44 protein-coding genes (2 of these 44 only partly in view) are annotated in these 57,671 nt (G+C 62.4%); 31 read left to right on the top strand and 13 right to left on the bottom strand.

Features of this window, described 5'->3' with window-relative positions; all coding sequences use genetic code 11:
- From GYH35_RS12715 to GYH35_RS12700, 4 genes are all read right to left on the bottom strand, one after another.
- Positions 1–914 carry the 5' portion of a class 1 fructose-bisphosphatase gene (locus GYH35_RS12715; RefSeq protein WP_161828585.1) on the bottom strand. Its footprint begins 160 nt before the window's first position, so 914 of the gene's 1,074 nt are visible here — the first part of the coding sequence; the start codon lies at positions 912–914; its stop codon lies off the left edge, out of view.
- The gene (cbbX, locus tag GYH35_RS12710) at positions 911–1,843 is read right to left on the bottom strand and encodes a CbbX protein (RefSeq protein WP_161828584.1); all 933 of its coding nucleotides are present in this window, start codon (positions 1,841–1,843) and stop codon (positions 911–913) included. The genes GYH35_RS12715 and cbbX overlap by 4 nt, the downstream gene beginning before the upstream one ends.
- Before the next feature lie 110 nt (positions 1,844–1,953).
- Entirely contained in the window at positions 1,954–2,370 is a 417-nt protein-coding gene (locus GYH35_RS12705; protein ID WP_161828583.1) for a ribulose bisphosphate carboxylase small subunit, read from the bottom strand.
- A 20-nt stretch (positions 2,371–2,390) separates the two neighbouring features.
- Entirely contained in the window at positions 2,391–3,860 is a 1,470-nt protein-coding gene (locus GYH35_RS12700) for a form I ribulose bisphosphate carboxylase large subunit (RefSeq protein ID WP_161812194.1), read from the bottom strand.
- 265 nt (positions 3,861–4,125) lie between these two features.
- Here GYH35_RS12700 and GYH35_RS12695 point away from each other — a divergent pair, with 265 nt between their 5' ends.
- The 9 genes from GYH35_RS12695 (at position 4,126) to GYH35_RS12655 (ending at position 17,499) form a co-directional block, all read left to right on the top strand.
- Positions 4,126–5,079 carry a LysR family transcriptional regulator gene (locus tag GYH35_RS12695; RefSeq protein WP_161812193.1) on the top strand — a complete coding sequence of 318 codons (954 nt, stop codon included), beginning with the start codon at positions 4,126–4,128 and terminating at the stop codon, positions 5,077–5,079.
- Between the two features lie 360 nt (positions 5,080–5,439).
- Complete coding sequence (locus GYH35_RS12690; RefSeq protein WP_161828582.1) at positions 5,440–8,022, top strand: TonB-dependent receptor plug domain-containing protein; 2,583 nt, start codon at positions 5,440–5,442, stop codon at positions 8,020–8,022.
- Positions 8,023–8,092: 70 nt separating this feature from the next.
- Entirely contained in the window at positions 8,093–9,658 is a 1,566-nt protein-coding gene (locus tag GYH35_RS12685) for a flavin monoamine oxidase family protein (protein WP_161812191.1), read from the top strand.
- A gap of 26 nt (positions 9,659–9,684) precedes the next feature.
- Positions 9,685–10,194 carry a RidA family protein gene (locus GYH35_RS12680; protein WP_161828581.1) on the top strand — a complete coding sequence of 170 codons (510 nt, stop codon included), beginning with the start codon at positions 9,685–9,687 and terminating at the stop codon, positions 10,192–10,194.
- Positions 10,195–10,304: 110 nt separating this feature from the next.
- A complete protein-coding gene (locus GYH35_RS12675) occupies positions 10,305–11,669 on the top strand; it encodes a glycoside hydrolase family 27 protein (RefSeq protein ID WP_161812189.1) in 1,365 nt (454 codons plus the stop codon).
- A gap of 96 nt (positions 11,670–11,765) precedes the next feature.
- On the top strand, positions 11,766–12,281 hold the full coding sequence (locus GYH35_RS12670) for an RNA polymerase sigma factor (protein ID WP_161812188.1): 516 nt from the start codon (positions 11,766–11,768) through the stop codon (positions 12,279–12,281).
- Between the two features lie 3 nt (positions 12,282–12,284).
- On the top strand, positions 12,285–13,370 hold the full coding sequence (locus GYH35_RS12665) for a FecR family protein (protein ID WP_161812187.1): 1,086 nt from the start codon (positions 12,285–12,287) through the stop codon (positions 13,368–13,370).
- Between the two features lie 81 nt (positions 13,371–13,451).
- Entirely contained in the window at positions 13,452–16,622 is a 3,171-nt protein-coding gene (locus tag GYH35_RS12660) for a TonB-dependent receptor (RefSeq protein ID WP_161828580.1), read from the top strand.
- A gap of 100 nt (positions 16,623–16,722) precedes the next feature.
- Positions 16,723–17,499, top strand: coding sequence for a DUF3750 domain-containing protein (locus tag GYH35_RS12655; protein WP_161812185.1), 777 nt, complete (start codon positions 16,723–16,725; stop codon positions 17,497–17,499).
- Here the strand turns inward: GYH35_RS12655 and GYH35_RS12650 are convergent.
- From GYH35_RS12650 to GYH35_RS12640, 3 genes are read right to left on the bottom strand one after another with little or no spacing between them, the layout of a single operon-like run.
- The gene (locus GYH35_RS12650; RefSeq protein WP_161828579.1) at positions 17,475–18,071 is read right to left on the bottom strand and encodes a hypothetical protein; all 597 of its coding nucleotides are present in this window, start codon (positions 18,069–18,071) and stop codon (positions 17,475–17,477) included. The two genes, GYH35_RS12655 and GYH35_RS12650, sit on opposite strands and share 25 nt — an antisense overlap.
- A complete protein-coding gene (locus tag GYH35_RS12645) occupies positions 18,068–18,400 on the bottom strand; it encodes a PadR family transcriptional regulator (protein WP_161812183.1) in 333 nt (110 codons plus the stop codon). Before GYH35_RS12645 ends, GYH35_RS12650 begins: the two co-directional genes overlap by 4 nt.
- Before the next feature lie 53 nt (positions 18,401–18,453).
- A complete protein-coding gene (locus GYH35_RS12640; protein WP_161812182.1) occupies positions 18,454–18,879 on the bottom strand; it encodes a VOC family protein in 426 nt (141 codons plus the stop codon).
- Positions 18,880–19,001: 122 nt separating this feature from the next.
- On the opposite strand from GYH35_RS12640, the gene GYH35_RS12635 reads away from it, so the two are divergent.
- The 12 genes from GYH35_RS12635 to GYH35_RS12580 all read left to right on the top strand — a co-directional run bounded on the left by GYH35_RS12635 (position 19,002) and on the right by GYH35_RS12580 (position 40,417).
- Complete coding sequence (locus GYH35_RS12635) at positions 19,002–20,342, top strand: 3-keto-disaccharide hydrolase (protein ID WP_161828578.1); 1,341 nt, start codon at positions 19,002–19,004, stop codon at positions 20,340–20,342.
- A gap of 9 nt (positions 20,343–20,351) precedes the next feature.
- Entirely contained in the window at positions 20,352–21,500 is a 1,149-nt protein-coding gene (locus tag GYH35_RS12630) for a Gfo/Idh/MocA family protein (RefSeq protein WP_161812180.1), read from the top strand.
- Between the two features lie 229 nt (positions 21,501–21,729).
- Positions 21,730–24,567 (top strand): TonB-dependent receptor, encoded by a 2,838-nt coding sequence (locus GYH35_RS12625; protein ID WP_161812179.1) that lies wholly within the window; start codon positions 21,730–21,732, stop codon positions 24,565–24,567.
- A gap of 27 nt (positions 24,568–24,594) precedes the next feature.
- Positions 24,595–25,956 (top strand): Gfo/Idh/MocA family protein, encoded by a 1,362-nt coding sequence (locus tag GYH35_RS12620; RefSeq protein ID WP_202624277.1) that lies wholly within the window; start codon positions 24,595–24,597, stop codon positions 25,954–25,956.
- 8 nt (positions 25,957–25,964) lie between these two features.
- Entirely contained in the window at positions 25,965–27,314 is a 1,350-nt protein-coding gene (locus GYH35_RS12615; RefSeq protein ID WP_161812177.1) for a putative oxidoreductase C-terminal domain-containing protein, read from the top strand.
- A gap of 17 nt (positions 27,315–27,331) precedes the next feature.
- Positions 27,332–29,857: a DUF7133 domain-containing protein gene (locus GYH35_RS12610; RefSeq protein ID WP_161828577.1), complete on the top strand. Its 2,526-nt coding sequence runs from the start codon at positions 27,332–27,334 to the stop codon at positions 29,855–29,857.
- Positions 29,858–30,050: 193 nt separating this feature from the next.
- Complete coding sequence (locus tag GYH35_RS12605; RefSeq protein WP_161828576.1) at positions 30,051–32,378, top strand: MHYT domain-containing protein; 2,328 nt, start codon at positions 30,051–30,053, stop codon at positions 32,376–32,378.
- Between the two features lie 385 nt (positions 32,379–32,763).
- Entirely contained in the window at positions 32,764–34,005 is a 1,242-nt protein-coding gene (locus GYH35_RS12600) for a porin (protein WP_161812174.1), read from the top strand.
- 155 nt (positions 34,006–34,160) lie between these two features.
- Positions 34,161–35,279 (top strand): AraC family transcriptional regulator ligand-binding domain-containing protein, encoded by a 1,119-nt coding sequence (locus GYH35_RS12595; protein ID WP_161812173.1) that lies wholly within the window; start codon positions 34,161–34,163, stop codon positions 35,277–35,279.
- Positions 35,280–35,436: 157 nt separating this feature from the next.
- Positions 35,437–38,460 (top strand): YncE family protein, encoded by a 3,024-nt coding sequence (locus GYH35_RS12590; protein WP_202624276.1) that lies wholly within the window; start codon positions 35,437–35,439, stop codon positions 38,458–38,460.
- 20 nt (positions 38,461–38,480) lie between these two features.
- Positions 38,481–39,701, top strand: coding sequence for a poly(ethylene terephthalate) hydrolase family protein (locus tag GYH35_RS12585; RefSeq protein WP_161828575.1), 1,221 nt, complete (start codon positions 38,481–38,483; stop codon positions 39,699–39,701).
- 185 nt (positions 39,702–39,886) lie between these two features.
- Complete coding sequence (locus GYH35_RS12580) at positions 39,887–40,417, top strand: hypothetical protein (protein WP_161812171.1); 531 nt, start codon at positions 39,887–39,889, stop codon at positions 40,415–40,417.
- 104 nt (positions 40,418–40,521) lie between these two features.
- On the opposite strand, the gene GYH35_RS12575 is transcribed toward GYH35_RS12580, so the two are convergent.
- Together GYH35_RS12575 and GYH35_RS12570 are read right to left on the bottom strand one after the other, a co-directional pair.
- Complete coding sequence (locus GYH35_RS12575; protein WP_161828574.1) at positions 40,522–41,625, bottom strand: porin family protein; 1,104 nt, start codon at positions 41,623–41,625, stop codon at positions 40,522–40,524.
- Positions 41,622–42,482, bottom strand: a complete 861-nt coding sequence (locus GYH35_RS12570; protein WP_161828573.1) for a hypothetical protein — start codon at positions 42,480–42,482, stop codon at positions 41,622–41,624. The genes GYH35_RS12575 and GYH35_RS12570 overlap by 4 nt, the downstream gene beginning before the upstream one ends.
- A 145-nt stretch (positions 42,483–42,627) precedes the next feature.
- On the opposite strand from GYH35_RS12570, the gene GYH35_RS12565 reads away from it, so the two are divergent.
- The 8 genes from GYH35_RS12565 to GYH35_RS12530 all read left to right on the top strand — a co-directional run bounded on the left by GYH35_RS12565 (position 42,628) and on the right by GYH35_RS12530 (position 51,418).
- Entirely contained in the window at positions 42,628–44,079 is a 1,452-nt protein-coding gene (locus GYH35_RS12565; RefSeq protein ID WP_161828572.1) for a CHRD domain-containing protein, read from the top strand.
- 119 nt (positions 44,080–44,198) lie between these two features.
- On the top strand, positions 44,199–44,981 hold the full coding sequence (locus GYH35_RS12560; protein WP_161812167.1) for a TorF family putative porin: 783 nt from the start codon (positions 44,199–44,201) through the stop codon (positions 44,979–44,981).
- 34 nt (positions 44,982–45,015) lie between these two features.
- A complete protein-coding gene (locus GYH35_RS12555; protein ID WP_161812166.1) occupies positions 45,016–45,648 on the top strand; it encodes an RNA polymerase sigma factor in 633 nt (210 codons plus the stop codon).
- 8 nt (positions 45,649–45,656) lie between these two features.
- Positions 45,657–46,292, top strand: coding sequence for a S8 family serine peptidase (locus GYH35_RS12550; RefSeq protein WP_161812165.1), 636 nt, complete (start codon positions 45,657–45,659; stop codon positions 46,290–46,292).
- Positions 46,289–47,551: a S8 family peptidase gene (locus GYH35_RS12545; protein WP_161812164.1), complete on the top strand. Its 1,263-nt coding sequence runs from the start codon at positions 46,289–46,291 to the stop codon at positions 47,549–47,551. Before GYH35_RS12550 ends, GYH35_RS12545 begins: the two co-directional genes overlap by 4 nt.
- Before the next feature lie 128 nt (positions 47,552–47,679).
- Positions 47,680–49,206, top strand: a complete 1,527-nt coding sequence (locus GYH35_RS12540) for a hypothetical protein (RefSeq protein ID WP_161812163.1) — start codon at positions 47,680–47,682, stop codon at positions 49,204–49,206.
- A gap of 157 nt (positions 49,207–49,363) precedes the next feature.
- Positions 49,364–50,284, top strand: a complete 921-nt coding sequence (locus GYH35_RS12535; protein WP_161828571.1) for a retroviral-like aspartic protease family protein — start codon at positions 49,364–49,366, stop codon at positions 50,282–50,284.
- Positions 50,285–50,335: 51 nt separating this feature from the next.
- The gene (locus tag GYH35_RS12530) at positions 50,336–51,418 is read left to right on the top strand and encodes a hypothetical protein (RefSeq protein WP_161828570.1); all 1,083 of its coding nucleotides are present in this window, start codon (positions 50,336–50,338) and stop codon (positions 51,416–51,418) included.
- A 25-nt stretch (positions 51,419–51,443) separates the two neighbouring features.
- On the opposite strand, the gene GYH35_RS12525 is transcribed toward GYH35_RS12530, so the two are convergent.
- Together GYH35_RS12525 and GYH35_RS12520 are read right to left on the bottom strand one after the other, a co-directional pair.
- On the bottom strand, positions 51,444–52,334 hold the full coding sequence (locus tag GYH35_RS12525; RefSeq protein WP_161812160.1) for a hypothetical protein: 891 nt from the start codon (positions 52,332–52,334) through the stop codon (positions 51,444–51,446).
- 9 nt (positions 52,335–52,343) lie between these two features.
- A complete protein-coding gene (locus tag GYH35_RS12520) occupies positions 52,344–52,730 on the bottom strand; it encodes a GntR family transcriptional regulator (protein WP_161812159.1) in 387 nt (128 codons plus the stop codon).
- Positions 52,731–52,957: 227 nt separating this feature from the next.
- Between GYH35_RS12520 and GYH35_RS12515 the strand changes: the two genes are divergently transcribed.
- Positions 52,958–54,337, top strand: a complete 1,380-nt coding sequence (locus GYH35_RS12515) for a pectin acetylesterase-family hydrolase (RefSeq protein WP_161828839.1) — start codon at positions 52,958–52,960, stop codon at positions 54,335–54,337.
- A 77-nt stretch (positions 54,338–54,414) separates the two neighbouring features.
- Entirely contained in the window at positions 54,415–55,005 is a 591-nt protein-coding gene (locus GYH35_RS12510; RefSeq protein WP_161812158.1) for a hypothetical protein, read from the top strand.
- Positions 55,006–55,037: 32 nt separating this feature from the next.
- On the opposite strand, the gene arsN2 is transcribed toward GYH35_RS12510, so the two are convergent.
- Positions 55,038–55,475: an arsenic resistance N-acetyltransferase ArsN2 gene (gene arsN2 / locus GYH35_RS12505; protein ID WP_161812157.1), complete on the bottom strand. Its 438-nt coding sequence runs from the start codon at positions 55,473–55,475 to the stop codon at positions 55,038–55,040.
- A 99-nt stretch (positions 55,476–55,574) separates the two neighbouring features.
- On the bottom strand, positions 55,575–57,671 hold the 3' portion of the coding sequence (locus GYH35_RS12500) for a TonB-dependent receptor (RefSeq protein ID WP_161812156.1). It continues 150 nt past the right edge of the window; 2,097 of the gene's 2,247 nt are visible here — the last part of the coding sequence; the start codon falls outside the window, past its right edge — the gene reads right to left on this strand; its stop codon occupies positions 55,575–55,577.

Here is a 57,671-nt window from a genome sequence, read left to right as displayed (position 1 = left end):
ACCGGCTCCCGGCCCGTGCTGGCGCGTCCACCCGCTTGCTCGATGAGGAAGCCGAGCGGATTCGCCTCGTACAGCAGACGTAAGCGGCCGGGCTTGGTCAGATCCCGCCGATCGCGCGGATACATATAAACGCCGCCGCGCATGAGAATGCGATGAGCTTCAGCGACCACGGCGGCAACCCAACGCATGTTGAAATCGCGACCGCGCGGGCCCGAGGCGCCTTCCTGACATTCGCGCACGTAGCGCGTGATGGGAGATTCCCAGTAACGTGAATTCGATGCATTGATGGCAAACTCCGAGGTGGTTTCCGGAATGCGCAGATCCGGGTGGGTCAACATGAACTCGCCGATCTCACGATCGAGCGTAAAACCGTGCACGCCGCGGCCTGTGCTCAACACCAGCATGGTCGACGGTCCATAGATCGCGTATCCGGCGCACACCTGTTCGGTGCCTGGCTGTAAAAAATGCTCCTCGGACGGGTCCGTGACACCGTCAGGACAGCGCAGCACGGAGAAGATGCTGCCGACGGCGACGTTCACGTCCACGTTCGAGGAGCCGTCAAGGGGGTCGAACAACAACAAATATTTGCCAGTGGGATACTCCGCCGGAATCGGGTACGGCTTTTCCATCTCTTCGGACACCATGCCCGCCAGCTGACCGCCCCACTCGTTGGTGCGGATGAAGATGTCGTTGGTGAGCACGTCGAGCTTCTTCTGCACTTCGCCCTGAACATTGATGGCGCCGGCATCGCCGTAAGCGCCGGACAGCGCGCCCTTGCCGATGAGCGTCGCGATGCGCTTGCACGCGAGCCGCACGTCGTTCACCAGTGCGGTGAAGTTGCCCGTCGCATTGGCGTGACGGCGCTGTTCCTCGATCAGGAATCGGGTCAACGTTCTGGGCGCGAGCGTCGTCATGGGTGCAATTCTCCCTGTCGTGCTGTAGGTGGGGTCTCGGCGAACACGCGGCTGGCCTTGATGTCGGCCGCCTCGATCGTCATGAGATCGTTCCTCGCAAGCGACGCGTCACGCTTGGCGAACAAGCGGCTGGCTTGTCGTAAACGTGCGCGGTCCAGCGCATTGCGAATGGATCTGGCATTCGCGAAATGCGGCAGCGCCTGTCGGCGCTCGATGTATTCTTCCAATGCAGCCCGGGCGTCGGCGCTCAGCTGGTACTGCATCTGCCCGAGCATCAGGTCCGCGATGGCCAGCAATTCCCCGGAGGTGTAGTCCGGGAACGCGATGTGATGCGCGATGCGAGATGACATGCCAGGGTTGCTACGGAAGAAGCGGTCCATGCGGTCTTCGTAGCCGGCCAGGATCACGACCAGGTCGTCGCGATGGTTTTCCATTTCCTGCAACAGGATCTCGATCGCCTCCTGACCGTAGTCGCGCTCGTTCTCGGGGCGATACAAGTAATACGCTTCATCGATGAACAACACCCCGCCCATCGCGCGCTTGAGCACTTCGCGGGTTTTCGGCGCGGTGTGGCCGATGTATTGGCCGACGAGATCGTCGCGAGTCACGGCGACCATGTGACCTTTTCGCACGTAGCCGAGTCGATGCAGGATCTCGGCCATGCGGAGCGCGACGGTGGTCTTGCCGGTGCCGGGGTTGCCGGTAAAGCTCATGTGCAGGGAGAGAGCTTCGGTGCTCAGGCCCGCTTGCCGACGAACGGTGTCGACGAGCAGCAGTGCGCAGATATCGCGAATGCGAGTCTTCACCGGCGCGAGGCCGACCAGTTCGCTGTCGAGCTGATCGAGCACGTCGGCGACGTGAGAGTCGCGGAACGCGGCTTCGAGGTTGAAGCTGTCAGCGGCGTCTGTGTTTTTGAGCACAGAGTTCATGAATCCCCCGAGAAGACCCTCACCCAACCCCTCTCCCTGAAGGGAGAGGAGCTTGAAGAAATGAGATCGTTGTCACCACGCCTGACCCGTCAGGCGTCTGTCCTGGCGACTCAGTACCGATGACCTTCCGGCCGTCGCGTCGCGTACGAGCGCATCGAGTAGCGCACCTCACGGCCCGGCCCTTCTTCACGCAACAACTCGAAGCCGGGCTCTTCCTGCGGTCGTGCGACGATGAACGACAGTCGCAACGACTCGATGCCACGAGTGGAATCGAACGCGTTGAGCTTGATGTATCGATTGGGAAACGTGCGCCGGCATTCATCCACTTCCCGCATGATTCCGGCCGCGTCCTTCAGATCGAACATGGGATTTCCATACATCTCCCAATAGGTATTGCGTGGATGCGGATCCTCCGTGTGCTCGACCGACACGGCCCAGCCACATTGCAGGCAGTATTCGATCTGCGAGCTGATCTGCAGGTCGGTGAGATCGGGCAGAAACGAGAAGGTGCCTTGAGTAAGTCGCATGGCTGTGCTCTCTGATAAGGTCAAGCGGCCGCGGTCGGCGTCGGAACGAAATCAGGTGTATCGGTGCTCGCATAATCGAACGTGACCTCGCCCCATGTATCGAGTGCTGCTCGCAGCGGCGTGCAGTGTTTGGCGGCGTCGGCCAGAATCGCCGGTCCTTCGCGCCAGATGTCTCGACCTTCGTTTCGCGCCAATACCATCGCTTCGAGCGCGACCCGATTCGCAGTGGCGCCGGCGGCGATGCCCATTGGATGGCCGATCGTTCCGCCGCCGAACTGAAGCACGGTGTCGTCACCGAGATAGGTCAGCAGCTGATGCATCTGCCCCGCGTGAATGCCGCCCGAGGCGACGGGCATCACGCCCGGCAAGCCGCCCCAGTCCTGCTCGAAGAAGATGCCGCGCTGAAGATCCAACGGGTTGAGCGGCTCGCGCAGCACGTTGTAGAAGCCTTGCACCGTATTCGGATCGCCTTCGAGCTTGCCGACGATGGTGCCGGCATGCAGATGATCCACCCCCGCAAGCCGCATCCATTTGGAGATGACACGGAACGAAATGCCGTGATTCTTCTGGCGCGTGTACGTGCTGTGACCGGCGCGATGCAAATGCAGGATCATGTCGTTCTTGCGCGCCCACCGCGCCATCGATTGAATCGCGGTGTAGCCGATCACCAGGTCGATCATCACGATCACCGATCCCAGTTGCTTCGCGAACTCGGCGCGCTCGTACATGTCCTCCATGGTCGCGGCGGTGACGTTGAGGTAATGACCCTTCACTTCACCGCTTGCGGCCTGGGCACGATTCACGGCTTCCATGCAATTGAGGAAACGATCGCGCCAGTGCATGAATGGCTGCGAATTGATGTTCTCGTCGTCCTTGGTGAAATCGAGACCGCCTTGCAGCGCCTCGTACACCACGCGTCCATAGTTCTTGCCCGACAAGCCGAGCTTGGGCTTCACGGTGGCGCCGAGCAGCGGCCGGCCGAACTTATCGAGCCGTTCGCGCTCGACGATGGTGCCGGTGGCGGGCCCGGCGAATGTCTTCACATAGGCGACCGGAAGGCGCATGTCTTCCAGGCGCAGCGCCTTGAGCGGCTTGAAGCCGAACACGTTGCCGATGATGGAGGCAGTGAGATTCGCGACCGAGCCCGGCTCGAACAAGTCCAGGTCGTAAGCGATGTACGCGAAGTACTGGCCCGGCGAACCCGGCACGGGCTCGACCTTGTAGGCCTTGGCGCGATAGCGATCGCAAGCAGTGAGTCGATCGGTCCAAACGACCGTCCAGGTCGCTGTTGACGACTCACCGGCAACGGCGGCGGCGGCTTCGCTCGGATCGACGCCATCCTGCGGCGTGATTCGGAACAGCGCGAGCACATCGGTTTCCTTGGGCCGATAACCGCTGTCCCAGTAGCCCATTTGCGCGTACTTCAGAACGCCCGCCCGGTAGCGCTCGGCCGCCGGATTCGATGCAGTGCGATCTCCGATTCTTTTCATGGCCATCGTGCCTCGATTAGTGCCGCCAACCTGTGGGGCACAATGTGGCCGGAGCCAGCCTATTAGGTCCAATTCGAAATAGTTGACCTCCAGATAAGATTCTCTTATCTAGTTGAAAACGCGACTCGGGCATCCTGCCACTCGCGCTGTGGCGCAAAGAGGAAAAGGCGCAACTTTTCCCCCTGCGCTCGCCGCCTGGGGCGGCGGGCACATCCCTGTGCCTGGGGTGGCACACGCCACGTTTGATGCATCTCAAGGAGTCACCATGCGGAACATCACCTTGAGGCAGATGCGGGTGTTCGCGGCAGTGGCGCGCTACCGCTCTTTCACCAAAGCCGCGCGCGAGCTGCATCTCACGCAGCCCGCGATCTCACAGCAGATCAAGCTGCTCGAGATCGAAGTCGGCCTGCCCTTGCTCGAACACGTCGGGCGACAGATCCATCTCACAGCGGCAGGCGATGAGTTGTTGCGTTATGCCTCGCAGGTTACCGAACTGCTGCGTGAAGCTGGAGAGTCGCTCGCAGCGATGCGCGGTTTGAAACGCGGCGTACTGAAACTCGGCGCCGTGAGCACAGCGAAATATTTCGCGCCGTCGCTGCTCTCGGCTTTCGCGCCTGCGTATCCGGAAGTCACAATCCATTTCACGGTGGGCAACCGCGAGGAGATCATCCAGCAGCTCGCGGCGAACGAGACGGATTTGGTCATCATGGGCCGGCCGCCCCGCGAGCTCATCACCATCGCCGAGCCGTTCGCGAAGCACCCACTGGTCGTCATCGCCTCGCCCAAGCATCCACTCGCGGGTAAGCGCCGCATCCCATTGGAAAGATTGGGCAGCGAGAGTTTCATCATCCGCGAGGAAGGCTCCGGAACGCGCGCGTCGATGGAGCACGTGTTCGCCAAGCGTGGCGTGCCGATCCGCGTGCTCATGGAAGTGAGCAGCAACGAAACCATCAAGCAAGCCGTCATGGCCGGCATGGGCATCGGCTTCATTTCCATCCACACCGTGGGTCTGGAGCTCGCCGCCGGCAAGCTGGTGATGCTGAACGTGACCGGGCTGCCGCTGATCCGCGACTGGTTCGTGATCCACATGCGAGACAAGCGCCTGTCGCCCATTGCGGTCGCCTTCCGCAGCTTTCTGCTCGAAAAAGGCGCGACGATCATTCACAAGACGGCCGAAGAGAGCCGATCCATCCTGCGAGCCGCATCTGCCCAGCAGTAGTGCGGCGCGCGTTCGCGGTGCCGGGCTCGTATACAAGCACCGTCCCAGGGCAATCACCCCCTGCGCTCGGACGCGGCATCGGCAACGAATATTTCATCCAACTAAAGATAAAACAAACAAATAGTCTGCCTGCCGCCGTCGCCTGCGGACTGGAATCGGAGCGTTGGCCAGCTTGTTGCAACAACCGGCCATTCAGTTTGTGAGCCGATCGAGACAACCAAGGGAGATTACGGCGTTTGAGATCCTGACAGATCAAATGCTGCGGTAGGCCGCCTCAGCGCGGAGTGGCCTGTCGTGTCGGCATGAGGCCGGCGTTTTCGTGGTTTGAATGCGAAACATACAAACACACGGGAGACGACCATGGACAAGCGTTCTGTTTCGTTACGACTGGCCATTCTGGGCGCGCTCGCTGGCGCTTCGACATCGCAACCCGCATTCGCCGAGCCGGCCGGCGAGAGCGTCGAAGAGGTCACGGTGATCGGCTCCCGCCGCGCCAACGCGCTGGACACAGTCGCTCCAGTCGATGTGATATCCGCGGACCAGTTCGAGAGTGTCGGCGCGCCGGACATGGACAACATGCTGCGCAGCCTGGTGCCCTCCTACAACGTCGCGCAACAGCCCATCAACGATGAATCGACACTGGTCAGGCCGGCAAATTTGCGCGGCTTGCCTCCCGACAACACACTCGTGCTCGTCAACGGCAAACGCCGTCATCGCGGCGGAGTGATTACATTTCTCGGCGACGGCATTTCCGATGGCGCTCAGGGGCCCGACGTCGGCCCCATCCCGACGATCGCGTTGAAACAAGTGCAGGTGCTACGCGATGGCGCGGCCGCCCAGTACGGTTCGGATGCCATCGCCGGGGTCATCAACTTCCAACTCAAGGACTCCGCCGAGGGCGCCGCGTTCGAGGCCCGCTATGGGCAGTACTTCGCAGGCGATGGAGCCACCTCGCAACTGGCGGCCAACATGGGGTTGCCGCTGGGCGCGAACGGCTTCGCCAATCTAAGTTTTGAATTCGGCGAGGCGGACCCCACCTCGCGCAGCGCGCAGCGCGCCGACGCCCAAGCCTTGATCGATGCCGGCAACACCGCGGTTCTCAGCCCCGCGCAGGTCTGGGGTCAGCCGCAAATCAAGGAGTCCATGAAGTTCTTCGCGAACACGGCTTATGAGTTCGACGAGAGCCTCGAAGCATATTTCTTTGGCAACTACGCAACGCGCGAAGTCGACGGCGGCTTCTTCTATCGCAACCCGAACACCCGTGACTCGGTGTATTCCAAGGATGGCGGCGCAACCCTGCTGGTCGCGGACTTGAATCCGAACAACGCTGTTTCGTGCCCCACCGTCGCAATCGACAACAACGCACCCGACGCGGCCGCACTCGCGCTGATCTCGTCCGGTGGCGCGCTTGATTCGGAATGTTTCGTTTTCAACGAGCTGTTCCCCGGCGGCTTCACGCCGCGCTTCGGCGGCAAGATCGTCGATCAGTCGGCGGTCGCCGGCCTGCGCGGCAGCTTCACTAGTGGCCTGCGCTACGACGTAAGCGCCGCTTACGGCAGCAGCGAGGTCGAGTTCCTCATCTACAACACGGTCAACGCCTCACTCGGCCCGGACACGCCGACCCGTTTCAAGCCCGGCGTGAATCATCAGACCGACACCAACGTCAACGTCGATCTGGCATACCCGCTCGCAATCTCGGGTCTGGCGTCGCCTCTCAACGTGGCCTTCGGCTTCGAATGGCGCGAGGAGCAATTCGAGGTCGAGCGTGGGCAGCTCGAGTCGTATCAGATCGGCCCGTTCGCGGCCCAAGGCTTCAGCTCGGGCTCGAACGGATTCAGCGGCTACGGCCCGCAGTCCGAAGGCGTGTTCGCGCGCGAGAACATCGCGCTCTATCTCGACCTCGAAGCCGATGTCACGGACCGGCTGATCTTGGGGACCGCCGTACGCTGGGAAGATTTCGACGACTTCGGCACGACGACGAACTTCAAAGTGGCGGCCCGCTACGAGCTCACCGACACGTTCGCAGTGCGCTCGACCGTCAGCACCGGCTTTCGCGCCCCCACGCCGGGGCAAGCAAACATCGTCCGCACGATCACGCAGATGGTGAACGGGGCGCTGACCGAGACCGGCGTGTTGCCACCAACCAATCCTATCGCCAGCGCGCTCGCCAGTATCGCTTCCGACGGCGAGTTCTCCGCCGCGCCGCTCAAGCCCGAGGAATCCTTCAACTGGACGCTCGGCGCCACGTTCGATCTGGGGCCCGTCGGAGTAACGCTCGACTATTTCAACATCACGCTGGAGGACCGCATCGCGCTGAGCAGCCTGATCGACATCGATCGCACCGATCCAGAACAAGTCGCGATTCTGGACCAGTTGAACAGCAGCGGCGTGCCGGGGGCGTCGACGCTCTCGGCATTTCAATTCTTCACCAACGACTTCGAGACCGAGACCCAGGGCATCGACCTGGTCGCGACCTTGCCGTTCGAGCTCGCCGGCGGCCACTCGAGCCTGATCCTGGCGCTCAACTGGACCGACACGCAACTGAAGGAGATCACCGCCTTGGCCGACGCGACCCGCAAGATACAACTGGAAGATCAATTGCCCGGCTATCGCGCAATTCTCACCGGCTCGCACGCGATCGGCCCGTGGAGCTTCATGGCTCGCACCAGCTATTACGACTCTTACATCGTTGCGCTGGATGTCGGCGCGGACGCCAGCGGCGAGTTCGATGGCAAGTACGGCGGCGAGTTGCTGGTGGACATGGAAGTGAGCTACCGGATCACCGACGGCTACCGGCTGGCGGTGGGCGCACAAGACATCTTCGACAACGTGCCCGATCGATTCCCCAATCCCGAGCTCAACAGCGGCGCCATTTATCCCACCGGTTCGCCAATGGGCTTCAACGGCGGCTTCTGGTACGCGCGACTCAACATCGACTTCTGAGTCGGGCGAACGAAGGACACATCGCGGCGCGCCTCCGGCTCGCCGCGACTGTTGCCGAGGGGCAAAACACATGGCGAACGCACCGCTCTCACGACGCACATTTCTACACTTGGTCGGCGCATTTGGCGGCTCGACCGCCGTCTATCGCGCAGCTGTCGGCATGGGCCTGCTGGAAAGCACGCACACTGCTCGACCCGACATCGCTCCGCTGCGCACTCGCGATCGAAAGTCCGTTTTGATTCTCGGCGCCGGCATTTCCGGGCTCGCCGCCGCGTACGAGCTCAGCCGCAAAGGTTATGACGTGCAGGTGATCGAGGCGTCGCATCGCGCCGGCGGCCGCAATCTCACGCTGCGGGGCGGCGATCTCGTCGACGAGGCGGAGTTTCCTCAAACCTGCGAGTTCGATCGCGACCCGGATCTGTATTTCAATGCCGGACCCGCCCGCATTCCCGGACATCACGCGTCATTGCTCGAGTACTGCAAGGAGCTGGAGATCCGACTCGCGCCCTTCATCAACGAGAACCGCAACGCCTGGGTGCAGGATGACGCGATGTTTGGCGGGCGCCCGGTGCGCAACCGTGAATACATCGCCGACTCGCGCGGCTTCGTCGCCGAGCTGCTGGCGAAAACCGTACGCCCCGACAGCTTCGGCGCGGCCTTCGGCAATCGCGACTACCAGCAGTTGCTCGAATATCTGCGACAGTTCGGCGAGCTGGACAGCCGCTTCAAGTACGTCAGCTCCTCGCGGGCAGGCTACGCCACGCACGACTACACGAATCCGCCGGCATTCAAACAACCGTTGAATGCCAGCGAGCTGTTGCGCTCGGGCTTCATCTATCTGATGAGCTTCAGCGAGTTGGACGACCAGTCCGCGATGATGATGGAGCCGGTTGGCGGCATGGATCGCATCGTCACAGCGTTCATGGCGAAGGTCGGTCACCTGGTGAAGCTGAACTCGCCGGTGGAGTCGATCCGCCTGGGCGCGGCGGGCGTCGATGTGCGCTATCGCCATGCCGGCAACACCCTCGATGCTCACGCGGATTTCTGCCTCACCTGCATTCCCATGCACCTGCTCGGGCGCATCGAGCACAACTTCCCGAAGGAGTATGCGGACGCACTCACCGCCGTGCCCCATGGCAAGCTGTTCAAGATCGGCCTGCAAATGAAACAACGCTTCTGGGAAAGCGAAGGCATCTACGGCGGCATCTCCTGGACCCTGCAGGACATCATGCAACTGTGGTATCCGGCTCATGGCATCCACCGACAGAAGGGTGTGATGCTCGGCGCTTACACGTTCAGCGACGAGGTGGCGGAGAAATTCGCGCGCTTGCCGCCGGCGCAGCGGACCGCGCTGGCGATCCAGCAAGGCGAGAAGATCCACCCAGGCTATGGTCGCCATGTCGAGAGCAGCATCAGCATCGCCTGGCATCGCATGAATCACATGTTCGGCTGTCCGGTGCAGTGGAGCGAGCCGCTGCAGTCCCAATGCTTCAAAACACTGCAGTCCCCGGCCGGCAACCACTATCTCATCGGCGACCAGATGAGCTATCACCCCGGCTGGCAGGAAGGTGCGCTACATTCCGCATTCCGCGCGATCGCGGATATCGACCAACGAGTCCGCGCCAGCGCCGCTTGATGTCACTTCAACACAAGGAACTCATGATGAGCCGACTGCCTCGTCTCGCAAGCTTCGCTCTCTGCACTGCCCTGCTCGCCGGCGCCGCGCATTCCAACGAGGTGGTGCGGCATTCGTTGCTGGGAGGCTCCAAGTTTCCGATCGCGCGAGCCGTCGAGGTTCCCGCCGGCGCAACCATTCTGTTTCACAGCGGCACCACTCCCGCGCCCGCCGATCCGAAAGCGCCTGCGGGCACCGCTGCCTATTGGGGCGACACCAGGACTCAGGCTCTGAGCACGTTTGCGAAGATCAAAGAATCGCTCGACCAGCTCGGGCTGGGCTTTGGCGACGTGGTCGCGATGACGGTGTACCTGGTTGGCGATCCCGCCAAAGTCGGCCGCATGGATTTCGACGGCTTCATGGCAGCCTACTCGCAGTTCTTCGGTACAGCCGAACAGCCGAATCTGCCGGCCCGTTCGACGGTGCAGGTCGCGGGCCTGGTTCAGCCCGGCATGCTGGTGGAAGTCGAAGTGCAGTTGGTAAAACGCGGCAAGTAACACTCCATTTGCATCTCCCGTAATTACTCATACAATTAAAAAGAGCGTCGCAGCGGTAACCGTTTCGGTGGCGACCGCTCTTTGATTGCGACAGCACGGGGGATGAACGAGTGTCGACAGGAATCAATCGTCGCGAATTGCTCGCGGCCGCGGGTGCGTTCGGTTTGCTCTCTCAGAGTACGACTTCGAGCGCTGCCCCAGCATCGAAGAGTAGCGCGGCCCTGCTCGCTCCCACGCCGCCAATGGGCTGGAACAGCTGGAATTCCTTTGCGACCACCATCACCGAAGAACAGGCAATCGCGAACGCCGAGATCATGGCGCGCGAGTTGCTGCCGTTCGGCTACGACATCTTCACCATCGACATCCAGTGGTATGAAGGCGCCGCCAAAGGCTACGACTACAACACCAAGCCCATCCCGACCCTGGATGAGCATGCGCGACTGCTGCCCGCACCGAATCGATTTCCCTCGAGTGTAAAAGGTGCAGGGTTCAAACCCATCGCTGACAAAGTTCACGCGCTCGGGTTGAAGTTCGGCGTGCATCTCATGCGCGGCATTCCCCGGCTCGCGGTCGAACGCAACTTGCCCATTCTCGGCGGCAAGTGGAAAGCCCGCGACATCGCGAACACCGCCAGCATCTGCCCCTGGAACCCGGACATGTACGGCGTCGACATGAGCAAACCCGGCGCGCAGGAGTACTACAACAGCGTGTTCGCGCTGCTCGCCTCCTGGGACATCGACTTCGTGAAAATGGACGACATGAGCCGGCCCTACGATGCGAACGCGCCGGAAATCGAAGCCGCTCAGCGGGCCATCCAAGCCAGTGGCCGTCCGATGATTTTGAGCTTGTCGCCTGGCGAAACGCCGCTGGCGAGCGGCGAACATGTACGCCGCTTCGCGCAGATGTGGCGCATCAGCGATGACTTCTGGGATGAGTGGCCGCAGTTGAAAGCGCAGTTCACGCGGTTGGACAACTGGTCGATGTTTCGACAGCCCGGTCGCTGGCCCGACGCGGACATGCTGCCGTTGGGCCGACTGCAAATGGGCAAGCGCGATTGCAACTTCACAGCAGACGAGCAACGCACCTTGATGACGTTGTGGTCGATCGCGCGCTCGCCGCTGATCATGGGCGGCGATCTGCGACACCTCGATCCCGCAACGCTCGCGTTGTTGACCAATCGCGAAGTGCTCGCGGTGAATCAGGCGAGCCGCGACAATAAGCCCGCCGCGCTCATCGAAGAAGTTCGCACCTGGACGGCCCGCGCCGAGCAAGGCGAGATGCGCTATCTCGCGATGTTCAACGTCAGCGACAAGGCGGAGACCAAGGCCGTCCACTTCGACCTCTCCCGTCTGGGATTGAAATCCGTCAAGGTTCGAGATCTCTGGGCTCAGCGCGACATCGGCACCGTTCGCGACCGCGTGTCTGCCACGCTCGCTCCGCACGCCTGCCTGCTTTACGGCCTCACACCGGTGTAGTTCGAAAAAGTGCATCGCCGCGGTAACCGATTTCGCGGCGATCGCTCTTAAGACTGCAACAGGGTTACGACTTCACGGGCGACATTCGCAAGAACCATGTCAGCCGAGGCTGCTCGCGTATTGATTACCGGCTTGGTTGCCAGCCACGGCGTGAAATTGCGCCGTTTCCTGCTGCTCCGAGTGCGCAACGCCGCCGACGTGCCGGACATGTTGCAGGAGGTATATCTGCGCATGTTACGCGTGCCGAACGTGGAGTCGATCCGATCGCCGGAGGCTTATCTGTTCACGGTCGCGCACCACGTCGTCCAACAGCACTCGCTGAGACAATCGGCGGCGCCGCCGTCGATCGAGCTGACCGAGATGTTGAATTCCGCACGCGCCGTGCCGGACGTGGACCCGGTGCTCGACCTCGACGCGCAGCAGTGCCTCGAGCAACTGCAGTCCGAACTGGATCGACTGTCGCCGAAACTGCGCGCCACCTTCCTGCTCCATCGTCGCGATGGCTTATCGCTCGATGAGATCGCCGAACGGCTCGGCACTTCGCTGCCGATGGTGAAGAAGAACCTCATGCAAGCCCTGGTGCAATTGCGCCAGCGGCTGGAGCGAGGTTGAGCCATGCCGCGCATTTCATCCGCCAGGCTCAACGCGCAGATCTACTCCGAAGCTTCGGAGTGGTTCGTGAACTGTCGCAGCGGCGCGCTCGACGACGCCACCCGTCGCAAGTTCGACGCGTGGCTGCGTCAGTCGCCACAGCATTTGAGCGCCTATCTGGAGCTCGCCGCGATCTGGGACGAAGGTCCAGCGCTGGACGCCGAGCGCCGCTGGGACACCGACACGCTCATCGCAGAAGCGCTCGCGGATCGGAGCAATGTCACCACGTTGATCACCCCGTCCACCGTGCGCCCCCCCGCCCCGATTTCTCACGCACGGTGGGCGGCGGTGGTCGCCTTCATGGCCATCGGCCTCGCCGCGTTCGTCTGGGTTTATATGTTTCGCGAGCCCATCTACATCACTCAGATCGGCGAGCAGCGCTCCATCACCTTGCCGGACGGTTCGACGATGGAGCTCAACTCACGCTCGAAAGTGCGCGTTCGCTACTCCGATCATGAGCGCGCGCTGGAGTTGCTGGAAGGCCAGGCGTTGTTCCGCGTAGCCAAGAATCCGTCGCGACCTTTCATCGTCACCAGCGACGGCACGCGGGTGCGCGCGGTGGGAACGCAGTTCGATGTGAACAAGAAACGCGAGGGCACGGTCGTGACAGTCGTTGAAGGTCGAGTTTCCGTGCTGACGGATGTGTCCGATGTCCGCGTCGACGCCATCGCCGTCAACGTGACCGAATCGATGCCGCAGCTCCCGCACGAGAGCGGCGCAGGCGCAGGCATTCTGCTCGCCGCCGGGGAACAAATGTCGGTCAGCGACAAGGCTGCCGAAAAGATCCAGCAACCCGATGTGGCTCGCGCCATCGCCTGGACGCAAAAGCAACTGGTGTTCAAGGCGGCAACGCTGACCGAGGTCGCCGAGGAGTTCAACCGCTACAACCAGCGGCAGCTGATCGTGCAGGACCCGGAGCTCTATGAGTTTCATATCAGCGGCGTGTTCGCGTCGACCGATCCGGGCGCGCTGCTGCAATTCCTGCGCGAGCGCGCCGGCGTGCATGTCGTGGAGAGCGACAGCGCGATCTACCTGACGAAGCAACGGTAACGAGAGCCCGTCGCACCTTAGACGACGGCTCGAACGATCGATCGAGAACGAGCCTCGCCTTGAGCGAGGCTGGGGGAAGTCATGCGAGTAAGCGTAGCAGCTGTTTGCCTGGCGCTGATGGGACTGTCCGGCACCGCGGAATCCCAAGCTGCTGTCAGGAAAGCAACGGATATTCCGTCGCAAGGCCTGGGACTGGCGCTGCAAAGCCTGGCGAAGGAGCGGAGCTTTCAGCTCGTGTATGTCTCCGAGGAAGTCGACGCGCTGAACACTCAGGGCGCCGTCGGTGAGTTCACGCCCGAAGAAGCGCTCGCGAGGCTGCTCGCCGGCACCGGCCTCACCTTCAAATATCTCAACGAACACACCGTCACGATTTTGCCGGTCGCGCCCTCGACACCCGAGCGCGAGCGGCCCGTCAACGCAGAGTCCGGAGATCAACGCGTGCCACGCATCAGCAGACCTTGGATCGTCAAGAACGTTCGTCTGGCTTCAGCCGCATCGGCCGTCATGTTCGGTGTAGCGGGCGGCCCCGCAGCCGCGCAGTCCGCGGCCGCGCCCCAGGACCTGGAGGAAGTCGTCGTCACGGGCATTCGCAGCAGCTTGCGCCAGGCGATGGAGATCAAGCGCGACTCGGATCAGATCGTCGACTCGATCGCCTCGGAAAGCCTCGGAAAATTTCCGGATACCAACATCGCCGAATCCTTGCAGCGAATTACCGGCGTGTCCATCGATCGCAGCGGCGGCGAAGGCCAAGGCGTCACGGTGCGCGGCTTCGGACCGGAGTTCAACACGGTGCTGCTCAACGGTCGCCGGCTCGCTTCCGACACCGGTGCGCGCTCATTCAACTTCGATGTGCTCCCTGCCGAGCTGATCTCCCGCGTCGATGTTTATAAGAGTGCAACCGCCTTGCTTCAGGAAGGCGGCATCGGTTCGGCCATCCTGCTGCACACACCGCGTCCGCTGGAGCTCGGCGAATTCAAGAGCATTCTCTCCGCCAAGGCACTGTATGAAGATCTGTCGGAGAACACGACGCCGGAAGTGTTTGGCATGATCAGCGACACTTTCGCCGACGGACGCATCGGCCTGCTCGTCTCCGCTTCGTATCAAAAGCGCGAGAACCGCTCGGAGCGCATTCTCACCGACGGCTATCTCACCGCGCCTCGCGACGACCTCAAGCTGATCGCATCGGATCTGGCTGCGCAGGGCTACTCGGCGGACGATCAGTTCTTCATTCCGCAGAATCTGAACGTCAGCCCGGTCGACGAGGATCGCGAGCGAGTCAACGTCAACGCAACGTTCCAATATCAGATCGCGGACAACGTTCGCCTGACCGTCGACGGCATGTACGACAAGTTCAATGTGTACACCCAGGCGAACTCGCTCGGCTTCTTCGTCACGCCATCCATCATCACCAACGCTCGGTTCGACGAGCATCGAACGGCGACGAGCATCACGCAGACGATCGAGGCTGCCGTCGACTACACGCGTTCCGAGCGCGACCGTCCCACTGATATTTACGCCGGCGGTCTCAATCTCGCGTGGGATGTCAACGACAGCGTCAATGTCTCGCTCGACTCGTCCTGGTCTCGCGCCAAGTCCGGCGGCGCTGAAGGAACGAACGTCGCGGTCGTCGGTTTCCGCAAGGACATTTACACGCTCTCGTACGGGCCGAATGGCATCCCCTCGGTCACGGGCGTGCCGTCGGCCGATTATGTGGATCCGAGCTTGCCGGTGGCGCATTTCAACTTGCGCGGCACCGGTGGCGGTCCGCTTGGCGGCGGCGCCGATCTGGAAGATGAAATCTACGAGCATCGCATCGAAGCACAATGGCAGCCGGAGAGCGATCTGCTCAAGCGCGTCACCGTCGGCGGCTACTATCTGCAGGAGAAACAGAGTCGCGATACCCGGCTCTCGGACAACGAGGTCCTCTGCATGTATTGCGGCTACTTCGTCGGCATTCCGGACAATCTGTTGCGACCTTTCAGCGTCGGTTCCGGTTATCTCGGCGGCCGCGTATCGGTGCCATCGGCCTGGCAGACCTTCGATATCGATCCCCTGCTCGCCTATCTCGAGTCCCCCGAAGCCGCCAGCGCGCGGGACGCTGCTCGGAACTTGACTCCGGGAAAGACGTTGTCCGACCTGGCCAAAAGCAATGGCTTCGAGATCCATCAGCGGCCGGACTCGTCGCGGGTCGAAGAAGAAGTCGCTGCGCTGTATGCGGATGCAAGCCTCGAAGGTTCGCTCGCGCAGATGCCATGGAATCTCACGCTCGGCGCTCGCTATGTGCGCACCGAAACCACCGCGTTCGGCATCTCGCAGGCGCTCCAGGATCTCCGCAACAGCGGCGATCCCACGCTGTATATGACAGTCCTCGGCGATGCCGTCACCGTCAGCCAGACGAACAAGTACAACGACTTTCTGCCGAGCTTGAGCTTCCGCTTGAATGTCACCGACGACGTAGTCTTGCGATTTGCCGCGTCGAAGACACTCACCCGTCCGCCGCTGGGCGCATTGTCGCCCCGCCTCGTCATCGGCACGACCCGCCCCGGCAACTTGCAGGCGTCGAGCGGCAATCCGGACCTGAAGCCGTTCAAGTCCAAGAACGCGGATCTTTCCGCCGAGTGGTACTACCAGGACAACGGCTTCATCACCGTGGGCGTGTTCTACAAGGAAGTGCAGAACTTCCTGGTGAACACGGTCGAGAATCGCGCGCTGCCCATCGCCGATTCGGACAATCTGTTCGCGGGCGATCCGGTGTTCGAAGTGAGCCTGCTCGACAATCTGGAGAGCGCCACCGTCAAGGGCGTCGAGATCGGCGCCCAGCACAGCTTCGACTACTTGCCGGGTTTCTGGCAGGGCTTTGGCCTGGGTGCGAATGCAACGCTGGTCGACAGCGGCGCCGAGCTGAACGTGGACGATGTGTCGCAAACGTTCGCACTCGAAGGCTTGGGCGACTCTTATAACGTCGTCGGCTTCTACGAGAACGGTCCGTTGGAAGTGCGCGTTGCCTGGAACCGCCGCGAGCGCTTCCTGCGAACCGCGGTCGGGTTCGGCGGTGAGCCCACCTTCGTCGAGCCGTATCAACAGATCGATGCCCGCGCCAGCTTGGCAATTTCCGACCACTTCTCGGTGTTCGCGGAAGGCGTGAATCTGGGCAACGAGATCCAGCATCGCGTCGGCCGCTACGACAACCAGATCCTGCTGCTGGAGGAAACGGGACGCCGCTACACCATCGGCGTCCGCGCCGAATTCTGACGTCGCTGTAAGCTGAGGCCTCGGCGGGCGCTGACGCGCCCGCCGTTGTTTGCAATGTCGTTCGATTTGCTGGACGCTATCGACAGCGGGAGCACGAACGATGACTAGCAAGCGCCGACGTATCGTCTGGCTGATTCTACTTGTGCCGCTGTATGCGGCCTGCTCGATGACCTATCTCGGCCAGTCCGGCCGCTTGAGCAATAGCGATTGGCGGACTGCCAGTCGCGAGCCCGTCGGCCTCGCACCCGATCCAGTCAAGACACCCGAGGCGGTCGTGCAGGTCTATGCGGCCCGCACCATCAACTGGAAGGGATATTTCGGCGTGCACACTTGGATTGCGGTGAAGCGCAGCGGCGCGCCGGAATTCACCGTGCACGAAGTCATCGGCTATCGATTGCGACGAGATGGAACGACGGTCGTGTCACGCGTGCGGCCGCCCGACAGCCGTTGGTTCGGCGCCGAACCGGACTTGCTCAAAGATGTTCGCGGCCCAGGCGTCGACGCACTGATCGATCGCATCGAGACGGCCGTGCAGAACTATCCATACAACGATGTTTATCGGGTCTGGCCGGGCCCGAACTCGAACACGTTCACCGCCTTTGTTCTTCGCGACGTGCCCGAGCTGCGCGTCGACTTGCCGCCCACCGCGATCGGCAAGGATTATCTCGGCCTGACCCCGGTTGCTCTCACGCCGAGCGGCACCGGCGGCCAGGTCAACGTCTTCGGCATCGCCGGCATCGCCGCCGGTTGGGAAGAAGGCGTCGAGCTGAATCTGTTGGGACTGACATTCGGCGTCGATCCGGTGAGCTTGTCGCTCAAGCTGCCGCTGATCGGCCGCATCGGGCCGGACGATCATGAGCCGGTGGTGATCGAATAGCGCCGCCGACGTCGGCCGGCGAGCCAGGCGCCGGCTACGATGCCGGCCAAGGCCATTCCATAGTGAACTGGCCACATCGCGTAAGGCAATCGAATCTGCTGCCACGGCACGGGGATCAGCAGAACGCTCGCTGCGAACACGGCAACGGCCAGCGCCGGATGTCGAACGTTCAGGCGAGCGACCAGCCAGCCGCTCGCGATGAAACAAACAAATCTCATCAGCGCGCCGAGGCCCCAAGCAATCAGCAGTCCGTCGGATCGATCCATACCGGCTCTGCGCAAAGACCAGAAAATATCCCCGCTGTAAGCGATGAAGACCGCGTTCAATTCCCGCCACAGCAGAATGGCGCACCAGCCCACGACCACCGCGACGATCAGTGAGCGACCGCTGGCGCGCGCCGCGTCTGCCACGTCTGTCCCGACTGCAGCGAGCACCTGACGCCAATACCACCCCCTCGACTTGCCTTGTTCGTGCAACTCCAGGAGATCGCCAACCAACGACTCCGCATGTCGCCCGCGCAGACATCGTTGTAACAACCAAGTCGCAATCCGCGGCGGTGGTCGAGAAGTCATGCCGAGTCACTCCTGAGCTGCGGAATGCCGTTCCAAAGACTTTGCAGCGAGCGCTGCGTCTCCCTCACCTGCTTCAACCCCTTGGCGGTCAACTCGAAATAGGTCTTCGCGCGCCCGCCTCTCGCGGCCGTGGCTTCGCCGGTTTCGGAGCGCACCAGGGCGTCTTCCTCGAGCCGGCCCAAGGTCGAATAAACAACGCCGATCGCCAGCTCCCTGCCGGTGCGTTTGTCGATTTCATCGGCAATCGGCACGCCGTACGCCTCCCGCCCCAGGCGCAGGATCGCCAGCATCACCATCAATTCGGTCTGACTCAGATGTTGCCGCTTCATTTATTCCACAATAGTGAATAAATAGACGAGCGTCAACTCGCAACATCAGCTCGTCATTTCGCGAACAGTTGCCCGATGTCCTTGAATGCCTTGAATTCCAGCGCGTTCCCGCACGGGTCGAGCAGGAACATGGTGGCCTGTTCGCCGGTTTGACCTCGAAAGCGGATGTGAGGTTCGATCACGAATGGAATGCCGAAGGACTTCAGTCGCGCCGCCAGCGCTTCCCATCGGTCCCACTCGAGCACGACGCCGAAGTGCGGCACGGGCACATCGTGACCGTCCACGGGATTGGTATGAGCATGCTCCTGCGAGGCCGTCTTCGGATGTTCGTGAATCACCAGTTGATGGCCGAAGAAATCGAAATCCACCCACTGCGCGCTCGAGCGCCCTTCCGCCAGGCCGAACACTTCGCCGTAGAAGCGGCGCGCGGCGGGCAGATCATGAACGGGGATGGCGAGGTGAAAAGGCGCCAGACTCATTGCTTGTCATCACGGCTCGAAGGAAATTTCATCCTAGCCGGCGATTGCGACAGCAGACAAGAAAAATTCGTTATGCTCGGCCGCGCGCTTCAGTGACAGCGCTCACTATCGAGGGACTCTGCATGAAGTTTGTCCTGACTTGCCTCGCAACCTTGCCGTGGGTCGCCGGACTCGCACACGCGGCCGGGGCTGCCGAATCGGAATCGTTATTCGACGGCAAAACACTGAACGGCTGGCGCGTCGTGAACGGCTCCGCGAAGTACGAAGTGGTCGACGGCGCCATCGTGGGCACGACCACCGCAGGCTCGCCGAATAGCTTTCTGGCCACCGATCGAACTTTTGGCGATTTCATCCTGGAGTTCGAAGCCAAACAAACCGTCGGCCCGACCAACAGCGGCGTGCAGTTTCGCAGCCAGAGCAAGCCGGAAATCACGCAAGGCCGCGTGCATGGGCCGCAGATGGATCTGGATCCTTCGGAGCGCCAGTGGACCGGCGGCCTGTACGATGAAGCCATGAGCGGCTGGTGGTATCCCGGCACGCTCAACCCGCAGCCCGGCCTGTACAAATTCGACGAATGGAATCAGATCCGCATCGAGGCCATCGGTCCGTCGATGCGCACCTGGGTCAATGGCCAGCTCTCCGCGTATGTGCTCGATGCAACCTACAAGGACGGCTTCATCGCGCTTCAGGTGCATTCCATCGACAAGCCCGAAGAAGCGGGCCGCCAGATTCATTGGCGCAACTTGCGCATCAAGGAACATCCGACCGCCTCCCCCGCCGAAGCGAAGATCTTCGTGCGCAACACCCTGCCCAACGATCTGAGCGAGGTCGAGCGCAAACAAGGCTGGCAATTGCTCTGGGATGGCACATCGACCGCCGGCTGGCGCAGCGCCAAGGGCGATGCCTTTCCCACGCGCGGCTGGAAAGTCGACGATGGCGAACTGGTCGTCACCGGCGGCGGTGGCGGCGACATCGTCACGGAAAAAACCTTTCGCGCGTTCGAGCTGCAGCTGGATTTCAAGCTCACGCCCGGCGCGAACAGCGGCATCAAGTACTACGTGGGCGACTATGGCACCGGCGATGCGCTGGGCCTCGAATATCAGCTGCTGGATGACGAACGTCACGCCGACGCGAAACAAGGCAAGGACGGCAATCGCACGATCGCCTCGCTGTACGATATCCAGCCGCGCGGCCGGCTGATGACCAATGTCGGCCTCGCGCCGAAGGTCGGCGAATGGCAGCATGCGCGCATCGTCGCCAGGGCCGACGGCAGCATCGAACACTGGCTCAACGGTGTGCAGGTGTTGACCTTCAAGCGCGGCTCCGAAGATTTCCAGCGCCGCGTCGCCGACAGCAAGTTCAAAGACATTGCCGGCTTCGGCAAGCTGGAAGAGGGCCGGATTCTGCTGCAGGATCACGGCGATGAAGTTCGTTTCCGCAGCATCAAAATCCGCGCGCTCTAGGAATCAGAGATGAGCAACACCGATCGACGTACTTTCCTGCAATCCGCCGGCCTAGCCGGCCTCGCCTCAGCCATGTCATCAGCCGCCGTCGCGCAAGGCACGCCGGCTCACGAGAAGGCGAAGACCGAGGCGCCCGCGAGCAAACATTCCATCCGCTTCAGCGTGATCGGCCTCGATCACGCGCACATCTACAGCATGACCGAAGCCGTGCAACGCGGCGGCGGCAAACTTGTCGCCGTTTATGGCTCCGACCCGAAACAGATCGCCGACTTTCGCGCCAAATTTGGCGACGTGAAGGTCGCGCGCAGCGAAGACGAGATCCTGCAGGACAAGTCCATCCAACTGATCGCCGGCGCGGCCATCCCCGATCAGCGCGCACCGATCGGCATTCGCGCCATGCAAGCTGGTAAGGATTACCTGGCGGACAAGCCGGGCATCACCACGCTGGAACAGCTGGCCGAGGTGCGGAAGACGGTCGAGTCCACCGGACGTAAATTCGCGATCATGTATTCCGAGCGGCTCGAAGTGCGCTCGGCCGTGTATGCCGGCGAGTTGATTCGCCAGGGCGCGATCGGCCGGGTGATTCAAACCGTCAATCTCGGGCCGCATCGCGTAAACGCCCCATCGCGCCCGGATTGGTTCTGGGACAAGGCGCGCTACGGCGGCATTCTCACCGACATCGGCTCGCATCAGGCCGACCAGTTTCTTTACTACACGAACAGCACCCAGGCGCGCGTCGTGGCTGCGCAGACCGGCAATCTGGCGCATCCCGACCGTCCGAAGTTCGAAGACTTCGGCGACATGATGATCAGCGGCAATGGCGGCACGGGCTACGTGCGCGTTGACTGGTACACGCCCGATGGCTTGAGCACCTGGGGCGATGGCCGCCTGTTCGTGCTCGGCACCGAGGGCTACATCGAGCTGCGCAAATACATCAACGTCGCATCCGGGCTGCCGGGCGGCAACCACTTGTACATCGTCGACCGCAAACAGGCCCGGTACATCGATTGCAACGGCGTGGCGCTGCCGTTCGGTCCGCAATTCGTCACGGACATCGTCGAGCGCACGCAAATTGCGCAGGATCAGAAACAAGCGCTGCTCGCCGCGGAGCTGGTCCTGACCGCCCAGAAGGCGGCAACCCCGCCAATCTTCAGCTAATTGGCCTGACCACCCTGTTAGCGATCCCAGTACAGGATTGACAGGCTTCCCGCGCTGATCTAACAATCTACTGGTCAGGCCACTTTCCAACGATGAAGGTGGCCGACCAGGGGGAATATCCGGTCTGCGCTGTCGCTCGAAAGGGCGGCACGGCTGCGCTCGCCCGCGGCAAAACCAAGCTCCTCCATGGCGATTCGGCCCACGATCCATGAGAACGAAGGAGCTGAAGATGGAAAGAATCATGACTTCGGCCAGCGCGGGAGTGTTGGGCTTGTGCCTGGGCAGCGTGGCCCTGGCGCAGGAAACATCCACCGCCGGCACCGGCCAGCTCGAAGAAGTCGTCGTCACCGGCTATCGCGAGAGCCTCGAGGTCGCGCTCGATGCCAAACGCGATTCGGTCAATTTCACCGATTCCATTACCGCGGAGGACGTCGGCAAGCTGCCGGACAACAACCTCGCCGAAGCGTTACAACGCGTGCCAGGCGTGCAAATCTCACGCACCAACGGCGAAGGCCAGCAGATCTCACTGCGCGGCATGGGCCCAAGCTTCGCTCGTGTGTTGCTCGATGGCATGCCGGTGTCGGCCGCCTCCGAAGGCAGCGTCGATCAACAGGCGCGCAATCGCGAGTTCGATTTCGATCTGCTGCCTTCGGAAATTTTCAGCATGCTGCAGGTTTCGAAGACGCCGCGGGCCAGCACCGTGGAAGGCGGCCTGTCGGGCACGGTGGATCTGCGCACGCCCCGCCCCTTCGATTACAACGGTTTCCAAGCCAGTTATCAGCTGCAAGGCGCGTATCAGTCGTCGTCCGAAGAAGTCGATCCTCGCGGCAGCTTCCTGATCAGCAACAACTGGGACGGCAAGTTTGGCGCGCTGCTGAGCGTATCGATGTCGCAGCGAACGTTCCGCACCGATGGCTGGACTTCGCAAGGCTGGACTTCCGGCCGCATTCCAAACAATCCGCCGGCCGCAGGCTATGCGGGCGGCTTCGATTGGAATCTGCCGAGCGTCGATGCGAATCCCGCCAATCGACGCCCGGACTTCATCAACGAATCGGGCCTCACCAACGCGCAGCTCGCGAATGCACAGGTGCCGCGACTGGGCCGACCTGAAACGCAAACCGGCGATCGCGATCGCGTCGGCGGCACGCTGGCCTTGCAGTGGGCGCCGAACGATCGGTTGTTGTTCAACCTCGATGCCATCTACGCCAAGCTGGAATCGGATTTCGATCGCTACACCAACAACCTGCTGGTCCGAAACACCACGTTTCAAACCCGCGGCGACACCGGCTTCGGCTACATCACGCCGAGCAATTTCCAGGTCGACGGCAACAACACGCTGACGCACGGCACGCTGCTCAACGCGAAGTTCTGGTCCGAGAATCGGCTGTTCGAGCAGGAGTCGGACTTCAAGCATCTCGGCCTGGGCGGCTCGTGGCAGATCACGGACAACATCGGCCTGGACGTGAAAGCCTCGAAGGCAGAGTCCGATTTCCGCTGGCGCATGACCACGTACCTGTTCCTGTCGCAGCCAGGCACGGTCGACATCGACGTGAACGGCGGCATTCCGCGGATCACGCCGCAGCTCGACCTGGCCGACGTGGGCAACTGGCAGTTCGACACGGTACGCGTGCAGCCGCGCACACGCGAGGAAGAGAACGAGAACCTCTCGCTGGATCTGCAGTTCGGCGACGACGAACGAAACGTTCGCGTCGGCGCGCTGGCCAACAAGTACTACCGCGAGCGCCTCGCCTACTCGTCATCCGTCGGTGTGACGCAAGGCACTGCGTTGACTCCTTTCGGTTACACGGGCGGCGCCAACCTCAACGAGTTCGACATCACCAACTTCGCCGAAGTGGTGCCGGTGAAGAACTACGGCAAGGACCTGGATGTGGTGGGTTACAACCGCTGGATCGTCAGCGACCTCGACGCCTTCAGCGGCATGATGAATCCGAACGCGCTCGACGCGGCCGCCAATCTGGACTTCCAGAACTCCGGCAGCTTCGAGGAAGAGAACCTGTCGGCGTACATCGAGGGCAATGCGGCTTTCGACCTGTGGGGCCGTACCCTGCGCGTCAACGCCGGTGTGCGCTATGTGCAGACCGAGCATGAGATGGTGGGCTTCATCCGCGTCCCGACGACGCCACCGGCCGCCGGCAACCTGTTCGGACTGCGCAAGGAAGACTACGGCCGTAACACGATCGATGGCGACTATTCCGAAACGCTGCCGTCGCTGAATCTCGCTTACGACGTGAGCGACTCGGTGCTGGCGCGCTTCTCGGTCTCCAGGGCGCTGACCCGTCCCAATCCTTCCGACTTGCAGCCGTTCACCTCGATCAGCACCAGCGGCGTCGTGTCCCAGGGCAATCCGAACCTGGATCCGTACATCGCCGACCAGCTCGATGGCGGCGTCGAATGGTATTTCACCGAAGGCGCGGTGTTGGGCGGCAACCTGTTCTACAAGGAGATCACCGGCTTCGTCACCCGGCAGAACATTCCGCAACCGTTCCGCAATGCCGGCATCGCGCTCGATACCATCACCGACCCGACGATTCTCGCGCTGCTGCCGAACGGCCTGGACACCGTCCTGCTGTTCAACACGCCGGTGAACATCGAGGCGGTGACGTATCTCAAGGGCGCCGAGCTGCTGTATCAACAGCGCCTGGATATGCTGCTGCAAGGCCTGGGCGTCACGTTGAACTTCACGCGCCTGGACTCGGGCAGTCAGACCATCCTCGGCCTGGCGGAGAACAACTACAACGCCATTGCCTACTACGAGCAGGACCGCTTTGCGTTACGACTGTCGTATAACTATCGTGACGACTACGTCGAGTGCGAGCTGAACTGCGGCTCGACCTCGCCGGAAACCGGCTATCGCCGCGAAGCGGGTTATCTGGACTTTTCCGGTAGCGTAAACTTCGAGGCGCTCGGCCAGGCGCTGACGCTCAGTCTGGAAGCGCTCAACCTGACCGATGAAGAGGAATATTCGTTCTACGGTTACGAGAACCGTGCGAATACATTGAACAAACCCGGCCGCCAGTTCATTTTGGGTATCCGCGGCCAGTTTTAGGAAGACGACATGCGAACACGACACCCCATGAGCTCCGTTTCCCGCCGGACGTTCGGTAAGACGCTGATGGGGTTATCGTTGCCGCTAATACTGCCGAGCCGGTTGTTGGGCGCCGATGCGCCCAGCAATCGGATCCGTGTCGGCCAGATCGGTTGCGGCCGAATCGCCCGTGGCCACGACATGCCGGGCGTGTTGAAGTCCGGGCTCGCCGACATCGTCGCGGTTTGCGATCTCGACGCGCGTCGCGCGGCCGAGGGCAAGACACGCGTCGAGGAGTTGTATCGCGAAATCAATGCGCCGATGCCTGCCGTCAGCGTGCACACCGACTATCTCGAGATCCTTCAGCGCAAGGACATCGACGCCGTCGTGATCAGCACTCCGGATCATCAGCACGCCGAGCCGGCGCTGGCCGCGATCCTGGCCGGCAAAGATGTTTATTTGCAGAAGCCGTTCACGATGACGATCGCCGAAGGCAAGATCCTGCGCGACGCCGTCGCGCGCACCAAGCGCATCCTGCAGGTCGGGAGTCAGCAGCGCTCCTGGATCCAGTTTCGTCAGGCCGCGGAGCTGGTCCGCTCGGGGCGCATCGGCAAGGTGCGCAGCGTCGAGATCGGCTTGCCCATCGACCCGACCGCGCCGGACGACCCGGCGCAGCCCGTGCCGAACGGCTTCGACTACAATCGCTGGCTCGGCCCCGCCGAGTTTGCGTATTACACCGAGCAGCGCGTGCATCCGAAAGTCGGCTACGAAACCCGTCCGGGCTGGCTGCGCAACGAGTCGTTCTGCTTAGGGATGATCACCGGCTGGGGCTCGCATCACTACGACACCATGCATTGGGCGCTCGACCTGGAAGCGAGCGGTCCGTCGCGCGTCGAAGGCACGGCCGATTTCCCGACCAACAAGATCTGGAACGTGCACGGCGCTTACGACGTGAAGCTCACTTATCCGGGCGACATCCAGGTGCATGTTTCCGACAAGCACAACAACGGCCTGAAGTTCTTTGGCGAAGACGGCCGCTGGATCTGGGTGACGCGCGACGGCACGGCGACCGCCAGCGATCCCAGCTCCGGCAAGACCATGCCGCCGCTCGACGCGAGCGACAAACGTCTGCTCGATCCGAAGGGCCTGAAGGTCGAACTGCCCCGCAGCGACAATCATCACAAGAACTGGCTGGAAAGCGTGCGCTCTCGCAAGCAACCGCTCGCTCCCGCGCACGTCGCTCATCGCAGCGGCAGCGCCTGTATCGTCAGCTGGATTGCGATGAAGCTGCAGCGGCCGCTGACCTGGGATGTGAAATCCGAAAGCTTCCTCAACGATGCCGAAGCGAACAAGTGGTTGTCCCGTCCCGAGCGCGCTCCGTACGGCGTGACGCGACTGATCAAGAGCTGAGCGGCATCATGCGGAATCTGTTGAAGTCGCTGGTGGGCGCGACGCTGATGTTTGCTGCCTTCTCCTCCCCTGCCGAAGGTGTCACTGGCCCGGTGCGTCTGATCACGCTCGATCCGGGTCATTTCCATGCTTCGCTGGTTCAGAAGTTCATGTATGAAGGCGTCGATCCCGCCGTGCACGTCTACGCGCCCCAGGGCGACGACGTGCTCGAGCACATGAAGCGCATCGAAGGCTTCAACAAGCGTGCGGATCAACCCACCCGCTGGCGCACCGAAATCTACACCGGCCCCGACTACCTGCCGCGCATGCTCAAGGATCGTGCCGGCAATGTCGTCGTCATCTCAGGAAACAATGCGCAGAAGGCGGAGTACATCCTGAGCTCGATGCAGGCCGGCTTCAATGTGCTTGCCGACAAGCCGATGGCGATCACGCCGCCCGATCTGGAGAAGCTCAAGCAGGCGTTCGCGCTCGCCGAGCAGAAAGGCACCCTGCTCTACGACATCATGACGGAGCGCTTCGAGATCACATCGATCTTGCAGCGTGAGCTGTCGCAGCGGGCGGAGCTGTTCGGCACGTTGCAGAAAGGCACGCCCGCCGATCCCGCCATTCGCAAGGAAAGCGTGCATCACTTCTCGAAGATCGTCGCCGGCTCGCCGTTGAAGCGGCCGCAGTGGTTCTTCGATGTGCGTCAGCAAGGCGAAGGACTGGTCGATGTGACGACGCATCTGGTCGACCTGGTGCAATGGCAGGCCTTTCCAGAGCAGACACTCGAGCCCGAAGACGCGAAGGTGCTGAGTGCGAAGCACAGCCGGACACCGATCACGTTGGCGCAGTTCAAGAAAACCACGGGCGCGGCCGCGTTTCCGGACTTCCTGAAATCGGACGTGCAAAACGGTGTGCTGAATGTTTACGCGAACGGCGAGTTCACCTACCGCTTGCGCGATGTACACGCGCTGGTCTCGGTCAAGTGGGACTTCGAAGCACCGGCCGGCGGTGGTGACACTCACTTCTCCGTGATGCGCGGGACCAAAGCCTCGCTCACGATTCAGCAAGGCGCGGCTCAACAATTCAAACCTGTGCTCTACATCGAGGGCACCAAGGACGAAGCGGCGGTGCGGAGCGCCATCGAGTCCTTGCAAAGCAAGTATCCAGGCGTGGGCGTGCGCCGCGACGGCGCGCGCTGGGCAGTCACGGTGCCGGACAAATACAACGTCGGCCACGAAGCGCACTTCGCCCAGGTCACCGAAAACTTCCTCAAATACCTGCGCTCAGGCAAGCTGCCGGCATGGGAAGTGCCGAACATGCTCACCAAGTACTCGACCATCATGCAGGCGTATCAGCTCAGCCGCGCCGATTAAGACCTGACGACTATCGAATGCGATTTCCCAGAGCGGGCTTCCGTGCCATCGCGGGCGCCTGCCTGGCGTTGATTCCCGCGTGGCACGCGCAGGCGCAAAGCGGCGACCGGCCGGGTGAGAAACAAACACCGCCGCCAGCCCACATCAAAGCGCCTCCGGCGCCCGCGCTGAATCCAGAAGCCGCGCTGAAAACATTGCGGGTCGCGCCCGGGTTTCGGGCGGAGATCGTCGCCAGCGACCCGCTGCTGTTCGATCCAGTGGCCATGACCATCGGACCCGATGGCCGCATGTGGGTCGTCGAGATGCGCGCTTTCATGCCCAACGTCGACGGCGCCGGCGAAGACGCGCCGATCGGCACGATCGCCACCCTCGAAGATACGAACAACGATGGCCGCATGGACAAGCGCACCGAGTTCGCCGGCGGGCTGATGCTGCCGCGCGCGCTGGCGCTCGTCGCCGACGGCGTGCTGGTCGCCGAGCCGCCGAATCTCTGGTTCATGCGCGACACCGACAACGACGGCAAGGCAGACGACAAGCAGCTGGTCGCGAACGATTACGGCAATCCGTCGAACCCTGAGCACAGCGCGAACGGCTTGCTGCGGGGCTTCGACAATTGGATCTACAGTGCGAATCACACGACCCGCTTCCGCTACGAGCGAGGACAATGGAAACGCGAGCCGACCGCGTTTCGGGGTCAGTGGGGCATCGCGCAGGACGACTTCGGCCAGCTGTACTTCAACAACAACAGCGTCGCGCTGTACACCGACGTCCTGCCCGCCGAATATCTGCTCCGCAATCGCAATCTCCCGAACCCGCGCGGCTCGAACGTGCAGCTGGCGCGGGCCAGTGAGATATCCGTCTGGCCCGCTCGCGTGACGACCGGCGTCAATCGCGGTTACAAAATCCTGCGAGAAGACGGCACCCTGCCCGTCCTCACTGCTGCCAGCGGTCCTGCGATCTATCGCGACACGTTGTTCCCGGAAAGCTTCCGCGGCGATGCCTTCATCTGCGAGCCGGCCGGCAATCTCGTGAAGCGGCTGGTGATCGAAGAGCGTGACGGCATTCCCCGAGTTCGCAACGCTTACGAGCGAACCGAATTCCTCGCCTCGACCGACGAACGATTCCGGCCCGTGAATCTGTACAACGGACCCGATGGGTCGTTGTATGTCGTCGACATGTATCGCGGCGTGATCCAGCACCGCATCTTTCTCACGACCTATCTGCGCAACCAGATCAAGGAGCGTGGCCTCGAGGCGCCGCTCGGCATGGGACGCGTCTATCGCATCGTGCCCGAGAATGTGGCCCGTCACCCTGCGCCGAATCTGGCGAAAGCTACGCCATCGCAACTCGTTGACGCTCTCAATCACGAAGGCGCGTGGGTAAGAGAAACAGCGCAGCGCTTATTAGTGGAGCGCCAGGAGGCCAGCACCACGTCCGCGCTTCGACGGTTGGCTACAAATGCCTCTCGCCCGGTGACCCGCGTGCATGCGCTGTGGACGCTGGATGGCATCGACGCCATCGATTGGCCCACCGTCACTGCAGCGTTGCGCGATGCCGAGCCTCGCGTCGTATCCACCGCCGTCCGCGTCTCAGAAAAATTTCTGACGACCGATCCCGACCGTACGATCAAGGCATGGTTGGAACGTGCACGATGGAACGAACCTGCAGTCGTTCGCCAGGTCGCACTCTCGCTCGGCGAGGCCATCGGAAATCAGGCAGACGGCGCGCTGCTGGAACTGGCCCGTCAAGCGGGCGCGCAGCCTTACGTCGCCGATGCCATTGTCAGCAGCGTCAGCAGCCGCGAATCCCCGTTTGTGACATCGCTGATGGCGACGGACGATGAAGCCACCACTGCCAACGCATCACCCGTGCTCGCCGTGGCCGTGGCAACGGTGCTGCAGACAGGTGATGTCGAGGAAAGCCAGGCACTGCTCGACCGCCTGACTCAAGCGAAGACCAGCGCGTGGGTCCGCACCGCCTTGCTCGATGGCATCGATCGTCTTATTCCCCGCGCCGACGATGGCTCGAAGCGTATGGCCTATCTGGCCGTCGAGCCCAAAGCGCTGCTCACCTATGCATCCAGTGGTGCGACCGATGCGCCGAGGGCCGCGCAATTAGCGAAATTCCTACGTTGGCGCGGCTCCGCGGTGGACATGGCGGCCTCACTCGCCAAGCTGACACCCGAACAACGCGCGCTCTACGACAAGGGCCGCACGGCGTTCGCCGTTTGCGCCGCCTGTCATCAAGATGAAGGCCAGGGCATGAAGGGCCTCGCCCCCGCGCTCGCCGGCTCGCAATGGGTCAACGGCTCGCCGCAGGCGGTGGTCCGCATCGTGCTCAATGGCAAGGTGGATCAACTTGCGATGCCGGGCCTCGGCAGCGCGCTCGACGACGAGACCATCGCCTCGATCCTCACCTACGTGCGTCGCTCGTGGGGCAACGAAGCGAGCCCCATCGATCCACGCACCGTCGAATCCATTCGGGGCGTCGTCGCCCATCGCGACGAGCCGTGGAGCGACGAAGAGCTGCAGCCGCTACGCTGAACGGCCGGGCTGTCGTCGGCGAGCGACAGTCCCTCTGATTCGTCAACGCCTTCGTTCTACCGCAGGGGCCCTCGGGTAATCCGTTAGTCGGCTTAACCCAGTCCCCAGGTGCGAAACACGGCCCGTCCTATTGTTTTGCCGATTTTTCTGGCTCTATGCTGGCGGCCACAGCACGGAAGTGTGCTCAGAAGACATGCACGCGGCTCATCACCCTATTTTCGTTGTTTTATCGATCCTTACAGCGTGGTTCGGTTCCTGGACCGCGCTCGATCTGTTCCGTCGGGTGCGAGCTCATGGCGGCGCGTGGCGCGTGGCCTGGATCGCCGCGGCGGGCATCGCGATGGGCCTGAGCATCTGGTCGATGCATTTCATCGCCATGCTCGGTTTCGATCCCGGCGGCGAGGTGCGCTACGAGATCGGGCTGACGCTGTTATCGCTGGGGCTGGCGATCGCCACCACCGCCTTCGCGTTCTTTTTTGCTTCCCGGCATCGGTCGTTGCATCGGCAAGTATTCGCCGGCGTGACCATGGGGGCAGGCATCTGCACCATGCATTACGTCGGCATGGCGGCGTTGATCACCGGAGTCGTGCTCACTTACGAGCCGGTGTATGCAGTGCTCGCGTTCATCGTGGCGGTCAGCGCATCCACCGGTGCGCTGATGATGGCCGCAAAGAACACGACGGGTGCGCAACGTGCGCTGGGAGCATGCGCGCTGGGCTTCGCCATCGTCGGCATGCACTACTCAGCGATGCTCGGCGTTCAGATCGATGCGAGCTCGCTGCACGACATCGAGCCGGCCGGCATCGACTCGATCGTGCTGGCCATCGGCGTGGCCGCGGGCACCTTCTTCATCCTGTTACTGACATTGATCGCAGCCCTGCACGATCGCCGGGTCGAAGCGCTGGCGCTACGGGCCGCCTTGCAAAGCGAACAACAGCTGCGCGCCGTCCTCGACAATCTGCCGATCGGCGTCCTGGTCGCAGCGTCGCCCGCCGGCGAGGTGCGCTTCGCGAACGCCGAAGCGGAACGGCTGCTCGGTCGGCCCATCGCATCGCAGGCGATCTGGGATCAGCAGATCGCGGACGGCGTGGTCGACCAAACGGGCAACCAGCTGCTGCCCAGGGAATACGTGCTCTACAAGGCGATGGCGGAGAACCGTCGCGTCGGCCCGCAGCTGCAAAGTTATCGCCGGCCCGACGGCGCAGTCGTGCAGTTCGAAACGACCGCCGCCCCGGTGCAGGCCGGCGACCAGGAACGGCTGACGGTCGCCGCATTCCAGGACGTCACTGCCAAGCTGGTTGCCGAACATCGCGCCGCTGAAGCCATCGCCGCGAAATCGGATGCGGAAGCGGCACTGATGCATGCACAACGGCTCGATGCGATCGGCCGTTTGACCGGCGGCGTCGCTCACGACTTCAACAATCTGCTGACAGTCGTGATCGGTGCACTCGATGTCATTCTCAAACACCCGGAGAACGCCGCTCGACGCAAGCGACTCGGCGAAGCCGCGCTCGCCGCCGCCCGGCGCGGCGAACGACTCACTGCGCAACTGCTGGCATTCGCGCGTCGTCAACCGTTGCAGCCGCAGGCGTGCGATCTCAATGTCCTGATCCGCGAATGCGAGCCGTTGTTGAAACGCGCGACCGGAGAATCGATCTCGCTGGTGCTGCGTTTGTGCTCCGACGAAGCCGTCGCGCTGATCGATCCTGCGCAATTCGAAGCGTCGATGTTGAATCTGCTGGTGAACGCGACCGACGCGAGCGCCGCCGGCGGTGAAATCGTCGTGCAGACGCAGGTCGTCGAGCTGTCGTCCGCGGAAGTTTCGAATCTGCCGGCGGGCCGCTACCTTCAACTCACCGTCGCCGATCGAGGCGAAGGCATGAACGAAGCGGTGATGAGCCGGATCTTCGAACCGTTCTTCACGACCAAATCGCCGGGCAAGGGCACCGGTCTCGGCTTGAGCCAGGTGTATGGCTTCGTGCGTCAATCCGGCGGTGAGGTGCAAGTCCGCAGCGCGCCCGGCGCGGGCACGACATTCAGCGTGTATGTGCCGATCGGCGCCAGCCTGCCGGTGCCGGAAGCTCCCGAGCCGGCGATCGAATCGTCCGGCGACACGTGGAATATCCTGCTGACCGAAGACGACCCATCGGTCGCTGGCATCGTCGAAGTCATGCTGGCCGATCTTGGCCATCGAGTGGTCCGTGCCGAGAACGCCGAGGAAGCGCTGCGCGTGCTGCAATCGGATGTGCGGATCGACGTGCTGGTGAGCGATGTCGTCATGCCTGGCGACATGAATGGCGTGGCGCTGGCCAAGCGCGCCGAGCAGCTGCGGCCCGGCATCAAGATATTGCTGAGCTCGGGCTACGCCGGAGAAACATTGGAAGAATCGCTCGCGCATGGCGGCGATTGGCCGTTCCTCCGCAAGCCTTATCTCGCCACCGAGCTCGCCGAAGCACTCGCACGACTGCGCAGCCCGGGCAGCGACGATCACTTCGAGCGTCGCATGCTGCCGACCGGCTAGGCGGCTCGCCCCACAGATCGATTCAGGGATCGAACGTCGCGCTGGGAGAGATCGAGGCCGGCGAGCACCGATCTGCACTGCCACAAACTCGCCCGATGTTTCCTGGCAAGCACGCTTCGTTCCCATTCCAGAAATGTTTCGCTATCGCAACGACTGTATCACTGTGCCGGTGTGTGCCGTAACAGTGTCACGTAATGACACATTGTGAGTTGTTGCTGTAACCACACGCCACGCCGTCCATCCTCTGCTCATTGCAAACAATGCGCCGATCCATGTCGATTGACTACGATGCTGGCGCGCGATGTGCAGGCGCATCAGCACGATCCCGAAGTGGCATAGCCCTTGCTACAGGTGGGCAACGGACAACGCCGTTTGGGGGAAAGCCATGCGCATCAAAGAACGCCGAAATGGTCTCGCCTATATCTTGTGCTACACGGCTACGGCCGTGGTCGCCACAAGTTTCATGCCTCGCACTGCAGCCGCGGTCGAAGTCGCCGCCGGCGACTGGACCCTCACCGCCAGCGGCAATGTGAATGTTTACTACATCCATTCCAGTTGCGAGGAACAAACGACGCTCGGCATCACCGGCGGGCTCGCGTGCCGTGGCGCAGCTGGCGAAGACAGCAGTTCGTCGGTCAGCAACGGCCTGCTTCCGGCAGCACTCGCGATCGGGGCCAAGACCACTCAGAAAGGCATCGATCTGTCGGTGACTTTCGGCTTTTACCCGGGCATCAGCACCAACGACGGCAGCCCGAATCTGCAGCAAGGCGCGGATCTGCTGAACACGGCGCTCGGCACCACGGCCATCGACATGCGCCAGGTGTTCATGACGTTCGGCAATGACAAGATGGGCGAGTTCAAGCTCGGCCGAGACATCGGCCTGTTCGGCGCCGATGTGATTTTGAACGATATGACGCTGCCCGGCGTCGGCGGGGGTAACGGCAACTACGCGGCGCCAGCGAACACGTCGCTGGGATCGATCGGCCTCGGTTACATCTACGCCGACTGGCTCGGCCAGATCAATTACACCACGCCGAGTTTCGGCGGCTTGAAGATCACCCTCGGCATCTTCGACCCGCTCGAGCCCATCACTCAAGGAACGGCGACGCCCGAAGGCAGTCCGGGCTACCATGCCAAGATTGCGTTCAAATCCGACGTGTTCTACGCCTCCGCGAGCTTCATCTCACAAAAGCACGAAGGCCCGCTCAACATCGGCGACTTCGATAGCCGCGGCTTCGACGTCGGCGGCAAAGTGACGTTGGGCGACTTCGAAGTGCTCGGCTGGTACTACAACGGCAAAGGCATGGGCACGACGGCCTTGTATCTATTCGGCGCCACCGTCACCGGCCAGGAGCGCGACTCCGACGGTTTCCTGGCTCAGGCCACCTACAAGTTCGGCGACACCAAGGTCGGCATCAACTTCGGTCAGAGCAATCTCGATCTCGCCTCCGGCGAAGCGCCCTCGGATCTGGTGGAAACCAACGAGAAATATACTGTCGGCGTCTATCACTCGCTGACCGAGAATCTGACACTGATCGCCGAATTCTCGGATATCCACGCCGAAGCTCACAACGGCATCGAGAACGACAGCAACAACTTCAACATCGGCGCCTACCTGTCATTCTGAATATCGCTCGAGGGCGAGCCCACGCGGGTGGCGCTGTGCAGAACTGTCAGAACTGAACATCGCCGCCCCCGCGTGACAATATTCTCCGGCCCGTGCTATACGGCCGAACGTCCGCCACGGACGAGCGGACGTAAGCGACGCACGGGGGGAAGGACATGGACGCCGACGCAGCCGTCATTCCGCTGCAGCTTCATCCCTTGGGATTCATCGAAGCCTTCACGCAGCTCGACGCCAGCCTTGCCACTCTGCTCCGCGGTACTGGCATCTCGCAGTCGATGCTCGACGATCCGCGTGCACGTATTTCATATGCACAGCAAGCACGGCTGATCGCCAACGGCCTGTCGCAATGTCATCGCCCGGGGCTCGGCCTGCTCGTCGGTCAGATGTTCGATTGGAGTTATTACGGCAGCGTCGGCGGGGTCGTGCAATGTAGTCCCAGCCTGCGTGCCGCCGGCGAAGCCTTCCAGCGTTACCTGATGATCGCGCAACCGTGGTACGCCTTCCGCGGTCGCCGGGCGACGACGTACTTGGATCTCGACGGCATGATCGTCGATCCACTGGACTGCTTTCCTGCGGGTGGCGCGCCCGAGCCCTTGCGGCAATTCGAAAGTGAGTTCCGTCTCGCCATGCAGCTCCGCATCTGGGACTCGTGTGGCAACAAAGCAGCACCCGACACCTCGATCCGTGTGTGTCTGAATCATTCCGAGCCCAGTTACGCCCATCTGTATCGCTCGCTCCCCTGCACGTCGGTCCGGTTCGATTGCCCGCGCTCCTACATCGCTGCGCATCGGCATTTCGTATTGGAGCCGTTTCGTCCATTCCGACGGCGCGCGTTCGATCGAATCATCCAGCGCTGCGAGCAGGAGCTGGTCGAATCGCAGGTCGAGCCGAGCTATCGCGCGAAGGTGCGCTGGCACGTGTTCGCCGGCTTCAACAAGCGCCCGCCACTCAACGAGATCGCCTCCATGCTGAGCGTCACGCCTCGCGCTCTGACACGGCGTCTTGCCAGCGAAGGCATCACCTTCCGTGAGATCACTCACGAGGTTCGCATGGAGCTCACGGCACATCACCTGCGCTGCTCGCGCTTGAGCGTCGATCAGATCGCGGAACTGATGGGTTTCTCGTGCGCATCCAGTCTGCGTCGCGCCATACGGAATTGGAGCGGCAGCGCTGCGGGCACGATGCGGGAAGCGCCACCACCGAGCGCCGCACGTCGCATCAACACACGCCAATTCTCCAGCAAAGCGGTAAGTCGTGTCATAGCGCGTTCGTAGCGCCAGTCTTTAGGATCGGCCCGGCACAGCATCACGATTGCGTCTCCACGCGGGACGCACGTTACAGGGGGACGATCCAATGTTTCACTCGTTCACGCCGCGCGTTCCGCGCCGGCGCAAGCTCTCTTGCCTCAGTATTTTATTGGCGGCCTGCTGCATGTTTGCAGGCATCACTCGCGCCGATGTGATTTTTCAGGAAGCCTTCTCCACCGGGTTGGGCCAATTCACATCGACAGGCACCGTATCGACAACTACCGGCGCCGCACGCCTGCGTGGCAGCCTGGGCAGCGACGATGGAACGATCACGTCGACCGCCATCAACGCGCAGGGATTCACGGACATTTCGTTGAGCTTCGATCGTTCCTCATCGGGCCTGGATCTCGGCGAAGCCGGCATCGCCGCTGTTTCCATCAACGGCGGCGCGTACGTCACGCTGGAGTCGAGCCGCACGGCCGCCGGCCGCGTCACGTTTCCACTGGGCGCGTCCGCTGCAAACGCCAGCCGCATCGTCATTCGCTTCAGCATCAATGCGAGCAGCACGCTCGAAACCTACGACGTCGATAACGTTTCGCTGTCAGGCACGCGTGGCGGCGGCAACCCAGGCGGCCCGCGGCCGGCGCTGGGAGAATTTGTGACATTCGAGACGGGCCAGGTACGGCCGCTGGCGTTGTCGAGCAACGGTTCCCGTCTGTATGCGGTCAACACGCCGGACAATCGGGTCGAAGTGTTCGATACGACCGGCGCTACGCCTACCCTGCTGCAATCCATTTCGGTGGGATTGGAGCCAGTCGCAGTCGCGCTCGCCAACGATAACGAGCTGTGGGTCGTCAATCACTTGTCCGATAGCGTCAGCATCGTCGACGTGTCATCGCAGCCGGCACGAATCGTCAACACACTGCTGGTCGGCGATGAGCCGCGCGACATCGTGTTCGCTGGACCTTCGAATGCCTGGGCATTCATCACCGCCGCGCATCGAGGCCAGAATGCTCCGTTCAATCCGCAACTGACGACAGCGGGCATCGGTCGCGCGGATGTCTGGGTTTTCGCGCGAAACAACCTCGGCACGAAGCTCGGCGGCGCGCCAGCCACAGTCCTCAACATGTTCGGCGACACGCTGCGCGGGCTTGCACGAACTGCCGATGGCAGTCGCGTGTACGCCGCCGTATTGAACTCCGGCAACCGCAGCACCGTGCTCACAGATGACATCGGCGAAGGCGGCATTTCCAAGCCAACGCCGTTCAACGCAGCCGACGGCACGACACAGCCGGGCACCGGACTGATCGTGCAATTCAATGGCACGAACTGGCTGGACGGCGGCGATCCAAGAACCGGCGTTGCGCCACAGATCTGGAACAATCGCGTCAAGCTCACTTTGCCTGACTACGATGTGTTCGCGATCGACACCACCGGCACATTGCCGCAGGTCACGAGCCGGATCAGCGGTGTCGGCACGACGTTGTTCAACCTGGCCGTGAATCCGCGCACCGGCGTCGTGTATGTGAGCAATACTGAAGCGCTCAACCGCACTCGCTTCGAGGGACCTGGCAGTCGCGCAACGACAGTTCGCGGCCACTTTGCGGAGAGCCGCATCACTGTCATCAGCGGCACGTCCGTGTCGCCCCGCCATCTCAACAAACACATCACCAGCTACAACAGCAGCGTCGGCACGGCTGCGGAGCGCGCGCTGAGCCTGGCCACGCCGCTCGAGATGGCGGTGAGCGCCGATGGCAGCAACTTGTTCATCGTCGCGATGGGTTCCGGCAAACTCGCGCGCTTCAGCACGTCGCAGCTGGAGGCGAACACCTTCACTCCGGCGGCGGCGAATCAATTGACACTATCGGGCGGCGGCCCAACCGGCGTGGTGCTGGATGAAGCACGTGCCCGCGCGTACGTGCTGACTCGCTTCGACAACGGCATCTCCGTCGTCAATACAACGCAGCTCACCGAGGCCGCGCACATCCGGATGTTCAATCCAGAGCCCGCGGTGGTCACCACCGGCCGACCCTTCCTTTACGACGCGAACGCCACGTCCAGCCGCGGCGACTCATCCTGCGCCGGCTGTCACATCTTCGGCGACATGGATCAGCTCGCGTGGGATCTGGGCAATCCCGACGATGTGCTGGTCCAGAACCCGACCGCCTACAACACCAACATTCCCATCTTCGGCCGCAACCGCAATCTGCATCCGATGAAAGGGCCGATGACCACGCAAAGTCTGCGCGGCCTGAAGGGCAACGGCCCGATGCACTGGCGCGGCGATCGCACAGGCGTGAGCCGTGACGCCAACGAAACGCTCGAGGAGCAGGCGTTCGAGGACTTCAACGTCGCGTTCACCGGTTTGCTCGGCCGCGCGACACAGCTCACCGAAACGGAGATGGATGCGTTCGCGAAGTTCGCCCTGCGACTCACGTATCCGCCGAACCCCATCGCGAATCTGGACAACTCGCTGACGACAATCCAGGCGCAGGGCCAGCAGATCTACAACACCGTCACTTCCGACACGCTGACCACCTGCAATGGCTGTCACGTCGTCAACCCGGCGCAGAACCGCTTCGGCACCGACGGCACGATGGCGATCGAAGGTGCGGGCGTCGATGAAGACTTCAAGATCCCGCATCTGCGCAACATGTATCAGAAGGTCGGCATGTTCGCCGAGAACACCCAGACCACCTCGCCTTTCCTCGGCGATCAGATTCGCGGCTTTGGCTTCGACAACTCGGGTGCGTCCGGCACGGTCAGCCTGTTCCTGAGCGCGCCGGTGTTCACCTTGAACGCAACCCAGCGATCCCAGGTCGAGCAGTTCGTGCTCGCGATGCCGTCCGAGATGAATCCCATCGTCGGCCAGCAGGTCACAGCGACTCCAGCCAACGTGGCGCAAAGCGATGTCGTCGCACGCGTGAATCTGCTCGTGCAGCGTGCGTTGGTCACGACGCCTCGGCCCGAGTGCGAGCTGGTCGCGAAGGCAGTGATACAAAACGTCGCCAAAGGCTGGGTCATGAACGGCAGCCAGAGCTTCGTGCCGAACGCTGCGTCCGAGGCGACTCTGACACTGCAGGGGCTGTTGAATCAAGTCAGCTCGGCCGGAACGACGGTCACATTCACGTGCGCGCCGCCGGGAAATGGTTCGCGCATCGGTGTCGACCGCGATTCGGACAACGTGCTCGATCGTGATGAGACCTGAGGCATAGGCAACGGAGGGCCATGACCATGAGACTGCTTACATTCGCGACAATCGCGATCGGCGCGCTGGTGAGTGCCGGCGCGTCGGCGGCCACCATCTTTCAGGAGAACTTTGCCGGAGGCTTGGGCACATTCACCTCCAGCGGCAGTGTGGCGACGGGAAGCTATGGCGCACGCATGCGCGGCGGTCTCTCTGGTGGCGCGCAGATTACCTCTGCCGCCATCAGCACCGCGGGCTTCACGAACGTCCAGCTGAGCTTCGATCGCACCACGTCCGGGCTCGACCTGGGCGAAGCTGCGGTCGCCTCGTTCTCGACGGACGGCAGCACCTTCACTCAGCTCGAATCCGTTCGAACTGCCAGCGGCCGCGTGACGCTGAGCCTCGGCGCCGGAGCAAACAATCAGAGCCGCGTGTTCCTGCGCTTCGCAGTGAACGCCAGCAGCCTGCTGGAGACGTACACCGTCGCAAACATCGTGCTCGATGGTACGGGCGGCTCGGATCCCGATCCGGGCGGTGGCGTGCTGCCGCCGGTGTCCAGCATCGAGACCGACGGCCCCTTCTCGACGACCATCGACATGAATGCAGGCTCCGGTCGCAGCGGCTGGGTCGTGCGTCCGACGACGCTCGGTCAAAACGGCTTGCGGCATCCGGTGTTCGTCTGGGGGCCTGGCGCGGGCGCGACGCCGAGCAGCTATGAATTCCATCTGCGACGCCTCGCTTCGCATGGATTCGTCGTCTACTCGGAAGTCTCGACGAGCAGCGGCAGCGAGATTCGAGCCGCGTTGGATTGGCTGGTGAGCGAGAACGGGCGCGCCGGCAGTCCCTACTATCAACGTCTCGCTCTGGATCGCATGGCGGCCGGCGGCCACTCACGCGGCTCGATCGGCACCTTCGCCATCGCCAGCGATTCGCGACTGAAAACCACGATTCATGTCGCCGGCGGCTCGTTCGATGGCAACGGCTCGCGCAACTTGCGCAATCCCGCGATCTACATCTGCGGCGAGAATGACACGACGGCAACACCCAACTGCGAGCGCGATTACAGCGCCACGACGGTGCCGATCGTGTTCACCATCATGGACAACGTCGATCACATCAACGCGGCCCGCTCGGGCTTGCCCGCCATCACCGCGTGGCTGCGCTGGCAGATCGGCGGCGAGACCGATCGTCGCGGCATGTTCATCGGCGCCGGCTGTTACTTCTGCGGCGGCATCTGGTCGACGAGAAGCAAGAACTGGTGATGCGCCTCCTGGTCGCATGTGTGGGTGCGGTGGCGGTGGCGTGGTGGATGGGCTCGGAGGAAACATCGAACCCTCAATCCACTCCGCTACCGCCGCCGCATGTAGAACGGATTGATTCGCCAGTCGATGCGGCGCCGCCTGCACCCAGCGCTGATGAGCACCGGCCGGCTGTTGCAAACTCTCCGATGTACGCCGTGCTGCTAGATCAACTACCACCCGTCACCGTCTCGCGCTTGCAGACATTGCTTGCGGACTCGGAGCAAGTAACGGACCTCGCCCTTCTCGCCGCACGCGAGCGCGAAATCTCCCTGCTGCTGAGTGCGGAGGAATATTCGCTGTACGAGCAGCTTCGCGGGTCCGATGCCATTCAAGCTCACCTGCAAGCCTTCGCGAACCAGGTTGAAACAACGTCGCCGCTGCATCCCGAACAGCGGCGCGGTCTCCTGCTCGCGAAATTGAATCACTCAACCGCCGCGCAGCTGCTGGTGCTCGATTCCGAACTGGATGAAGCAAACATTCCAGCGATGGAACGCGCGTACGCACGCGACGTGGCCGCAGCGGGTATCGAACACCACGAACGCGCCTTTCTCGACGAAGTCCGACCTTTGCTAACAACCGAGCAATGGTCTGCGCTGGCGGAATTCGAGCGCGCCAGCCTCGCAAACCACTCTGCAGCACCGCCCGAGACACAGGCCAGCCGAGTGGATAATCCATGAACCGGGTGCCAGAGCAGGCGCAAGGAACTTGCCTCCACCCACGAGCGAGCTCAGAAGCTGCAAGACCAGATCGAAGCCCGGCAACAGAGTCGCCCTGATCGCCCTTAAAAGAACCCATTCACCTGCGCAAAGTAGATTTTCCGATTCTGCAGATCGTTCTGGGGAATACCGTCATAGATGCGCGCCCCGACTCTCAGTTGCATGAACTGGAACGGCACATACTCCCAAACCAGGCTGTAGCGATTCTGCTCGTCTTCGTCGACGTCGGTGTCGGGCTCGAACACCTCCGCGGTCAGTTTCAGATTCTGACCTTTGCCGACCAGCCAGTTCGCCTCGATCAATCCTACCCATTGCTTGCGCTCGACCGGTCCCAGGGTTTCGTCCGTCAGATAGTCCGCTTCGGCCAGCCACGCAATCGGCCCGGTGCGGACGCCGGCGAACACGCCTTGCATTTGCCGATCGCCCGCGTCCGTGTGATTGTTATTGAAGCCCGCGCCAAAGCGCCAGACGTTCTGGATATGCTCAGCCCGCAAGCTCACCTGCTTGCCTTGGTCGGGCTCAGGCCCGCTCGCCGTGCCGTTGGAAACAGCGAGCTGCGCAGACCATTGGGCTGACTCATAGCCGACCTGCACGCCGCGATCCGGCGTCGCGAAGTTGATGCCGGTCACCTGGCGGATGTACGCATCGTCATCCTCGAGCCGCCAGCCATATGGCAGATAGAACTGCCCCGCCTGAACATTCCATCGTTGATCTTTCGTCGTGTAACGCGCGAACGCCTCCAGATTCTGGCTACCGCCCGGCGCGATGCGCTGGTCGATATAAACGGCCAGTCGGTCCGGAACTGCGCTGATCGCGAGATACGCTCGCATTTCTTCGAGCTCGAATTCGGACGTGGCAGCGGCATCGGGCACATCGGTGTACGTCGCGTTCGCGCGCAGATTTCCGCCGAGCGCGACGAAAGAATTCAGCACACCTGTCCACGCATCGGTTCCCGTGCCTTCAATGCGGCGCGCCGGCAATGCGCTCTGTGCCCAACCGTTGCCAAAGGCGTTGCGCATACCGCCGCCGGCCGGATTGAAATGACAGCTGGCGCATTTCAGTCCCTCGCGAACGGCGAAATACGGCTCGGCCTGAGCGATATGAAGACTGGAGACGAGGACGAGCGCCACCAGCGCGCAAATGTTCCGTAGTACGGTGGCCGACCTCATTGAGTCATCTCCACGGTGAAGCGCAACACGAAGTCCCCGCCCGGCGCGCCGTCACCATCGCCGTCGATGGGGCGCGCTTGCAGATCGGCCATTGCGACCGGATCGGTGCCGCTGATACGCAGTTCATATGAGTCCGCACTGAGTGGCGCGAGACGCGGAGTGATTGCGAGAACGGAGGGCCGATCGGACCGAACCGTCGCATCGACGGGCACTGCACGTTCGTTGCCCGAGTCGAAGGTTCCGTCACCGCCGCTGGCGCGCAGCTCGATCACGCTCGATTGCAGCAGCGTTGCATCGAGCTCGACGTTAGATGCGACGACCACGTCCCGCACCGGCCCCGGCACGATCTCATCGCGCGCCGGCGATACCGCCGTCAACTCCACGAGCTCGAAGCGCGACTTCCCACTGCCGCCCGCTCCAGTGCCAGTGTTGTTCGACGCACCGTCCGTGATCCATTGGCGAATGACTGCGATCGTCTCTGCAGGCAGCGCCGGTTGATTGAGCGGCATGCGCGCACCGACGGCCGCCGTGCCCTCCAGCTTCTGGATGAGATAACTGGCATCGGGATTGCTCGGTTGCACGCGTTGCAGCGATGGCACCTCGACGCTCGGCGCATTCACGAGCAACGCGTATGACGCGCCCTCATCGAGCCGCAAGCCCAATGGCGCAGCGGCGCCGGCATGACATCCCGTGCAAACGGGCGTGAACACATTGTCCTGGATGGATTGGAAGTTCGGCTGCAGGGTGCCGCTGCTCTCGCCTTCCGGCCGACCGTTCTCATCGAGGCCACTACCGTCGCCAGCGCAGGCAGCGAGCGCACACGACGTGCACAGCGCCAGGAGCTTCGCCTTCCTCATGCTCTCACCCAGACTTGTTGTTCGTGGCATGAGTGCCTGCGAACGCCGGGCAGGTTCATCGATGCGCGTTGAACTTTCCCAACAACGCGCAGTACTCATGCATGTAACCCTGGCAGAGACGCTCGTGGGGAAGATAAACATGCGCATGCACAGAGCAATCCGAGCTTCGCTCGCAATGACGATGATTGCAGTGAGCGGCTGCGGTGGCGGCGGCGGCTATGGAGGCGGCTCGAGTCAGGCCCAACAGGCCGCTGCACCTACAGCCTCGATCACTGCCCCGAGCGGCGCATCGGTCAACAGAACGGTGCAGCTGACCGCCACGGCTACTGCGGGAGCGGGCGTCAATCGCGTCGAGTTCCTCGTCGACGGCACCGTCATCGCGACCGACACCACCGCGCCCTATGAGGCCAGCTGGGATACTTCGACCATCGCCGATGGCTCGCATCAACTGACAGCACGCACGATCGACAGCGCAAATGTTTCTGCGACATCGACGCCAGTCACCGTCACGGTGTTGAACTCCCCCACGATCGACGTCGCCGTGAGCGCGGCCGAAGTCTTTCCGAGAACCAACTCCGGCGCGACAGGCGCAGGACAACTCACATTCAATCTGGTGACAGGCGCGGTGACCGGTGGCGTCACGCTCACGGGCATCACAGCGACGCTCGCACATATTCATCAGGGAATCGCCGGCACCAATGGCCCGGTGATCGTCGACTTCGTGCAGAGCGGCACCGATCCGAATCGCTGGGATGTAGTGGCGGGCGGTACGTTGACCACAGACCAGGTGAACGCGCTGCTCGCCGGTCAGTTGTATGTAAACGTGCACACCGCCGCCTTCCCCGGCGGTGAGATTCGCGGACAGGTTCGCCCGCAAGGAATCGTCGTTGCCGTCGCAGGAATGGATGGCAGCAGCGTGGTGCCAGCAGTGACGACTACAGCGACTGGTTTCGCCGCGATGACCGTCGACGAAGCCGCGAACACCGCGACCGTGCATATGCAAACGACGGGGGTGGACGATGCAACGGAAGCTCACGTGCACAACGCGCCCGCCGGCGAGAATGCTACGGCGCCGCTGTTCTCGTTGATGAAGGACCCCGCGGCGCCCACGCATTGGTTACTGGAGGGGCAAAGCGTTACCCAGGCCGATCGAGATGCGCTGGCGGCAGACCTGCTGTACGTCGATGTGCATACACCCGCGGCGCTCGCAGGGGCTTTGCGCGGTCAGTTGTCAGTGAACGCAGCGGCGCCCCCGCCACCACCGGCCGCGACCGTGACACTGACGCAGCTCCAAAGCACGATCTTCACGCCGATCTGTTCTGGATGTCACACCGGCGGCGGCAGCTCGCTGCCCTCCTCGATGAACCTGTCCGATGCCGCCGCATCGTTCGCGGCGCTTGTAGGTGTCGCAAGTACAGAACAACCGTCGGTGCTGCGAGTGAGCGCCGGCAATCCCGACGCGAGTTATCTGGTCCACAAGATCGAAGGCGCCGCCGGCATCACGGGCGGCCGCATGCCGCTGGGCGGTGCACCGCTCGATCCGGCGTTGATCGCCAACGTCAGAACGTGGATCAGCGAAGGCGCCCAAAACAATTGATGAGCAACGATCGATCGCCATCGGGCGAGGACATTTGACAGTACTCATCGGGCCGTCGATGCGCGTATGCTGCCGCTACCGGGAATGCTCTCGGATTCGCAGCGCGCCAACGGCCCGACATGAGCACGTTCATCGCCAACGATGCCTCGCCGATTGCTCGGCCCGCCATTGTTTCAGGGATTGTTTCAGGGGTCGCGTGTGCGTTTGGCTGCATCGCTCCGCTCCACGCAGCGCACGCCGAGATCAAATGGGCAGGCTCGCTGGCCGTGACCAGCGACTACATTCAACAAGGGTTGTCACAAACGCAGGGGGAGCCGGCACTGCAAGGCGGATTGCGTGCGCAGATCGACGAGCGCTGGACAGTCGGCGCCTGGGCCTCCGCGATCGATCGGTATCATGGGCAAGGCGCGAGCACCGAGATCGACCTCTATGCGGCGCGCGCGTGGCGGCTCAGTCCGGACTGGGTCACATCGGTGACGGCCACGCACTATTTCTATCCGGACGACTCGCCGTATGTGAGCTACGACTACGATGAAGTCGCCGCGTCGGTGGGGTTTCGATCCATGCTGTTTGCAACGGTCGCCTGGTCGCCGAACTACGGCGATGTCAGTTACGAGGGTTACGCGGATGACCGCTCGGCGCTGTCCTATGAGTTGAGCGCCAATCAGCCGCTGTTCGCCGGTTGGTCCGGCAATGTCGGCGTCGGTTACCGCGATCTGAGCGACCTGTTCGATGAGCAATACTGGTATGGCCACGCAGGGCTGATGCATGCGACGGACCGGTTCACCATCCACCTCACCTATACGTATGTGGACCGCACGGCGCGTGAGCTGTTCGGCCACGAGCGGGCGGCGATTACCTGGTTGGGCACCGTGATCTGGAGATTCGGCCCGCTGCATTGAACCGTCCGGCCTGCCTCGGGAACTTACCTGCGTGATGACGCGCACTCATAACGAATCGGGCCCGAGACTGGCGGTGGCGAAACCGTCCACGCTCAGCAATAACGAAGCGGAGCTCGCGCTGATTCGTCGCGTGAGTCTGCGCGACCGCGCCGCGCTACGGGAGCTCTACCTGCTGTATCACCGGCGCCTGTCGCGCTTCCTGATGCGCCTGACACAACGGCAGGACGTCGCCGAGGAAGTGATCAACGACACCTTGCTGGTGGTATGGAACAGCGCCGATCGATTTCGCGGCGACTCCCGTGTTTCCACCTGGATCGTCGGCATCGCGTACCGGCGCGCACTGAAAAGCATCCGGCGACGACGTTCGTTCGAGTTGCTCGAACTGGAAGCGACCGATTCGCTGGTCGGCGTCGATGGCTTGCAGGCCTGCGAGACCCAGGAGTGGATCGAAGAGGCGTTGGAGGAACTGCCCATCGAGCAGCGCATGTGCCTGGAGCTGGCTTATGTGCTCGGCCACTCCTGCGAAGAAATTTCCGTAATCACCAGCTGTCCGGTCAACACCGTCAAGACACGGCTGTATCACGCTCGCCGCAAGCTGAGCACGCTGCTGCCGCGCCTGGCCGGTAATCCACCGAACACTCCTCCGAACAATAACCAGAGCCCGTGAGAATTCGCATGCACCCCCGAATGCACGCCGACCATGAGCACTGCTGGGAGTTGATTCCCTGGATCGTGAACGGCCGGGCCACGGACGCCGAACAGCGCGCGGTGCTGACCCATGCGGAAACGTGCACCGAATGCCGGGACGAACTACAGCGGCATCGCACTCTTCTCAGTCACATGCGCGGCAGCGACGATGTGATCCCGGCGCCGAACGCATCGTTGCAGAAACTGCTGGCGCAGATCGATGAGCAGCCCACGGCCGAGCCGGTCGAGTCTCGCCGGCTCAGGCGGCCTTGGCTGATCGCGGCGCTGTGGCTGCAGTGGGTTGCCATCGCCGCGCTCGCCAGTGCGTTGTTTACTACAGTGCGACAGCCGGAATACAAAACGCTCTCCACGCCGACGCCGGAAATTTCCGATCCCCGAGCAGCGGTGCGCGTGGTGTTCGCTCCGGAGGCTTCGTTGAGCCAGGTCAACGAGCTGTTGCGACGGGTCGAAGGAAACATCGTTGCCGGGCCCAGCGAAGCTGGCGTCTATACGCTGTCGGCGCCGGCCGGCAAGGACGTGCAACGAATCATCCTGACATTGCGCGCCCACCCGGAAGTTCTGTTTGCCGAACCGAGTCAGCTCGCCGCTGGATCCCGCCAATGAAACGCCTGGCCGCACTGCTCGCGATGCTGGTCTTCGCCGGCTGCATGCAGGTCGCGCGCGAGACGACGGATGAGGAGTTGATTCGCACTCATCCCGAACGGTTCGTGGTCATCACGTTACACAACACCGACACGATGCCATCCGCTCGCGCCGGCTCGTCACCGCGGGATTACGGCTCGACCATGCCCTATGCAATCGCGCCGACCACGCGGGCGACCGCTCGCGAGCTCGCCACTCATTATCGTATGAAGCCGGTGCGCGAGTGGCCCATCGCGCAACTGAGCGTTCATTGCATCGTCTATGAAATGAATGCCGGCGAATCGCAGTCCGATCTGCTCCGGCGGCTGCGCAGCGATGCGCGGGTCGAATCGGCGCAGCCGTTGAACTCGTTCACCACGATGGGCCAGGCCGAAAACGGGCCATACAACGATCCCTACGCCGGGCTCCAAGGCAGTCTCGCGGCGATGGGCGTGCCGCAGGCACATGCCTGGTCGCGAGGCAAAGGCGTGAACATCGCGGTGATCGACACAGGCGTGGATGCCTCCCACGCCGACTTTGCGGGCAGTCATGTCTCTGTCAGCAATTTCACAGGACAACGGCTGCGTCCCGCCGCCCACGGGACGGCAGTGACCGGCATCATCGCCGCGACCGGTGGCAATCGTCTTGGCATCGTCGGGGTCGCGCCGGAAGCGGACGTCCATGTATTGGCTGCGTGCTGGTCGGCAGCGGCCAATCCCTCGCAAGCGGTCTGCGACAGCTTCACGCTGGCCATCGCTTTGGCGAACGCCATCGAGCTGAAAGCAAACATCGTGAACCTGAGTCTCGGCGGACCCAGCGATCCCCTGTTGCGCCGGCTGGTCGAACACGGCCTCGCGCGCAATATGATTTTTGTCGCCGCCCTGCCCGGCACCGGCGCGGCGAGCGGCTTCCCGTCGGAAATTCCTGGCGTGGTGGTCGTCGATGCGGTGGGCCATGCGCATACTGCCCGCGACGTCCTGCTCGCCCCGGGCACGGATGTGCTCACCCTGGCGCCGCCCAATGGTTATGACTTTGTCTCGGGCAGCTCGATGGCGGCAGCCAATGTCTCGGGCGGCATCGCCTTATTACTGTCACATCGGTTGAAGGCCAACGAGGTCCGCGAAATCCTGGCACAGACCGCCCCGACCGGCGACAGCATCAACCTCTGTGTCGCCCTCGCCGGCCGCCAGGCCCACGAGCGCTGCCTGCCCACGGTATCCCGCGCCTCCCGTTCAGATTAGTTCGAACAAACAACGGATTTTGCCCCTCCCGTACACGGCAGGGGGCCAGGGGGTGGGTTCTTCGGCTGCCGGGCTGTTTTTTTTCCGCCGCAGGCATACTCTATCCCTGCCTTCATGCAGGGGGGCACATGGTCGCGCTTGCTGGCCTACTAGAGACAAAGAACGCGCAACGCACGGTGGCGGCCGTTGCGTCGGGAGCGCTTCACCTCACGATTTTCATCGTCGCCTTCGTCCTGGGCGGCACCCAGGAAGGCATCGGCTCCAACGACCAGGCGTTTGCGCAACTGGTGCTGATCGAAGCGCCCGAGGTCGACCGCGCCGAGGGCGTCGAGCTGCGCCCCATCGAGCCGATGCAGGCATCCGTTCTGCCTGCCGAGATTTCCATGGACATGCCCGACCCGCCGCTGCCCGCCTCCGAGGCGGTGCGCAGCGAGCCGGAAGACCAGCAGATCACGCCGCCGCAAATCGAAGCGCCGCCGCTGCCGCCGGTAACGCCGCCAGTCGCGCAACCCGAAGTGACGTTCCTGGCCTCGATCCAGGAACAGACCTCGCTCCCGCAACGCCTCGCCGAGCTCGCCGAAGAGCTGCAAAACAAGCCCGAAACACCGTTGCAATGGGAGCAGGACGGCAAGCAGTACACCGCCAAGATGATCTGGGAGCGCGCCCGAGACGGGTCCGCGCTCGACCGGGTCGTCGCGGAGGTGAGCGCATCGGATCACGGCAAACTCATGTCGACGCGGATCATGCTCAAACGGCTCGCGTTCTCGCAGTTCACCCAGGTGGTGGATCGCTGGGATCCAATGGTCCAGCTGCACGATGACGTCATCGTCGGCCGGTTTCACAGCAATTCGCAGTTCAACGTGCTGCACGACTCGCGCGTCGGGCCGAAGTTTCTGGGCAAGGTCACGACCGCCGCGAAAAGTTTCGAAATGTCTGCCCGAGGCCGCGGGCGTCAATCGGACATATTCGCCGGTGGCGTCGAAACACGCACGAACCGCATCAACCTGCCGCAATCGCTGCAGCCTTTCGCCTGGGCGCCGTACGACCCCGAAGCCCGCATCCATCAGCTCACGGACGACACGCGCATCCGCTTCTTCGCCGATGGCAGCTATATGTGGCGCACGAGTAATGCGCCGGGCTCGGGTTACATGAACAAGCCCTCGGAGCATCCGGTGTACTTCGTCGGCAACGTGGGCTCGACGCTGTACGTGCAAGGCGTCGTCGCCGGCAACATGCTGGTCTACTCGCCGACCAAGATCGTGATCGAGGACGATCTGACTTATGCCAACGATCCGCGCCGCGACCCGAGCTCGCGCGACTATCTCGGGCTGGTGAGCGATCGCTACATCGAAGTCGCTTCGCCCGGCTCGACCGGTCCGGGCGACCTGACGATTCATGCGGCCATTTTTGCTGGCCGCCGCTTTGTCGTGCGCGACATCGATCATCCGCGCTCGGCAACATTGAAGGTTTTCGGGAGCCTGTCGGCGGGCAGCTTGTCAGCCAGCGAGCCGCGCTACGCGACCGAAATCGAGTACGACAGTCGCTTCGAGCAGCGACGGCCACCGGGCTTTCCGATGACCACCCGATACGAAGCCGAGCGCTGGAGCGGTGAATGGGTCGAGAAGTCGGAACGAATGGCCGACGACACGCTCTAAAGCGCAAGGCTAGGATTCGACCGGGCGAGCAACAACGACTCGGAGAATCATGACGATCTGGGGGAATTGGGGAGGCTGGCGCCGGATGGGTGTCGAGAGAAATATGGCCCCGCGTGTGCTTTGGTTCGCGCTTGTATCGCTGGCACCGTTCGCGTGCTTGGCGAACGATGTCGATGTGCCGCCCGCTCCGCCGCCACCGGTGGCCGCGAGCACCGAGGCAGCGAGCTCCGAAGATAGTGTCGAGGAAGTCGTCGTCGCCGCACCCGAGCCGCGTTACGTCGCGCCCACGCTCAGAGATCGCATCGGCCGCGTGTGGGCGCCGGTCTATATCAATGGCAAAGGGCCCTACAAACTGGTGCTCGACACGGGCGCCAACCGCACCGCCGTCATTCCCGCGCTCGCCAAAAAGATTGGCACCCCGGCCGGCACGAATGTGCTGAAGGTGCTCGGCGCGACCGGCTCCTCCATCGTGCCCGCCATCAAGGTCGACAGCATCGAAGTCGGCGACCTGTTTCTGGGCGATCGCCAGGTCGCGATCGTGCCCGACGTGTTCGGCGGCGCCGAAGGCGTGCTCGGCGCGGACGGCCTCAGCGACAAGCGCGTCCACATCGATTTCAAGAACGATCAGATTTCCATCCTGCGCTCGACCGGCCCGATGCGCGGCAACGGCTACACCCGCATTCCGGTGAAGCTGCGCTACGGCCACCTGCTGATGTTCGAAGTGAAGCTCGCCGGCGTCCGCACGCGTGCGATGCTCGACACCGGCGCACAAACCACGATCGGCAACCGAAGCCTGCACGAGGCGCTGGCGAAGAGAAAACGCAAAGGCGTGGAGAACACCATCATCGGCGTGACACTCGATGTCCAGAAAGGCGAGACGGTCCTCGCCCCCGCCGTCGAGCTCGGCGATCTCACTCTGCGCGGCATGCACGTGACGTTCGGCGACATGTACATCTTCGACGCCTGGAACATGACCGACACCCCCGCCCTGCTCATCGGCATGGACATCATCGGCCTGCTCGACGTGCTGATCATCGATTACAAACGACGCGAGCTGCATCTAAGAGCGCGCAGCTGAGTCACAACTACGGCAAGGCTGCGGACCGACGCCTGCAAGGAGAGCATCACGATGGTCAGAGTTCTGTCGACAGGTCTTTTGACGATCGCGATGATCTCTCTCGGAGCGCAGGCGTCCGATTGGGTCGCACCACGCACCGCCGACGGAAAACCCGACCTGCAGGGTAACTGGAGCAACGAAACCCAGACGCCTCTCGAGCGCATGGGCAAGCAAGGCCCCACGCTGACCGACGAGCAAGCGGCTGCGCTCGAGAACCGCGCCCAACTGGTGGAGGAGTTCCGCGACCGGCCCAGTGACCCGGACGCCCCGCCACCTTCGAAGGGCGGCGACGGCGCACTCTCTCCACCGGGTAACAAAACGTTTGTCGAGCAGATTGCCGAGGCAGCCGGTGGCGCTGTCGGCGGCTACAACGGCTTCTGGCTCGATCCGGGCAACAAGGTCATCCGTATCGACGGCGTCGCGCGCAGTTCCATCATCGTCGACCCACCCGACGGCCGTATTCCCGCATTGACCGCTGAAGGCAAACAGCGCGTGTCGGAACGCATGGCGCTGATGAGGAAGTTCGGCGAGTACGATCACCCCGAAGTCCGGCCGCTCTCCGACCGCTGCATCATTTCATTCGGGTCCAACGCCGGACCGCCGATGCTGCCGAACTATTTCTATAACAACAATTACACCATTGTGCAGACCCAGGACCACGTCATGATCATGACTGAAATGAATCATGACGCGCGTGTGATTCGCTTGCGGGCCACTGCGCACGCGCCCTCGCAGGTGCAGCCCTGGTTCGGAGATTCGATCGGCCATTGGGAAGGCGACACGCTCGTCGTCGAGACCACGAACATCCATCCGACCCAACTGGCGCAGACTTCGCCGTTGTGGCCCTATCGCGGAGCCTCAGAGAAACTGAAAGTGACCGAGCGTTTCACGCGAACGGGGCCGAATGTCTTGCTGTACAAATTCACGGTGGAAGATCCCTCGACCTTTACCGCGCCGTTCAGCGGTGAGCTGCCGTTCAACCGCATCGACGAGTTGATTCACGAATACGCCTGCCACGAGGGCAACTACGCGCTCCCCGGTATCCTGGCAGGCGCCCGCGCGGAGGAACAAGCGAAGGCGGAGAAGAAGCAGTAGCGCCATGTCGCACTGGCTTCCGCGTCTACGCTGGTAAATCTCGCGCTTCGGGAGTCGTGCGCTCTTCGGTGTCGAGCCCATCGTCGTCCGACGAGCGCGGCGGCGACATCATGCCCATGACACTGAGCAGAGCGGTGATCACGAAAAACACACTCAGCGCGAATGGCTCCCACCTCTGCAACTCCAGCAGCACCAGCGTGAAGTTGAGCGACACGAACGCGACGCAGGCGATGCAGGTGTAGACACTGGACTTCACTACCAGCCCGATCGTCCGCACCCGACCCGCGTGCGTCTCGAACGGATTGGGTTTCTTGCCGTAAAGCATCGCGTAAACCACAGCACCTTGCAGCACGTACACCAGCGTCATGCCGCCGATGCTGACGGGCCCGGCAAATCCCGGGAACGGGTCGCGCAAAATATAAATCACGAACGCGACGAACAGGAAATATCCCAAGATGGCCAGGCCGACGACCGACGGCGAGACGAAATCGAACAGCCCCCGGCGTTGCAGGACGGCCTTGCGCTTGCCCTCCAGCAACGCGGGCTTGTATACGTTGTTGAATCGGACCGCGAGCCAGGCAATGAGACCGATCGGCAACACCTGCACCAGAAAATACCCGCAGACCAGCGCTTCCACCGGACCGTCCTCCCAGTCGGGGCGCTGCATGTAATTGAACAGCCAGCCCAGCAGCAACACGCCGAGCACTGCGACGCCGATATTCATCGCGCGATAGCGCGTCAGAAACCGCTCTTGAACGCGGCCGACGTCGACACCCGGGTAAAGCTGCGCCAGCCTTTCGGCGGGGAGGCTCGCCGTCTGCCGTCGCGCGTATCTGGTGAACCAGGCCGGATACAGACCTGACATCGCCACTATCTGGATCACGAACATCGCAAAGAAGGCATAGGCTTCGATCATGACGGCACCTCACTTTGCCGGCGCTTGCCGGCCGATGGCGCCGGCGAAGGCATTGCGTATCTCCGAATCGGTCACGCCTGCCTCGCGCAACTCGGCGATCGTTTCGCCGAGCTTGCGCAGAGTCCATTCCTGCAGATTGAATTTGCAGTTTGCTTTGGCCTTGGGATGGACATAGGTGCCGCGGTAACCCTTGGCTTCGATGATCGAATCCCGCTCCAGCAGCTTGTAAGCCTTCGCCACGGTCTTGCTGTTGAGCTCGAGATCGTTGGCGAGCTGACGGATCGAAGGCAGCGCATCGCCCGGCTTCAAGACACCGGCCGTGACGGCAGCCTTGATCTGCTCGATCAGCTGCTCGAACTGGGGCACGGGGTTGTCGATGTCGATGGTGATTTCCATCGGCGCGCTCGCTCCTATGTACCACTCGATCCCATGGTACAAGTGGGCCACGTGATTGGCAAGCCCGACGAAATCGTCGCCGGTGCATTTGTTGACAATGATCTAAATAGTGGAGCAGCATGCCTTCGAGCTATAAGGCAGTGCTCACGAACGCCGTTGCCGTAAAGTCGCGGACGGATCCGAAGGAGAAGGTCATGGCCAGACTCGTTTTCTCCCCTGCGCGCACGATGCTTTCCTCGCTAGCCCTGATCGCCTGCACTGTTTGCGCCACGTCGCAGGCGCGTGCCGAAGCAGGCGATTACAGCGCCTTGCAAACAATCGTGAATCTGGTGTCCCCGCCGCCTGCCGACAACCCGGTCACGCCGGCGCAGATGCAAGGGCCATATCCGATGTTGCCGAATCCGTCCGGGTTCAATGACGGCTTCAGTCCCGGCGCCTACTATCAATGGCAGACAGTCAAACTCGCGCCCTCAACAGGCGCGGTGTGCGGCAACGGTTCGCAATACAAATTTTTCGTGAACCGGGTGCCCAACACTCGGAACACCATCATTTACATGGAAGGCGGCGGTGCGTGCTGGGACTACGCAAGTTGCACCGGTCAGACCGGCATCCGCGGCGCTCGCAATCCGAATGGCATTCCAGACGACTACATGAGCTTGCTCAGTCCGGCGAGCAGCCTGGTCAGTCCCTTCGTCGTGCGCGCGCATCCGTGGTCGTCGGTCAAAACTCAGAACTGGAACATGGTCTATGTTCCCTACTGCACCGGAGACGTCTATAGCGGCGACAGAGTCGCGGTGTACAGCGACCCCAGCGGACAGAACAGTCCGCTGGTGTTTCATCACAATGGCGCCCGCAATACCCGCGCCGTCCTCGCGTGGCTGAAGAATCGATTGCCTCGGCCGACGCAGATGCTGTCGACGGGCTGCAGTGCCGGCGGCATCGGCAGCCTCAACAGCTACGCTACTGTCCGGCGCGACCTGGCGCCGACCTACGGATATCTGATCAACGACTCCGGGCCGTCGTTCTCCGCGCCCGTCGGCGGCAATCCCACACAGTACCCGTCGGTGCCATTACATACTCAGATTCGCTCCGCTTGGGGATTGGATCAGGGGCCGATGCCGTATCTCGCCACGGTGCTGCCCGGCTTCAACAGCAACAATTTCGGCAGCATCTACGCGGCGCTGGCCGCGAAAGTGCCGAACGATCGCCTCGGCCACACGCATTTCTGGCAGGACCTGAATTATTCGTCGTACTCGTACGAGCGCTTCTTTCCAGAAATCGTCAACGCGCCGAGTCAGGCTGCGAAAGAGGCGCTGATCCACGCCAAGTGGGGCACGGATACAGAGCGCCTGAGACAGACGTTGCAGACGCTGTCCAACTTCGGCGGCTACTTCCCGCAATTCCGCGCGCTGAACGAAAGCCACTGCACGACCATCGTCGATTTTGAGAATGGCGACATTCAAGAACGCTCGCTGGAGCTGCGTAACTTCATCGACAGCGTGCTCGAAGGCAGCGGCGCCGTGCTGGACGCGTCCGAAGCCAGCGATCAAGCCGACCGCGCCAAGGCGCCCAATCTGCTTTATCAGCTGATCGAATCGCTGTTGTAGGCGCGTCGATGCGAGCTCGGCGGACAACAATCATTGGTCTTACGCTTGCCGGCGTGGCCGCTGGCTGGGCTTTGCATTTGAGCAGGCCCACAGCGGAACGAACGAAGCCGACCGACGACCGCGGGGTCGTCGGTGAAGCTCGGGAGACCCGGGATGCTCCCGCCGATCCGCCTGCACCTGCTCCTGCCGATGCGCCCACCCATGCAGGCAAGAGTGCGAGCTCTGTCGATGTCCAAGCGCGAGCAAGATTCAATGAACAGGCCCGAGAATTTTTCGCCCAAGCGCCGGCCTTGTCGCCCGAGGAGGCTCGTCAGCGAGCAGCCGATCTCTCACAGGAGCTCTCGCGCATCGAACAGTCTGGAGGCCTGTCCGCAGGCGAAACCTTTCTGCTTCGTGCTGGATTGATTCGATATACCGTTGCCGATGAACAACAACAGATAACGCAGATCCGCGCACTCAAGGAACGCTACGCGGCAGCTGCCCGTCAACGCACCGCTCTGTCGACCGCACAGTCCGATCCGATGTTTCAACTGTACAAGGTTCGGGAGAGTCAGATCGTCGCCGAAACCCTATCGCTACAGACCATCCCAGACGGCCTGAGCCGCGACGAATATCTCCGCCGCCGCTTGCAGACGGAACGCGAGCGATTGCTCGGCGGAGCGATGTAGTAATTGGCAGGGCAGCGAATCTACGGCTTCGCTCACAGCCGCTTGAGAAGGAACGCCGAACTCGCCGGACACAACGATGAAAACTCCGGCGTCTCCCGGATCGCAACCGGTGCTTGCTCGCGGGACGCGGTGATATATCCGCGAGCGCGAAAGAAACGTTCCGCTGTCGTCGTCAGGATGTAAACCGCGACTGCGCCATGATCACGAGCGTACGCCTCGGCTCGCGCCACCAACCGAGCGCCAGTGCCTCGGGAGCGGTACTCGGGCGCAACCACCAGCGAACGTAGCAACGCGTCAGGGCCGTGGAACTCAACGCCTACGAGACCCGCCGGCGCGGTTGACAAGCCGAGGTAGAAGAAATGGCGGAGATGCGCCTCGGTCAGGTCAGAAGTCGGCAGGTCGGCGCTGTCGAGTAGTCGAAGCGCGGCTGCGAAATCTGGACTCTGGTGGATCGCTTCCAACTCGCTCATACCAAGAATGGTACCGGGCACCACTGCCTGACGGCCAGGGCTTGGCCCGAATTCGGGCCTGACGTGCGGGCGCCCGATGCCGCCCGCACCTGACCTTGCTTAGAACTCCACCCCAAGCGTCAACCCATAAGTGCGCGGCGCGCCGGGAGTGCCGTTGTCGCCGGAGTTGGTAGCGCTGAGCTGCGAACGGTAGTACTCCTCAGCGAGGTTGTTACCCCACAGCCGCACATACATCCGCTCATTCACGTCACGCCACGTAACCGAGGCATCGACCAGACTGTAACTGTCCTGAGCCACGCGCTCGTCAGCCGTGGCGACGAAGCCGTCGTTGTAATAATAGTTGGCCGCCAACGTAAACGTGCCGATGCCCGTTGGAATCGCCAAACTGCCGCCGAAGCTACCGGTCATTTCCGGTGTGTTCTGCAGCTGATTGCCCGAGGCATCGCCGCGGATCAGACAGTTCCCGCCGAGCTGCGCGAAGGGATTGCCGAACGTGCCCAGACACGTCTGCCCCGCTGGAATCGCGAAACCGGCCGGCAGCGGATAAGGAACAGAGATGATCGCGTTGGTGAAATCGGTGTAAGTGGCATCCGTCCAGCCGACGCCGCCAAACAAACGGAAGTTGTCGGTGACCGACAGGATGAGGTCCGCATCGGCACCGTAGATCTCCGCTCCATCCGCGTTATAGACATTGTTCACGCCGGCGATGACCTGCTGAACCTGCACATTGGTCTGGTCGTAGTAATAACCCGCGACATTCAGGCGCAGGTGCTGATCGAACAGATCGGATTTGAGGCCGACTTCGTAGCCATCGATCTCCTCGGGCTCGAGCTGGATGACCGGCGTCGCCTGAGGCACGAACGTGCCGCTGCGAAAGCCGCGGTTGTAGCTGGCGTAAACCATCAGCTGATCGGAGAAGCGGTGGTCGATCGACAGCTTCCAGCTCGGATCGCCAAAGGTGCGCATATCGCGAATCGCCGGGCTCGTCGTCGTGACGTTGGTGTTGCCGTTGTATGTGACCGTCTTCGCTTCGAACTCGCGCTCGTCGTTGGTGTAGCGAATGCCGGCCGTCACGTTGGTCGCGTCGGTCAACGCGTAAGTGCCCTCGGCGAAGCCGGAGATCGAATTGAGCCGGACATCGGTGATCGTATCGCTGTAGCCATTGCCGCCGAACGTCGTGAGGCCGGTGGTCCGGCCGGGGTCCTGGCCCGCGGAGTTCCACATATAGAACGCGCCCACGGTCCACTTGAACGCGCCGTCGTCGGTGGAGATCAGGTCGATTTCCTGCGTGAACTGTTCGTCGAAGTTGTCGTTGAAGATCCTGAGGCGCGGCAGGGTCGTGCCATCGGGATCGAAGTAAGTGCTCAAGCTCGTATCGCGATAAGCGGTGACGCTCTTGAACGTAAAGGCATCGAAGTCATGCTCGAGGATCACACTGCCGCCGCTCTGCCGGGCGTGCAGCTCTGGATCCACGTCGCTATAGATATCGTAGTCGGGATCGCCGCCAGCATTCCTGATGAGCGTGTTGACGTTCTGACCGAGCGAGTTGAGCTCGAAATTCCGGAAGGTCGGATCGGCGCCGTCGCGGCCGCTGCTGTCCAACGAGATGCGCAGATCGGTGTCATCCGCGATTTTCCACAGCAACTTCACCCGGCCTGCCCAGCTCTCCGAGGTCATCACCTCGTTGCCGGTGAAACGATTGACGCCGTAGCCCTCGTCACGATTGTCGTACTGCGCCGAGACGCTCATGGCGACCGAATCGCTCAATCCGCCAGTGAGGAAGAAACCGCCGTTGGCGGTGTCGTAGTTGCCGTAGCCGATTTGCGCTTTGCCGGCCAGATCGAACTCGGGATCGCGCGTGCGGATCTGAATCAGACCGCCGGTGGTATTTCGGCCGTACAGCGTCCCTTGCGGCCCCTTGGAAACGACGACCTGCGCGGTGTCGAACAACGATTGGATGTTGCCGAAGGTCGCGCCGTAATAGACATCGTCGATATAGACGGCGACCGGATTCTCGATGCCAGGCCCCTGCCCCGACGCACCGATGCCGCGCAGACGAGGCATACCGAAGCCGGCCACGCCGGTTGTGATATTGAGGGCCGGCACCACCGACTTCAGATCGACGGTGCTCGTGGTGCCTGCGGCCGCGAGGTCATCCGCATTGAGCGCGGTAATCGCAATGGGCACGTCCTGTGC

It is taken from the genome of Steroidobacter agaridevorans (genome assembly GCF_009932555.1).
GTDB classification, from domain to species: Bacteria; Pseudomonadota; Gammaproteobacteria; order Steroidobacterales; family Steroidobacteraceae; genus Steroidobacter; species Steroidobacter agaridevorans.
The sequence above is the reverse complement of the archived record's forward strand: the minus strand, read 5'-3'. Positions and strand labels throughout refer to the sequence as shown.

Coding starts and splice junctions, on each gene's coding strand:
- GYH35_RS12620 (WP_202624277.1), top strand. CDS start 24,595: ATGAGCTCCGTTTCCCGCCGGACGTTCGGTAAGACGCTGATGGGGTTA.
- GYH35_RS12605 (WP_161828576.1), top strand. CDS start 30,051: ATGCACGCGGCTCATCACCCTATTTTCGTTGTTTTATCGATCCTTACA.
- GYH35_RS12520 (WP_161812159.1), bottom strand. CDS start 52,730: ATGGAAATCACCATCGACATCGACAACCCCGTGCCCCAGTTCGAGCAG.
- GYH35_RS12550 (WP_161812165.1), top strand. CDS start 45,657: ATGCACCCCCGAATGCACGCCGACCATGAGCACTGCTGGGAGTTGATT.
- GYH35_RS12685 (WP_161812191.1), top strand. CDS start 8,093: ATGGCGAACGCACCGCTCTCACGACGCACATTTCTACACTTGGTCGGC.
- GYH35_RS12515 (WP_161828839.1), top strand. CDS start 52,958: ATGCTTTCCTCGCTAGCCCTGATCGCCTGCACTGTTTGCGCCACGTCG.
- GYH35_RS12545 (WP_161812164.1), top strand. CDS start 46,289: ATGAAACGCCTGGCCGCACTGCTCGCGATGCTGGTCTTCGCCGGCTGC.
- GYH35_RS12590 (WP_202624276.1), top strand. CDS start 35,437: ATGTTTGCAGGCATCACTCGCGCCGATGTGATTTTTCAGGAAGCCTTC.
- GYH35_RS12665 (WP_161812187.1), top strand. CDS start 12,285: ATGCCGCGCATTTCATCCGCCAGGCTCAACGCGCAGATCTACTCCGAA.
- GYH35_RS12670 (WP_161812188.1), top strand. CDS start 11,766: ATGTCAGCCGAGGCTGCTCGCGTATTGATTACCGGCTTGGTTGCCAGC.
- GYH35_RS12650 (WP_161828579.1), bottom strand. CDS start 18,071: ATGACTTCTCGACCACCGCCGCGGATTGCGACTTGGTTGTTACAACGA.
- GYH35_RS12655 (WP_161812185.1), top strand. CDS start 16,723: ATGACTAGCAAGCGCCGACGTATCGTCTGGCTGATTCTACTTGTGCCG.
- GYH35_RS12565 (WP_161828572.1), top strand. CDS start 42,628: ATGCACAGAGCAATCCGAGCTTCGCTCGCAATGACGATGATTGCAGTG.
- GYH35_RS12555 (WP_161812166.1), top strand. CDS start 45,016: ATGACGCGCACTCATAACGAATCGGGCCCGAGACTGGCGGTGGCGAAA.
- GYH35_RS12600 (WP_161812174.1), top strand. CDS start 32,764: ATGCGCATCAAAGAACGCCGAAATGGTCTCGCCTATATCTTGTGCTAC.
- GYH35_RS12570 (WP_161828573.1), bottom strand. CDS start 42,482: ATGAGGAAGGCGAAGCTCCTGGCGCTGTGCACGTCGTGTGCGCTCGCT.
- GYH35_RS12645 (WP_161812183.1), bottom strand. CDS start 18,400: ATGAAGCGGCAACATCTGAGTCAGACCGAATTGATGGTGATGCTGGCG.
- GYH35_RS12615 (WP_161812177.1), top strand. CDS start 25,965: ATGCGGAATCTGTTGAAGTCGCTGGTGGGCGCGACGCTGATGTTTGCT.
- GYH35_RS12700 (WP_161812194.1), bottom strand. CDS start 3,860: ATGAAAAGAATCGGAGATCGCACTGCATCGAATCCGGCGGCCGAGCGC.
- GYH35_RS12635 (WP_161828578.1), top strand. CDS start 19,002: ATGAAGTTTGTCCTGACTTGCCTCGCAACCTTGCCGTGGGTCGCCGGA.
- GYH35_RS12560 (WP_161812167.1), top strand. CDS start 44,199: ATGAGCACGTTCATCGCCAACGATGCCTCGCCGATTGCTCGGCCCGCC.
- GYH35_RS12630 (WP_161812180.1), top strand. CDS start 20,352: ATGAGCAACACCGATCGACGTACTTTCCTGCAATCCGCCGGCCTAGCC.
- GYH35_RS12640 (WP_161812182.1), bottom strand. CDS start 18,879: ATGAGTCTGGCGCCTTTTCACCTCGCCATCCCCGTTCATGATCTGCCC.
- GYH35_RS12540 (WP_161812163.1), top strand. CDS start 47,680: ATGGTCGCGCTTGCTGGCCTACTAGAGACAAAGAACGCGCAACGCACG.
- GYH35_RS12595 (WP_161812173.1), top strand. CDS start 34,161: ATGGACGCCGACGCAGCCGTCATTCCGCTGCAGCTTCATCCCTTGGGA.
- cbbX (WP_161828584.1), bottom strand. CDS start 1,843: ATGAACTCTGTGCTCAAAAACACAGACGCCGCTGACAGCTTCAACCTC.
- GYH35_RS12585 (WP_161828575.1), top strand. CDS start 38,481: ATGACCATGAGACTGCTTACATTCGCGACAATCGCGATCGGCGCGCTG.
- GYH35_RS12690 (WP_161828582.1), top strand. CDS start 5,440: ATGGACAAGCGTTCTGTTTCGTTACGACTGGCCATTCTGGGCGCGCTC.
- GYH35_RS12625 (WP_161812179.1), top strand. CDS start 21,730: ATGGAAAGAATCATGACTTCGGCCAGCGCGGGAGTGTTGGGCTTGTGC.
- GYH35_RS12575 (WP_161828574.1), bottom strand. CDS start 41,625: ATGAGGTCGGCCACCGTACTACGGAACATTTGCGCGCTGGTGGCGCTC.
- GYH35_RS12525 (WP_161812160.1), bottom strand. CDS start 52,334: ATGATCGAAGCCTATGCCTTCTTTGCGATGTTCGTGATCCAGATAGTG.
- GYH35_RS12530 (WP_161828570.1), top strand. CDS start 50,336: ATGGTCAGAGTTCTGTCGACAGGTCTTTTGACGATCGCGATGATCTCT.
- GYH35_RS12705 (WP_161828583.1), bottom strand. CDS start 2,370: ATGCGACTTACTCAAGGCACCTTCTCGTTTCTGCCCGATCTCACCGAC.
- GYH35_RS12580 (WP_161812171.1), top strand. CDS start 39,887: ATGTACGCCGTGCTGCTAGATCAACTACCACCCGTCACCGTCTCGCGC.
- GYH35_RS12610 (WP_161828577.1), top strand. CDS start 27,332: ATGCGATTTCCCAGAGCGGGCTTCCGTGCCATCGCGGGCGCCTGCCTG.
- GYH35_RS12680 (WP_161828581.1), top strand. CDS start 9,685: ATGAGCCGACTGCCTCGTCTCGCAAGCTTCGCTCTCTGCACTGCCCTG.
- arsN2 (WP_161812157.1), bottom strand. CDS start 55,475: ATGAGCGAGTTGGAAGCGATCCACCAGAGTCCAGATTTCGCAGCCGCG.
- GYH35_RS12695 (WP_161812193.1), top strand. CDS start 4,126: ATGCGGAACATCACCTTGAGGCAGATGCGGGTGTTCGCGGCAGTGGCG.
- GYH35_RS12660 (WP_161828580.1), top strand. CDS start 13,452: ATGCGAGTAAGCGTAGCAGCTGTTTGCCTGGCGCTGATGGGACTGTCC.